The sequence below is a fragment of the Planococcus ruber genome (assembly GCF_022819085.1).
Lineage (GTDB): Bacteria > Bacillota > Bacilli > Bacillales_A > Planococcaceae > Planococcus > Planococcus ruber.
Window position 1 is genome coordinate 1 of the sequence record NZ_JALHAG010000010.1, and the last position, 56,059, is coordinate 56,059.

Below are 56,059 nucleotides of genomic sequence, written 5' to 3' on the forward strand. Positions count from 1 at the left end.
CAAAAGCCGTTCTCGCGCCGAAGCGCTCGTGACGTCTTTTGTTGACGTTTTGCTGTTCAGTTTTCAAGGTTCATGTTGTCGCCGTTTCGTTTGTGTTGTTCGTTGTTGCTTGGCGACTTTTATTATATTAAAGCATGTTTATATTCCTGTCAACACTTTTGAAAAACTTTTTATTGAAGTTCTATTTTCATTTTCTTCATTCTCAAATTCCCTTTTACAAAACCTTATAACAGCGCGATTTCCAGGCACTTCAATTAACGATTTTAAAGTTTAAAGCAACAATATCTTTGGAAGTAATACTTTTCTGAAATTTTATTTGCCCGTAATTTCGTTTACTTCACCGTTTAGTTGTCATAAGAAAAAGCGTTTTGAACTTCTTCTACAAAGAGAAGTCCAAAACGCTTTTTTTATTTTTTAGCTGTTGCTTGAGCCGCTGCTTTACGCGCTGCCCGCCGCTCTTCCAACCGTTGGCGGTCGATGTCTGACTGCTCATTGTATTTTGGCAAGACCAGCAATTGATACGCATTTACTGCCAGGAACGGGAACAAGAGCAACGTTACCCAACTATCGATATTCCCTGCTTCGACCATCAACGCCGGCAGCCATTCTACGGTAGTAATGACGATCATGAAGAATAAAGCCGAGATGAACGTGTCTTTATTTGTCCATTTCGCTTTAAAGTATGCTGTTACGACAGCTGTGATTAATAAAATCGCCAGCAATACGCCGTAGAGCCAAACTTGTCCGACTGTTTCGGCGTTAGGTGCAAAGCGGAATACAATCAAATCGAGAATAACTACCGCGATGATCAATAGCTGAACCCAGTTCCATAGCCGGAGCGTACGGAAGATGTTCATTCCGATTTGGTGTACGGTTAAGTAAGCAAAGAAACAAAGTTGGCTGATGATGCTCATCGTTAAACCGATAATGATCATCCAAACAAAGCCTGCGAACACTTCTCCCCAGGCGCCATCAGCTACTGCATGCGAAAATATATCGTCCCAGCGAATGAATAATCCAAGTACCCCTGTTACTCCTCCACCGATTAAAAGCGCTTTAAAGAAAAATTTGACCCAATTTCGTATCGTCACATCAATGCCTCCATTGTTTAAAATCCTCTTAAGATTGTACCAACCCCCAGCGGAAAAATCCATTGAGCTCTCGCTTCAGATGTGAACAAAGCTTGAAAGTCGTGACAATTTGACATATATAGAAGAAAAACCCGAAAGCCGGCAGCGGCAATCGGGTTTCGCGTTACTGTTTTTTAGCAAACTGAGCAAGGATCTGTTCAGCAATTTCACCGTAGATTTTCCCAGTTGGATGGTCTTCCAAGTAAACAGAAGGCGCGAAATCTTCTTCGTTCCAATCCGGCTGGCCTAGCGGAATCTGGCCAAGCAATGGCGCTTGCAGTTCCTCAGCAAGTTTCGGCCCGCCGCCTTGTCCGAATAAATACTCTTTCTTGCCTGTTTCTTTGCTTTCAAACCAAGACATGTTTTCAATAACACCTAATACTTCATGGTCCGTTTGAATGGCCATCGCTCCTGCACGTGCGGCAACAAATGCTGCTGTCGGGTGTGGAGTGGTGATGACGATTTCTTTAGACGCAGGCAGCATTTGATGGATGTCCAGCGCTACGTCTCCCGTACCTGGCGGCAAGTCCAATAGAAGATAGTCCAAGTCGCCCCATTCGACATCACGGAAGAACTGGTCCAAGACTTTCCCAAGCATTGGGCCGCGCCATACAACCGGCATATTGTCCTCAACGAAGAAGCCCATTGAAATGACTTTCACTCCGAAACGTTCTACCGGAATAATCGTGTCGCCGCGCACAACTGGAGATTTGTCGATGCCCATCATGTCCGGAACACTAAATCCGTAAATGTCCGCATCAATCAAACCGACTTTTTTGCCAAGGCGTGCTAACGCTACAGCCAAGTTGACCGATACGGTTGATTTGCCGACGCCGCCTTTCCCGCTGGCAATCGAAATGAATTCGACTTTATTCAGCGGAGACAAAAGATCTTGCGCTTCCGATTCGCTAGCAGTTCCACGGAATTGCGCTAAAGCTTCAGGAGGCAGTTCCTCGAAACGGATTCCGACGGATCCTGCTCCCGCTCCTTTTAGCACTTCGACCACTTTCATCTGAAGCTGCATTTGTTCCGGTGTATTCGCTTTCGCAATCGCCAGTTTCACACTCACATGATTTTTCTCTTCTTTTATCTTCACAGACGTAATGCCGTTTGTCTCCGTCAGCGATCTATGTAAAAACGGATCTTGAAGCTCTCCGAGTAATTCGCGAACTTGTACTTCAGTCAACATATCTCATACACTCCCTATCACTTTTGCTCACCCTAAAGTATAGCATACCGCCTTTTAAATTAAATCTAATGCGACTTAGAAAAGCGGTGGTGCCCGCTTAGCTCTGACCGGCATAAGCCGATACGGCGAAGCGGCGTTTATTTGCTGCACAGCCGGATCGGCTTATGACCCGAAGAGCTGGGCACCGCAGCTGGACACTCAGAAAAGCGGTGACGCTCATTTTCATTCCTGAAAGCAGTGCCGTTCTACCAGTTTCAAAGCAAAATAAAACCCCTCTTCTCCAAAGAGAAAAGGGGTTTTGAACTATTAACGTTTTGAGAACTGTGGTGCACGACGAGCTGAACGCAAACCTGGTTTCTTACGCTCTTTCATACGTGGGTCACGAGTTAGCAATCCAGCAGATTTAAGTGCTGGGCGGAAAGCAGGGTCTACAGTAAGTAGAGCGCGTGCGATTCCGTGGCGAACTGCTCCAGCTTGACCTGTGAAGCCGCCGCCTTTTACGTTTACAAGTACATCATAGCTTCCAAGAGTTTCAGTAGCTACTAATGGTTGTTTGATGATTTGCTCAAGTGTTTCGTATGGAACGTAATCCGATACGTCACGGTTGTTGATTGTAATTGTGCCGTCTCCTGGTACTAAACGTACGCGAGCTGTTGAGTTTTTACGGCGACCTGTACCTAAATATTGAACTTGTGCCAAAGGTGTATCCTCCTCTTATTTACTAATGATTATCCGCGAAGCGTGTAAGCTTCTGGCTGTTGTGCTTGGTGGTTATGTTCTGGTCCAGCGTAAACGTGTAGTTTTCTGAACATTTGACGTCCTAAAGAGTTTTTAGGAAGCATCCCTTTGATAGCCAATTCAAGCATTTTTGTTGGGTATTTTGTGCGCATTTCAAGTGCAGTACGCTGTTTCAACCCGCCGCTGAATTGAGTGTGGCGATAGTAGATTTTGTCAGTTAACTTTTTACCAGTTAAGTGGATTTTGTCAGCGTTGATGATGATCACGTGATCACCTGTGTCAACGTTTGGTGTGAATGTTGGTTTGTATTTACCGCGTAGGATTGAAGCGACTTCAGAAGCTAAACGTCCAAGAGTTTGCCCTTCTGCATCGACAACCAACCATTTACGCTCGACTTCGTGACCTTTAGCCATGAATGTTGTACGCATGTATATTGTCCTCCTAATATATCATCTCTTTTTTAAAATCACATGTTCCTATAGTTCCGTTGTTCCGTTTTTTCGTTATCCCTAAACACAAATAACCTTCCGGGGCATATCGTGGGGGTAATGAAAATACCATACATCATCATATAATGGATAGCCCTTAAAGTCAAGGGTTTTTATAAAAACACCAGGAAAAGTTGCTTCAGCTTTCATACTCCACATTTTCCAAGTATAAACCGTGTGCTGACGCGGTTTTGCCGGCCAAGCTGCGATCCGCTCCGGCGATGATTCCAGCCATCTCGGAAGCCTCTCTGCGCCCTGTTCCGATTTCCATCATCGTGCCCGCGATGATCCGCACCATATTATAAAGGAAGCCGGTGCCTTCAATCACCATATGCAATTCTTCCCCATGCTCTTCGAATTCCAGGCGGCGAACCGTCCGCACTTTGTCCACGACAGCCGTATTCGCAGCGCAGAAACTCGAGAAATCATGCGTCCCGAGAACCGCTTCTGCTGCTTTCCGCATGGCTTCAACATCGGGCTTCTGCTTGACATGGACCATATAATTCCGGGTAAACGGGCTGATGATTGAACTGCGGTCCCACTTGTAGCGATACGTCTTCCCGGCCGTATGGTAGCGTGCATGAAACGCTGGATCCGCCTCTTCAATCTCAAAAACCCGGATATCCTCTGGCAATAAAACATTCAGCGCTTTCAGCCATCCGCTCATCGGGATCGAAAGAGGGGTGTCGAAATGGATCACTTGCCCCGTCGCATGCACTTTTGAGTCCGTGCGCCCGCTCGCCACCACTTGAATCGTCTCGCCCTTGTGGATGTTTTTTAGGACTTTCATTAATTCTGCCTGAACGGTTCTGGATTCCGGCTGTACCTGGTACCCTGCAAATCCTGAACCATCATAGGCGATTTTCGCTTTTAATCGTTTCATGCTTTCTCTCCTTACGTGCGGAAATACCAAAGCGCCGCCGTAAACCCTGCCAGCAGCAATAAACTCAAGCTGTCAATCAGCCGCCAGTCCAGCTGCCGGTAGCGTGTCCGCCCTTCACCGCCGCGATAGCCCCGCACTTCCATGGCTGTCGCCAAGTCTTCTGCGCGTTTAAACGCACTGACAAATAATGGGATCAGAAGCGGCACAACCGCTTTGATGCGCTCTTTGATCGGCCCCGAGCCAATATCCGAGCCTCTTGCCATCTGTGCTTTTAAAATCTTGCCGGTTTCATCCATTAAAGTCGGGATGAAACGCAGCGAAATCGACATCATCAATGCCAATTCATGCACAGGCAATTTAACGCGCTTGAATGGCCCAAGCAGCACTTCAATCCCATCCGTAATCGAAATCGGCGAAGTTGTCAGAGTCAGAATGCTCGTAATGAACACCAGGACCAGGAAACGGATCGAAATGAAAATCCCCTGCCTTAAGCCTTCCTCATACACTTCAATAAACCCGAATTGGAACAGCACGTCCCCTTCTTTTGTAAAGAAGATATGCAAAAGAAACGTAAAAATCAATAAAATAAAGACCGGTTTCAGTCCATTAATCAGGAAATACAAGCGAATCTTCGATAAAAAGACCACCAGCAAAGTAAATACCAGCAAAAGCAAATACGTCAACGCGTTATTGGCGACAAAGACGATTGCGATAAACAGGAAGACGAATAGGAGTTTAGCCCGCGGGTCCAAACGGTGGACCAATGAGTCTCCCGGAATAAACCGTCCGAAAATCATTTTTTCCATCATTCGGTTTCACGTCCTTTCGCCAGAGCCAGCGCAATGTTCTTCGCCAAAGCTTCTTCCGTTAACGAAATCCCGTCCAACTCGATTCCCAGCTTCGCTTCCAGCATCCGCTGCAATTTTACGGTACGCGGCGGCTCCAGCCGGTAATCCATCAATTGTTCTTCATTGGCGAAAATGTCCCTTGGTTCTCCAGACACAACGCATTTCCCGTTATGCATAATCGCAATTTGATCCGCAAAGCGCGCAGCGTCTTCCATGCTGTGCGTCACCAATACTGTCGTCAGCCCTTTTTGCACATGCAGCTGGTGGAATAAATCCATAATCTCCCGCCGCCCTTTCGGATCGAGCCCGGCCGTCGGTTCATCCAGCACCAGCACTTCCGGCTCCATTGCGAGGACGCCTGCAATCGCCACACGGCGCATCTGCCCGCCGGACAAATCGAATGGCGACTTCTCAAGCGCTTCTGGCGGCAATCCCAATTGAGCTGCCAATTCAACCGCTCGGCGTTTTGCTTCTTCTTCCGGCACACCATAATTCATCGGCCCAAACATGATATCTTTCAAGACCGTTTCTTCGAACAACTGCTGTTCCGGAAATTGAAAGACAATGCCTACTTGCCGGCGGATATCCCGTAGGTTTTTCGCTTTCACGCCTGCCTCTACTTTGCGGTCACCAATGACAACCGAGCCTTCCGTCGGCTTCAACAGGGCATTCAGATGCTGAAGAACGGTCGATTTCCCGGATCCCGTATGGCCGATAATGGCGGTATACGATCCCGATGGAATGTGGATATTCACGTGATGCAGCGCCCTTTTTTCAAAAGGCGTATTTTCAGCATAACTATAGCCTACTTCTTGGAGTAAAATGTCCATAAATCCTCCACCAGCCTGTCTTCTGACATATGTTCACCGCTTAATTGGACTCCGGCTTCTGTTAAAAGCTTGGATATCCGCATCGCAAACGGCAAATCCAGTCCGAGTTCCGTTAATTTATTGCCCGCAAAAAATACATCTTCCGGCGTTCCTTCTACTTGTTTATGACCGGCATTCATCACAAGAATGCGGTCAGCTAATGCCGCTTCCTCTAAATCATGAGTAATTGAGATAACGGTCAATCCGGTTGCTTCCCGCAATTCCCGGATCGTTTCGATCACTTCCATACGCCCTTGCGGATCGAGCATTGAAGTCGCTTCATCTAAAATCAGCAGCCTTGGACGCAAAGCAAGTGCCCCTGCTATCGCCACACGCTGTTTCTGGCCGCCTGAAAGGTGGTGCGGTTCGTGGTTCAAGTATTCTTCCATCTTCACTTGGCGCAGCGATTCATGCACCCGCTGGACCATTTCCGCATGCGGCACTCCGTTATTTTCCAAAGCGAAGGCTACATCATCTTGCACCGTCGCTCCCACAAATTGATTGTCCGGATTTTGAAAGACCATCCCCATCTGGGAACGGATCTTCCATAAACTTTCTTCAGACATCTTCTGGTCCATTGCAGTGACGGTTCCGCTTTGCGGAAACAGCAAACCATTCATTAATTTTGCAATAGTGGATTTCCCGGAGCCGTTATGGCCGACGAGGGCAATCCACTCTCCTTGCTTAATGGAAAAGGAAAGCCCTTCAACTGCCGGCCGTACGGTTTCATCCTCTGGCATATATGTAAATGTCACATTTTCAAAAGACATAATGTTCAAATCCATCTCAGCTAACCTCCTCTGGCTGTTCTCATCTCTACTCTACTCGGTTTCATAAGCATCTGTAAATATTGGCCTAAATAAAAAAAGCGCGCACCTCATTCAGAGAAATGCGCTTTTCTGTCTCTATGGCTCCCCGGTTGCTTAAGCCAGGGTTGAATGAGGTGCGTAGAGCTAGACAAGACGCCGCCTTTCGGCTCGCTCATCATAACACTCAGCTTTTCATTTATGTCGTATAAATCATTATGCTAAAAGAAGAGGGCGTTAACCCTCTCCCCGTAATTCAAATTAAACTAATTCAATAATAACGATCGGTGCGCCGTCTCCGCGACGAGGCCCCATTTTCATGATGCGTGTGTAACCGCCTTGGCGTTCTGCGTAGCGTGGAGCAACGTCATCAAACAATTTTTGCAAAGCAAAGATTGTGTTTTCGTTACCTTCTGCATCCGTAGATGTTACTAGCTCACGACGAATATATGCTGCAGCTTTACGGCGTGCATGGATATCTCCACGTTTGCCAAGCGTAATCATTTTTTCTACAGTTGAACGCACTTCTTTCGCACGAGCTTCAGTCGTTTGAATGCGTTCGTGTACGATTAAGTCTGTTGTAAGGTCACGTAATAGTGCTTTACGTTGAGAACTTGTACGTTGAAGCTTTCTCATTGAAGTTTCCCTCCTTTGTTGAATAGTTCGGATTAGAATTCAAGGCAATCAGTCTTCTTTGCGAAGGCCTAGTCCTAAATCTTCCAACTTCACTTTAACTTCTTCTAGTGATTTGCGTCCAAGGTTGCGGACTTTCATCATGTCGTCTTCCGACTTGCTTGCCAGTTCGTGTACCGTATTGATACCCGCACGTTTTAAGCAATTGTAAGAGCGAACCGAAAGATCAAGTTCTTCAATTGTCATTTCCAAGACTTTTTCTTTTTGGTCTTCTTCTTTTTCAACCATGATTTCAGCCGTTTGTGCCTCATCAGTCAAACCAACGAAAATGTTTAAGTGCTCAGTGAAAATTTTTGCCCCAAGTGCAATTGCCTCTTTTGGACCAATGCTTCCATCTGTCCAAACATCAAGAGATAATTTATCGAAATTAGCGAGTTGACCTACTCGTGTATTTTCAACTTGGAAATTAACGCGTGAAACTGGAGTGTAAATAGAGTCAATCGGGATAACGCCGATCGGAAGATCTTCACGTTTGTTCTGATCTGCACGGGCATATCCGCGGCCTCTGTTCGCATACATGCGCATACGGAGATGGCCACCTTTAGCGATTGATGCAATATATAGATCCGGATTCAGAATTTCCACGTCACTATCGTGAGTGATATCTGCAGCCGTAACCGTTCCATCACCTTTAACATCAATTTCAATGACTTTTTCTTCGTCAGAGTAAATTTTAAGAGCCAGTTTCTTTATGTTCAAAATGATTGACGCAACATCTTCTTCTACACCTTCAACAGTGGAGAATTCGTGCAACACACCATCAATTTGAATTGAAGTCACAGCAGCGCCTGGTAAAGATGAAAGTAAGATTCGACGTAAGGAGTTTCCTAAAGTGGTTCCATATCCACGCTCAAGAGGTTCAACAACGAACTTGCCGAATTTGGCATCATTGCTGATCTCAACCGTTTCAATCTTTGGTTTTTCTATTTCGAGCATTCATTTTACCCTCCTTCAAAACGTCGGTGTTTTTTCGTTTCATCAAGAATTCGATAGTCACAGACTTTCGTTACGATTTAGATCCATCCAGCAAGTCGTGATGTTCAAAAATCCCATTCAGAATTAACGATTACACGCGACGGCGTTTAGGCGGACGGCAACCGTTATGAGGAACTGGAGTTACGTCTCTGATTGCAGTAACTTCTAGTCCAGCAGCTTGAAGCGCACGAATTGCAGCTTCACGGCCTGAACCAGGACCTTTAACAGTAACTTCTAAAGTTTTAAGACCATGTTCGATTGACGTTTTAGCAGCGGTTTCTGCAGCCATTTGAGCAGCGAAAGGTGTAGATTTACGTGAACCTCTAAATCCTAGAGCACCAGCGCTTGACCATGATACTGCGTTCCCTTGCATATCGGTAATCGTAACAATTGTGTTGTTAAATGTTGAGCGGATGTGAGCAATACCTGATTCGATATTCTTTTTCACACGACGCTTACGAGTTTGTTGTTTACGTGCCATGTTAAGAAGAAACCTCCTTTACTGATTATTTTTTCTTGTTAGCTACAGTTTTACGAGGACCTTTACGCGTACGCGCATTGTTCTTCGTATTTTGTCCGCGAACTGGAAGTCCACGACGGTGGCGGATACCTCGGAAGCTAGCAATTTCCATCAAGCGTTTGATGTTCATTGAAACTTCACGGCGAAGGTCACCTTCAATTTTGTATTGATCCAATTGTTCACGGATATTGTTCAACTCGTCTTCAGTAAGATCGCGAACGCGAGTATCTTCTGAGATACCAGCTCCTGCAAGTACTTTCTGAGCAGTAGTTTTACCAACACCGAAAATGTATGTTAATGAAATAACAACGCGTTTGTCGCGCGGAATATCAACACCAGCAATACGTGCCATGTGTATGATGCACCTCCTTCTTATTAGCCTTGTCTTTGTTTATGTTTCGGATTTTCACAGATTACCATTACTTTACCGTTTCTGCGAATAACTTTACATTTTTCGCAGATCGGTTTCACAGATGGTCTCACTTTCATCTAACCCAACCTCCTTAGTAGTCCGGAGTGCAAAAGATTATTTAAAACGGTATGTGATACGACCGCGTGTTAAATCGTAAGGAGAGAGTTCCACTGTAACTTTATCTCCTGGCAGAATGCGGATGAAGTGCATGCGGATCTTGCCAGATACATGCGCAAGAATCGTATGGCCGTTCTCCAGTTCCACTTTAAACATCGCGTTAGGCAAAGTCTCAACGACTGTTCCTTCGATTTCAATTACATCGTCTTTCGCCATCGACCCAGTCTCCCTTCTGTATACAAATCAGGTTCTCATCTTCAAACAGTATTTGCTGATTGAATAATAGTATTCATTCACCAGGAATGCATGAGTGACAGTTGAAAGACAGTCTCCGAGTTCCGCTTTCCGCATAGCAGCGAATAGGGGGTAATCCGGTTAAGCCAGTCTGCCTCATGAATCCTCGGCCGCCCGGACTGCCTAGGATGAGTTCCAAACCCGTTACACAGATGCTTCCACGAAACCCATTATACTATTTCCAGTGCGGGATTGCACGGTTCAGACTTGGTCTGGAGCAATCTGCACCGGATTTCATATAACCAGGCATTTTATGCTTTTGCAGCTCTCGAAAATTCATATCTCCGGTGCTCCTTAAAGCCACATGGAGGCAACTAACTGCGCCCGGCGCCGAAGATTTAGCCTCGGTCGCCCTTTAGAAGAGCATCAATGTCAGCAAATACTTTTTGAATGTCCTGCTGTCCATTTATATTTTTCAACACGCCTTTGCTTTCATAGAAATCAAGAAGCGGCTGAGTTTGTTGGATATTTACTTCTAAACGGTTTGTGACGGTTTCTGGATTGTCGTCTGCACGTTGGTAGAGTTCGCCGCCATCTTTATCGCACACACCCTCAACTTGAGGAGGATTGAAAACAAGATGGTAAGCAGTTCCACAAACTTTACAGATACGGCGACCCGTTAATCGTTTGACAAGTTCGTCTTGTTCAACTTGGATGTTTACGACATGCTCGATTCTTTTGCCGAGATCAGCAAGAAGAGATTCCAGCGCTTCAGCTTGTGGGACTGTACGCGGAAAGCCGTCTAATAGAAAGCCTTCTGCACAATCCGCAGCGCTAAGACGCTCACGGACAATACCGATAGTCACTTCATCAGGTACTAATGCACCTTTATCCATGAACGATTTTGCTTCCAAGCCTAGTTCCGTTCCACCTTTGATAGCAGCGCGAAACATATCACCTGTAGAAATATGAGGGATGTCGTACTTCTCAACAATTTTGTCTGCTTGAGTGCCTTTGCCGGCACCAGGCAGACCCATTAATACGATATTCATACGTTTGCCCCCTCAGACAATTGGACAAGGAACGTCTTCACGTTCCTAAGCGCCCATTGATTATTTCATAAAGCCTTTATAATGACGTTTAACAAGTTGAGATTCCAGTTGTTTCATTGTCTCAAGTGCTACACCTACGACAATCAGAAGACTCGTTCCGCCAATTTGTGCCGATTGGGGCAAGCCCGCAAGGTTGATAAATAAAATTGGCATTACAGCAATCAGTGCCAAGAAGATAGCGCCGACAAATGTTAAACGGTACAACACACTTGTTAAATAATCTTGCGTATTTTTACCCGGACGGATTCCTGGAATATAAGCACCTTGCTTTTTCAAGTTGTCCGACACGTTTTCAGGGTTTACCTGAATGAATGCATAGAAGTAAGTGAATGCTACGATCAAAGCGACATAAATGATCATGCCGACCGGACGCGTATAATCAAATGTATTCTGAATTGCATCCGTAAACGCGTTGGCACCAAAGAAAGAAGCGATGGTTTGCGGCGTAATAAGGAACGCCACTGCGAAGATTACCGGGATAACTCCGGCCGCGTTTACTTTCAAAGGCAAATGCGTCTGTTGTGCACTTGTTGTTTGGCCACGGCCAGCAACTCGTTTTGCATACTGGATCGGGATTTTGCGCAGCGCTTGCTGAACATAAATGACCAATACAGTAACAGCAACAACTGCTAATGCAAGCAACGCCATGATAGCGATATTGATTGGAAGCTGATCGCCAGCCCCTTCAATTTGCTGTGCATATAATTGGTTGATAGCTCCAGGTATTGCAGCGACAATCCCAGCGAAGATGATAATCGAAATACCGTTCCCCACACCTTTTGCCGTAATCTGCTCACCAAGCCACAGTAGAAATGCTGTACCGCCAGTTAAGACAATCGCGATCACCACATACGTCATAATCGAGTCATCTTGAATCAAAGAGCCACCATAAATTTGGTTAAACCCGTAAGACATTCCAATCGCTTGGATAAAGGCTAATACAATTGTGAAGTAGCGAGTGAATTGAGCAAGTTTCCGTCTTCCGACTTCTCCTTGTTTCGCCCACTCAGCAAATTTCGGTACAACATCCATCTGCAATAATTGCACGATGATCGATGCTGTAATGTATGGCATGATTCCCATTGCTAAAATCGAGAAGTTAGCAAGGGCGCCACCACCGAAAGTATTTAAGAATCCAATCAAGCCAGCTTGATCGGTAGCTTGCAGTACATCCGCATCAACATTCGGTACCGGAATGAAAGTTCCGATACGGAAAATGATGAGCATCAGTAATGTAAAGATGATTTTATTTCGAATATCAGTCACGCGCATAAAATTGGAGATTGTCTGAAACATTAAAGCACCTCAGTTTGTCCGCCAGCAGCTTCGATTGCTTCCTTAGCTGATCCAGAGAATTTGTGAGCTTTAACAGTCAATTTTTTCTCTAAGCTTCCGTTACCAAGAATCTTGATACCTGAACGTTCGTTGCTCACGACACCTGATTCGATTAACAATGCAGGTGTAACTTCTGTGCCTTCGTCGAAACGGTTCAATACATCAAGGTTCACAATAGCGTAGTCTTTACGGTTAATGTTGGTAAATCCACGTTTAGGCAAACGACGGAACAATGGGTTTTGTCCACCCTCGAATCCAGGACGAACTCCGCCGCCTGAACGTGCGTTTTGTCCTTTATGACCTTTACCTGCTGTTTTACCAGTACCTGAACCGATACCGCGTCCGATACGCTTTCTAGAACTGCGTGAACCTTCTGCTGGTTTTAATTCATGAAGTTTCATGTGGTTTGGCACCTCCTTCTATAGAAATCAGGGATTAAACTTCTTTGATAGTTACTAAGTGAGCGACTTTTGTGATCATGCCACGGATAGCGGCATTATCTTGCTGCTCAACTGTTTGATGCATTTTACGCAAGCCCAAAGCTTGAACAACTTTACGTTGTGCTGGTTTTGAACCGATTACTGATTTTGTGAGGGTAATTTCTAGTTTAGTAGCCATGTAATTTTCCCTCCTTATCCTAATAGCTCTTCTGTAGTTTTACCGCGAAGTTTTGCAACTTCATCAGCGCTCTTCAGTTGAGTTAAACCGTTAATAGTAGCACGTACCATGTTGATTGGTGTGCTTGAACCTAGAGATTTAGACAAGATGTCTTGTACTCCAGCTAATTCAAGTACCGCACGAACAGGTCCGCCTGCAATAACTCCAGTACCAGGTGAAGCTGGTTTGATAAGAATTTGGCCTGCACCAAAACGACCAGTTACTAAGTGTGGAGTAGTACCTTTAACCATTGGTACTTCGATTAAGTTTTTCTTCGCATCTTCAATAGCTTTACGGATTGCATCTGGAACTTCTTGTGCTTTACCAGTACCAAAACCGACTTTACCATTTTTGTCGCCTACAACAACTAATGCGGAGAAACGGAAACGACGTCCACCTTTTACAACTTTCGCTACGCGGTTAATCGTAACTACGCGCTCTTCAAGTTCAAGTTTGTTTGGATCAATACGACGCATGAAATGTGTCCCTCCTTCTTTTAAAATTGTAAACCGTTTTCACGTGCTGCTTCTGCAAGAGCTTTGATACGTCCGTGATATAAATAACCACCGCGGTCGAAAACGATTGAGTTCAAGCCTTGTTCAGTTGCACGTTTAGCGATTGTTTCGCCGATTTTTGCAGCAGCTTCCACGTTGCCAGTTGATTCGCCTGTGAAATCTTTTTCCATAGATGAAGCACTAACAAGTGTAACGCCTTTAGTATCGTCGATCAATTGAGCGTAAATGTATTTATTTGAACGGAATACGTTTAAACGTGGGCGTTCTGCTGTACCCGTAATTTTAGAACGTACGCGTGCATGACGCTTTTTACGAGATGCGTTTTTATCGAGTTTCGTAATCACTGAGGTCACTCCTTTCAGCCTGCCTAAGCAGCATTATTTACCTGTTTTACCTTCTTTGCGGCGAACAACTTCTCCTTCATAACGGATACCTTTGCCTTTATACGGCTCTGGCGGACGTGTTTGACGGATGTTTGAAGCAAGAGCTCCAACGCGTTCTTTGTCGATTCCTTTTACAACGACCTTCGTGTTAGCAGGAACTTCAACTTGGACTCCTTCTTCCGGAGTGAATTCTACCGGGTGAGAGTATCCAACGTTAAGAACTAGCTTTTGGCCTTGTAATTGTGCACGATAACCTACACCGATTAATTCAAGCGCGCGCTCGAATCCTTCTGAAACTCCTTGAACCATGTTCGCTAGCAAAGCACGAGTTGTACCGTGAATTGTGCGGTGTTCTTTGGAATCTGAAGGACGTGTTACTGTTAGCATATTTTCTTCTACTGTAATTGCGATATCTTGATTGAAAGTACGAGTTAACTCGCCTTTAGGCCCTTTTACAGTTACGACATTATTGTCAGCAATCGTGATCGTAACGTTAGCAGGAACCTCAATTGGTTTTTTACCTACACGTGACATTCTGTTGCACCTCCATTCGTTTGTCGTTTATTACCAAACGTATGCTATGATTTCTCCGCCGATTTTTTTCGCGCGGGCTTCTTTATCAGTTACCAAACCTTGTGATGTAGAGACTAAAGCGATACCAAGACCGTTTAGTACGCGTGGCACCTCATCAGTTTTAGCATATACACGTAGTCCTGGTTTAGAAATACGTTTCAAACCAGTAATAACGCGTTCGTTGTTAGCACCGTATTTTAAGAAAATGCGGATCATGCCTTGTTTGTCATCCTCAACGTACTCAACGTCACGAACGAAACCTTCACGCTTAAGAACTTCAGCGATTTCTTTTTTCACATTAGAAGCCGGAAGCTCTAATTTTTCGTGACGAACCATGTTCGCATTACGGATGCGTGTCAGCATGTCTGCAATAGGATCTGTCATTGTCATTACATTTACCTCCTTCCCAAATTAGGGGATTACCAGCTGGCTTTTTTCACGCCAGGAATTTGTCCCACATATGCAAGTTCACGGAAACAAATACGGCAAAGTTTAAATTTGCGTAATACTGAATGCGGACGTCCGCATCTTTCACAGCGTGTGTACTCTTGTACTTTAAACTTTGGCGTGCGTTTTTGTTTTGCGATCATAGATTTTTTAGCCACGTTTACGCCTCCCTCATATTTACTTTTGGAACGGCATTCCGAATTGTGTTAATAACTCACGAGCTTCTTCATCAGAGTTCGCAGTTGTTACAATTACGATGTCCATACCGCGTACTTTCGAAACTTTATCATAATCGATTTCAGGGAAGATTAACTGTTCTTTCACACCAAGTGTGTAGTTGCCGCGGCCGTCGAAAGATTTCTTCGAAACCCCACGGAAGTCACGAACACGTGGAAGTGAGATAGCAATCAATTTATCCAGGAAGTCATACATACGCTCTCCGCGTAGTGTAACTTTACATCCGATTGGCATACCTTCACGAAGACGGAAGCCAGCGATAGATTTCTTAGCTTTAGTAATAACTGGTTTTTGACCAGTGATCGTTTGTAATTCTTCAACAGCTGAGTCAAGTGACTTAGTGTTTTGAACAGCTTCGCCTACACCCATGTTGATAACGATTTTATCAACTTTCGGTGTTTGCATTACTGATTTATATTCAAACTTGCTCACTAGAGCAGGAGTGATTTCATTCACATATTTTTCTTTTAGGCGGTTCATGTGTGTACCTCCCTTCATTCAGGAATTTTATTTATCTAATTTTTCACCGGATTTTTTTGCAACACGAACTTTTTTACCATCTTCAACCTTGTATCCTACACGAGTCGGCTCGCCGGATTTAGGGTCAAGTAACATAACGTTAGAAACGTGAATTGCTGCTTCTTGGCTGACAATTCCACCTTGTGGGTTTGCCTGGTTCGGTTTTGTATGCTTCTTGATGATATTGATACCTTCAACAAGCACGCGGTCTTTCTTAGGTAGAGCAGCTAAAACAACACCTGTTTTGCCTTTGTCTTTACCTGAGATTACCTTAACTGTATCGCCTTTTTTAACATGCATTCTGTCGCACCTCCTTGGTATGGCACATTGATTTATTAAAGAACTTCAGGAGCAAGTGAAACGATCTTCATGAAACTGTTGTCGCGTAGTTCGCGTGCAACAGGTCCGAAAATACGTGTTCCGCGTGGACCTTTGTCGTCACGAATGATAACACATGCATTTTCATCAAATTTGATGTAAGTACCGTCTTTACGGCGAGCTCCGCTTTTCGTGCGAACGATGACAGCCTTAACGACTTCACCTTTCTTAACAACGCCACCTGGTGTTGCTTTTTTCACGGTACAAACGATTACGTCACCGATGTTTGCAGTCTTGCGACCAGAACCACCAAGTACTTTAATCGCTAGTACTTCACGAGCACCCGAGTTGTCTGCAACTTTTAAACGACTTTCCTGTTGGATCACTTAGGTTACCTCCCTTCGGAATTTCTTAGGTTCCGAAATTATTTAAATTAGATAATAACCGCTTTTTCTACAATTTCCAATACGCGGAAACGTTTAGTAGCTGATAGCGGACGAGTTTCCATGATGCGAACGATGTCGCCCATTTTAGCTTCGTTTTGCTCGTCATGAGCTTTGAATTTCTTAGAGTATTTTACACGTTTGCCATAAAGTGCGTGCTTCTTTTGAGTTTCAACCATTACTGTAACGGTTTTGTCCATTTTGTCAGACACAACACGGCCTGTGTATACTTTGCGTTGGTTACGCTCAGTCATACTTGCAAACCTCCTCTCGAATTATCAGTTAGTTCCACTGATTTCTCTTTCATGAATCACAGTTTTCATACGGGCAATCGCTTTACGTACTTCGCGGATGCGAGCAGTATTTTCTAATTGACCAGTAGCCAATTGGAAGCGAAGGTTGAAAAGCTCTTCTTTCAGTGATTTCACTTTTTGTTCGATTTCAGCAGTGGTTAAGTCACGGATTTCTTTAGCTTTCATTCGATTCACCACCAATTTCTTCGCGTTTTACGAACTTCGTTTTGATCGGAAGTTTGTGAGATGCAAGGCGCAATGCTTCGCGTGCCACTTCTTCTGATACTCCTGCAAGTTCAAACATAATTTTACCTGTTTTTACTACTGCTACCCAGCCTTCAGGTGAACCTTTACCGGATCCCATACGAACCTCAAGAGGCTTTTTCGTATATGGCTTGTGTGGGAAGATTTTAATCCAGACTTTACCGCCACGTTTCATGTAACGAGTCATGGAAATACGTGCTGCTTCAATTTGGCGGTTTGTGATCCAAGATGATTCTAAAGCTTGGAGACCAAATTCACCGAATGCGATTTCTTTGCCGCCTTTAGCTTCTCCGCGCATCTTGCCACGGTGCTCACGACGATATTTAACGCGTTTAGGCATTAACATATTATTTGCCTCCTTCCTCAGATTTCTTCTTAGTTGGAAGGACTTCACCGCGGTAGATCCATACTTTTACGCCAAGTTTGCCGTAAGTAGTGTCTGCTTCAGCATGTGCATAGTCGATATCAGCACGAAGCGTATGGAGCGGAACAGTACCTTCACTGTAGTGTTCAGCACGCGCAATGTCAGCGCCGCCTAGACGTCCAGATACTTGAGTTTTGATCCCTTTAGCGCCAGAACGCATAGTGCGCTGGATTGCTTGTTTTTGTGCACGGCGGAAAGACACGCGGTTTTCCAATTGACGTGCTACACTTTCAGCAACTAGTCTCGCATCAAGGTCAGCTCTTTTGATTTCAATGATGTTGATGTGTACACGCTTGCCAGTCATTGAGTTCAGTTGTTTGCGAAGTACTTCTACTTCAGAACCACCTTTACCAATTACCATACCTGGTTTCGCAGTGTGAATTGTTACGTTTACACGGTTTGCAGCGCGTTCGATTTCAACTTTAGAAACTGAAGCTTCTTTCAAACGTGTTTCGATGTATTCACGGATTTTAATATCTTCGTGAAGAAGTGTCGCATAGTCTTTTTCAGCGTACCATTTTGACTCCCAGTCACGAATGATTCCGATACGCATCCCGATTGGATGTATTTTTTGTCCCACGAATTATCCCTCCTTCTTCTCAGATACCACTAAAGTGATGTGGCTTGTACGTTTGTTGATTGCGCTTGCGCGTCCCATTGCACGTGGACGGAAACGTTTCAATGTTGGACCTTCATCAACGAATACTTCGCTAACGATCAAGTTGTCCAGGTTCATTTCGTAGTTGTGTTCAGCGTTAGCAGCTGCAGATTTTAGTAACTTCTCAACAACAATAGATGATGCTTTCGGAGTGTGCTGTAAAATCGCAACGGCTTCGCCAATTTGCTTGCCTCGGATTAAATCTACTACTAAACGGACTTTACGAGGAGCAATACGTACTGTTCTAGCGACAGCTTTTGCTTGCATAGGGAAATCCTCCTCTCAATTAACGTCTTGTTTTCTTATCGTCTGCACCATGGCTTGCGTATTTGCGTGTTGGAGCAAATTCACCAAGTTTATGGCCTACCATATCTTCTGTTACGTATACGGGAATGTGTTTGCGACCATCGTAGACTGCAATTGTTTGTCCGATAAATGTCGGGAAAATTGTAGAACGGCGAGACCACGTTTTAATCACTTGTTTTTTCTCAGAGTCCTTTTGTGCTTCAACTTTTTTCATAAGATGATCATCAACAAAAGGTCCTTTTTTCAAGCTGCGACCCATTTGGGATCCTCCCTTCGTGATTGCACCACGGCTCTTTTGGCGAACCGTAGCGGAATCAAATTATTTTTTACGACGACGCACGATGAACTTGTCTGACTTGTTCGTTTTCTTGCGTGTTTTGTATCCAAGAGTTGGTTTGCCCCATGGAGACATTGGTGATTTGCGTCCGATTGGCGAACGGCCTTCACCACCACCGTGTGGGTGATCGTTAGGGTTCATTACAGAACCACGAACTGTTGGGCGATTGCCTTTCCAGCGGTTACGTCCTGCTTTACCAATGTTAATCAATTCGTGTTGTTCGTTCCCTACTGAACCGATTGTTGCACGGCAAGTAGCAAGGATCATACGAACTTCACCTGATTGCAAACGTACAGTTACGTATTTGCCTTCTTTACCAAGCACCTGAGCTGAAGTTCCTGCAGAGCGTACTAATTGTCCGCCTCCGCCTGGCTTCAATTCAATGTTATGGATTGTAGAACCCATTGGGATGTTTGATAGTGGCAAAGCGTTACCTGCTTTGATATCAGCTTCTACGCCTGACATGATCTGCGTTCCAACTTCGATTCCTTTAGGAGCCAAAATGTAACGTTTTTCACCATCAGCATAATGAATCAATGCGATGTTTGCAGAGCGGTTTGGATCGTACTCGATTGTAGCAACGCGTCCTGGAATGCCATCTTTGTTACGTTTGAAATCGATGACACGGTATTGACGTTTATGTCCACCACCGTGGTGGCGTACAGTGATTTTACCTTGGTTATTACGGCCGCCTTTACGCTTCGTTGGTTGCAAAAGCGATTTTTCTGGCTTGTTCGTAGTGATTTCAGCGAAATCCGAAGTTGTCATGTTACGACGACCGTTTGTGGTAGGTTTATATTTTCTAATCCCCACGTTGTGTCCCCTCCTTCTTTTATTAGTTCCTAAAAGAACTTATGAGAATTAAATCTCGAATAATTCGATGTCTTTAGATTCAGCAGTCAATTTAACGATCGCTTTGCGGCGTTTGTTAGTGTATCCTGCGTGTTTGCCCATGCGTTTGAATTTCCCTTTGTAGTTCATGATGTTGACTTTCTCAACTTGAACTCCGAAGATTTCTTGAACTGCATGTTTAACTTGTGTTTTGTTAGCGCGAGTGTCCACTTCAAAAGTGTACTTCTTATCTGCCATTACTTCAGAAGAACGCTCAGTAATGACCGGACGCTTTAAAATATCACGTGCTTCCATTAACTAAGCACCTCCTCAATTTTTTCGATTGCTGCTTTTGTCATAACAACTTTGTCATGTCCAAGCAAGTCTAAAACGTTGATGCCAGTCGCTGCTACCACTGTCATACCTTGGATGTTGCGAGCAGATAATGCTACGTTTTCATCCGGGTCAGCAGTTACGAACAAAGCTTTTTTACCGATTGAAAGATCTGAGATCAATTGAGTAAATGCTTTTGTTTTTGGTGCATCGAATGTTAACCCTTCAAGTACCATCAATTTTTCTCCAACTACTGTTGATGAAAGTGCAGAGCGTAAAGCTAAGCGACGGACTTTCTTAGGCAATTTATAGCTGTAGCTGCGTGGTGTCGGTCCGAAAACGATACCGCCTCCGCGCCATTGTGGTGAACGGATAGAACCTTGACGCGCACGTCCAGTTCCTTTTTGGCGCCATGGTTTTTTACCGCCGCCTGCTACCTCAGAACGATTTTTTACTTTATGGTTACCTTGACGAAGTGAAGCGCGTTGAGCGATTACAGCGTCAAATAACACGGCTTCATTTGGTTCGATACCGAATACGAAATCATTCAATTCGATGTCGCCCACTTGTGAACCTGTTTGATTTAATAAAGCTACTTTAGGCATTCCTGTTTCCTCCTTTCAGTTAAAAATATTATTTCGCTTTAATAGCCGATTTTACTCGGATAAGTGCTTTGCGAGATCCAGGAACATTACCTTTGATTAGAAGCAAGTTACGATCCGTATCAACACGCACGATCTGCAAGTTTTGGATTGTAATTGTTGTTCCACCCATTTGACCAGGTAATTTCTTCTGTTTGAATACACGGTTTGGAGCAACCGGACCCATTGATCCAGGACGACGGTGGTAACGTGAACCGTGAGCCATTGGCCCGCGTGATTGTCCGTGGCGTTTGATAACACCTTGGAAACCTTTACCTTTTGTTGTACCTGTGACATCTACTACATCGCCTTCTGCGAATACATCTACTTTGACTTCTTGACCAACCTCGTAATCAGCTAAGTTTACATTGCGAAGTTCGCGAATGAAGCGCTTAGGAGCAGTGTTCGCTTTAGCTACGTGTCCTTTAGCAGGTTTGTTAGAAAGCTTTTCGCGCTTGTCTTCAAAACCTAACTGGATTGCTTCGTAGCCGTCAACCTCAACTGTTTTCTTTTGAAGCACTACGTTTGGAGCAGCTTCAATTACAGTTACAGGGATTAAATCACCGTTCTCAGCAAAAACTTGCGTCATACCGATTTTTCTACCTAAGATTCCTTTGGTCATGTTGTCACACCTCCTGATAATATTTGTGTTTTTCTATTTCGTTTACCGATTAAAGTTTAATTTCAATGTCTACGCCGGACGGTAAATCCAGTTTCATCAACGCATCCACAGTTTGTGGTGTTGGGTTAACGATATCGATTAGACGTTTGTGTGTGCGCATTTCGAATTGCTCACGAGAATCTTTATAGATGTGGACTGAACGCAAGATTGTGTAAACCGACTTTTCAGTTGGCAACGGGATTGGACCCGATACACTTGCACCTGAACGTTTAGCTGTTTCCACAATTTTCTCTGCAGACTGATCTAGAATTCTGTGATCATATGCTTTTAAACGGATACGAATTTTTTGTTTTGCCATTATTTTCCCTCCCTTTTCGCCTATTTTTGATAGACATTCTCCACGAAAATTTTCTGCACACTCGCCATGGCAAAGCGGCCGGGTGTATCAGTAACCTCTCGCTTCATCGCAGTCAAAGACCAACATTCACCATTATACAAAAGAAAAAAGAATTCCGCAAGTGTTTCCACGAAATTCTTTTCAATTCGCTTTTATTAGTATAACAGGATTTTTGGAGAGTTCAACACATACGCTAATAGTCCGAACATTTTAATCTTAAGCGAGTAACATGACGGCAATCCAGCCAAACATTACGAGCGGAATATTGTAGTGGATAAAGGTTGGCACGCATGTATCCCAAATATGATTGTGCTGTCCGTCCGCGTTCAGTCCGGCAGTCGGCCCGAGCGTTGAATCGGATGCCGGTGATCCCGCGTCTCCAAGCGCTCCCGCTGTGCCGATTAAAGCGATGATGGCAATTGTTGAGAATCCGAACTCCATGCTAAGCGGCACGAAGATAGCAGCGATGATCGGGATGGTAGCAAATGATGAACCGATGCCCATCGTAACGACTAACCCGACGATCAGCATGACGAGCGCAGCGACTCCTTTATTGCCTGCAAATAAATCCGCGACGCTTTCGACGAGCGGCTCCACCGCTCCTGTTGCTTGGATGACAGAAGCAAATCCGTTGGCAGAAATCATGACGAAGCCGATGAAGGCCATCATCCGCATTCCAGCTGTCAGTACGTCGTCCGCTTCGCGCCACTTCATCGCTCCGAACAGATAAAGGACTACGATGCCGGCAAGCGCTCCGATGAGCATCGAATCCGTTTCGATCTGCCCGTATAGCGCCGCCGCAAGCGCAAGGACTGTCACCACGATATCTTTCTTCGAAGCGACCTTGTTTGGAGTTTCTTCTATAATACTTGTTGTCGGTTCATGATAGTCTCGCGGCTTGCGATAAGAAATGAATACCGTTACGGCTAAACCGATGACCATGCCCCCTACCGGAATCGCCATCGCTCTCGGAATATCGGCCATGTCAATCGGCAAACCGGCAAGCTCCATTTGCTTCGCGATGATTTCGTGGAACAATAAACCAAAGCCATAAGGCAATAAAATATACGGAGCGGTCAAACCGAATGTCAAAACGGAAGCGATCAAGCGGCGGTCGATCCGCAGTTCGTTTAAAATGTGCAAAATCGGCGGAACCAATAATGGGATAAACGCGATATGAATCGGGATGACGTTTTGGGAAAAGATTGCCATAACGAGCAAAGCCAAAATGATCAGCGCCTTTGCCAGGTTTTGCCGGGTCGCTTCTCCTTCTTTATTGACCAGCTTTAATACACTACCCACCAGAAGCTCCGGGATTCCCGTTCTCGAAATAGCCACTGCAAATCCGCCGAGCATGGCGTAGCTGAGAGCAATGGTTGCCCCTGCCCCTAATCCGTCGGTAAATGATGACACGGTATCCATAAATGATAAACCGCCGCTGACTCCACCTGCGAGCGCTCCGATCAATAGGGCAAAGACTACATTGACCCGCAGCAAGCTCAATACAAGCATAACCAGGACAGCAACAATAACTGCATTCATAATATTTTCTCCTTTAGTTTGCTAAAGCGTTAAAGTATACACTTTAAATTAACAAATCCTTTATTGCCTTGTCAACACGTAATGCTGCTCATTCTCAATGAAGCAAAAGTCTGAAAAATCTTAGACGCTCTTTACTCTTAGTAATCCCTTTTTCAGGCATACAAAAACCCTTCATTTATTCATGAAGGGTTTTTGTGGATTATGCTTGCTGCTGTTTTTGCTCATAGGCGGAAATATATGAATCGTATTGAATCGTCAAGGCGATTTCATCCCATCCTTTTAGCAGCATTTCTTTCCAATATGGATCAATCGAAAATGCATAGCGGCTTCCGTCTTGTCCAGTGACGGTCTGCTCTTCCAAATTGATGTCTAATTGAAAAACTTCCTGCTGGCCTTTCCGAATCAATTCATCGACTTCCTGTTCTTCTAAGCGAATCGGCAAAATTCCATTTTTTACGCAGTTATTATAGAAGATATCGGCATAGCTCGGTGCAATGACGACGCGGAACCCGTAATCGAGAATGGCCCACGGGGCATGTTCGCGTGAAGATCCGCAGCCAAAATTCTCTTGCGCCACTAAAATTTCCGAGCCTTGGAAGCGCGGATCATTCAACACAAATTCTTGGATCGGCGAACCATCCGGATGGAATCGCCAGTGGTAGAATAAATACTTGCCAAAGCCGGTGCGTTCAATGCGCTTCAGAAACTCTTTTGAAATGATTTGATCGGTATCCACGTTTTTACGGTCAAGCGGCGTCATGACGCTTGTGATTTTATTGATCGGTTCCATGTTATTGCCTCCTTGTCTCTCACGCTGTCGGTACCGGTTCCTTCATATAATTGCGGACATCGGTCAGATGGCCTTCGATCGCAGCAGCTGCGGCCATTACCGGACTGACAAGATGCGTCATCGAACCCGCGCCTTGGCGCCCTTCGAAATTCCGGTTGGATGTAGAAGCGCAGCGTTCTCCTGCAGGCACGGCGTCATCGTTCATCGCCAAGCACATGCTGCATCCTGTTTCCCGCCATTCAAATCCAGCCTCTAGGAAAATCCGGTCGAGCCCTTCTGCTTCGGCAGCCCGTTTCACCGATTCTGAACCCGGCACCACAATCGCCGTAACGGAAGGATGGACTTTTTTGCCGGCAATGATCTCACTTGCTGCGCGCAAATCTCCAATCCGGGCATTGGTGCAAGATCCAATAAAGACGTGCTGGATTTCAATCGAAGAGAGCGGTGCCCCTTCTTCAAGCTGCATATACGCCAGCGCCTGTTTTAATGCCTCCCGGTCTGCCGGATCTTCGTAGTCCGTTGCATATGGGACATGCTCCGCAATCCCAGAGCCCATTGACGGGTTCGTTCCCCATGTAACGAAAGGAGAAATTTCATCTGCATGAATGGTGCGTGTTGCATCGTACGCTGCACCTTCATCTGTCGCCAGCGCTAACCACTTGGCTGCCGCTCTGTCAAACGCCTCTCCTTGCGGCACATGTCTGCGCCCTCTCAAATACTCAATCGTTGTTTCATCCGGGCTGATCAATCCTGCACGCGCTCCTGCTTCAATTGACATATTGCAAATGGTCATGCGTTCTTCCATTGAAAGGCTTCGGATCGCTTCTCCCGTATATTCCACGATATGACCTGTGCCCAAATCCACCCCGTATTTAGAAATGATTGCTAAAATCACATCTTTTGCGGAAACGCCAAATCCAAGTTCTCCGTCAATGCGGATCTGCATCGTTTTCGGTTTTGATTGCCAAAGCGTTTGAGTAGAAAGCACGTGTTCTACTTCACTCGTACCGATGCCGAACGCAAGAGCCCCAAACGCACCGTGGGTTGACGTGTGGCTATCGCCGCAGACAATCGTTTTCCCGGGCTGCGTCAGTCCAAGCTCCGGTCCGATTACATGCACGATGCCCTGGTCCGGATGGTTGATGCCGGCAAGCGGTACACCGAACTCTTCGCAGTTTTCCTGCAAAGTTTTGATTTGCTTGCGGGAAATGGGATCTTTGATCGTCTCCCGGTTCCGCGTCGGTACGTTATGGTCCATCGTCGCAAAGCACAAATCCGGACGGCGCACTTTCCGCCCGTTTAGCCGCAGCCCCTCAAAGGCCTGAGGAGAAGTGACTTCGTGCAATAAATGAAGGTCAATATAGAGAAGATCCGGTTTCCCTGCTTCTTCAAAGACAATATGTTGTTCCCAAATCTTTTCAATAATCGTTTTTGCCATTTTTACCGCTCCTCTACCTTAGACATAGGAATACATGATATGTTCTGACACCAATTCACGCTCTAGCTCTTCGATCACTTTTTCAACAAAGCGTTCGGTTGAAACGACGCGTTTTCCTGCCCCTGACAAATCGCCTGTGCAATAGCCGTCTTCCAAGACACTCATGACAGCTTCTTCGATTGTCGCCGCTTCTGTGTGCATGCCGAACGAATGGCGCAGCATCATCGCTGCCGACAAAATAGCTGCAGATGGGTTGGCTTTATTTTGTCCGGCAATGTCCGGTGCTGAGCCGTGTACCGGTTCGTAAAGGCCGTAACCGTCTGAACGGACGCTTGCAGATGGCAGCATGCCAAGTGATCCCGTGATCACCGAAGCTTCATCACTCAAAATGTCGCCGAACATATTCTCTGTCACCATGACATCAAATGCCCGAGGATCGGTGATCAATTTCATCGCGGCCGAATCGACCAGCATATGCTCTACTTCCACGTCGGGATAGAATGCTTTACGCTCTTCTACAACTTCTCGCCAAAGCTTGCTCGTCTCCAATACATTGGCTTTATCGACCGATGTCACTTTTCCTCTTCGGCCGCGGGCGATTTCAAATGCCTGATCCACAATCCGCTCGATTTCCTGTCGGGTATATACAAGCGTATCCACCGCTGCTTTTTCTGTCCGGCGTTTCGGTTCCCCAAAATACAAACCGCTTGTCAATTCACGGACAATCACCATGTCCACTTCTTTTGCCACTTCTTCTTTTAATGGAGACGATCCAAGCAATGCAGGCACCGCCTTCACCGGCCGGATATTTGCGAATAAATCAAAATGCTTTCGGATATTCAGCAATCCTTTTTCCGGACGCTGATGCGCAGGATTCTTGTCCCATTTCGGGCCTCCGACAGCACCAAGGAGGATCGCGTCGCTTGCCTCACATGCTGCGATGGTTTCGTCCGGAAGCGGCGTGCCATGCGCATCTACCGCACTGCCCCCGATTGACGCGTGCTTTAAATGAAAAGTATGCCCATAACGCATTGCAATGGATTGCAGCACTTTTACCGCCGCTTCTGTTACTTCTGGTCCGATTCCGTCTCCTGGCAATACCGCTATTGTTTTTTTCATTTTAAATTCCTCCTCTTTCGATTGATCCGTTTTAAACCACGGCTGCTTTTGTTTTCTGCCCTTCTTTTACCAACTGGCGATTCACTGCATTTAAGTAAGCTTTTGCTGTAGCTTCCAAGACATCTTGTGCTACATCCCGCCCGGTGACGACTTCACCGTTATACGTCATGTTGACAACTGCTTCACCAAGTGCATCTCGTCCTTTGCCGATTGATGTGACCCGGTAATCCAAGATATGCGCTTCTCCTGCCACGACTCGCTCTAACGTATTGAAAATCGCTTCCACTGATCCAGCGCCGGTCGCTGCTTCCGTCACCAATTCACCGTTCGGATGAGTGGCTGATACCGTCGCTGTCGGGATGTTGACGGAACCGTAATGCACTTGCACACTTTCCAACTCGTAAACCGCCACTTCTTTTTCATTGATTTGCTGATCCGTCAATAAAACAAACAAATCGTCTTCTACAATTTCTTTTTTGCTATCTGCTAATTTCTTAAATTCCGCAAAAGCTTTGTTCAGCTTTTCGTCCGTCAATTCAAAGCCCATTTTAACCGCACGGTCTTTGAAAGCATGTCTGCCGGAATGTTTGCCAAGCACCAATTCCGTCGATGCATCGCCAATCAATTCTGGCGTAATAATTTCATACGTTAACGGATTTTTTAGCATCCCGTCCTGGTGGATGCCGGATTCATGGGCAAAGGCATTTTTGCCGACGACCGCTTTATTAGGTTGGATCAAACTTCCCGTCAATTGGCTGACCAATTGGCTGGTCCGTTTGATTTCTTTTAATTGAATGCCGGTTTCCGTTTGATAGATTTTATTGCGGATATGCAGTGCCACTGCAATTTCTTCTAAGGCAACGTTCCCGGCCCGCTCTCCGATGCCGTTAATTGTTCCTTCCACTTGCGTCGCACCGTTTTCAATGGCGGCTAATGTATTCGCTGTCGCCATTCCTAAGTCATTATGGCAATGCGCCGACAGCTTGACGTTTTCAATCCCGACGACGTTTTCCTGGATGTAGCGGAACATCGCACCGTATTCTTCCGGTGTGGCATATCCGACCGTATCCGGAAGGTTGATCGTTGTCGCTCCGGCCGCGATGACTTTACGAATAATATGAGCCAAAAATTCCGGGTCCGACCGAGACGCATCTTCTGCTGACCACTGGACAAGCGGGAAATACTTGCGGGCGTATTTGACCGACTCTACCGCAATCTCGACGACTTGGTCAGGTGTTTTCATTAATTTATGTTCCATATGGATCGGCGATGTCGCGAGGAAAATATGGACATGTGGCTGTTCGCCGCCTTTTAGCGCTTCCCATGCTGTGGAGATATCTTTTTCAACCGAACGGGCAAGGCCCGTTACGATTGAATTTTTAACGGTATTCGCAATGCGTTGGACCGCATCGAAATCGCCTGGGGAAGCTGCCGGAAAGCCGGACTCAATGATCGTTGCGCCAAATCGTTCCAATTGGCGGGCAATCTCAATTTTCTCAGCAGTGTTTAAGTTAATCCCAGCCGACTGTTCGCCGTCCCGAAGTGTTGTATCAAAGATGTCAATTTTGCGCACTGGCGACCACCTCTTTTGTTTTTGTCTTTTTGCCTTCGTTGACGAAAGGCATCATGGCACGAAGTACGCGCCCGACTTGTTCGATTTGATGTGTTTCTTCCGCTTTTTCGATGGCTGTAAATTCCGGGCGGTTCAATTGATTCTCAAGCAGCCAGCCTTTAGCGAATTTGCCTGTCTGGATATCCGTCAACACATCTTTCATACGTTCTTTGGTTGCCGCATCCACGACGCGGGGGCCTGAAACGAAATCGCCCCACTGAGCAGTATCGGAGATCGAGTAGCGCATGCCTGAAAGCCCGCCTTCATACATCAAATCGACGATCAATTTCAATTCATGCATACATTCGAAGTAAGCAACTTCCGGCTGGTACCCTGCTTCCACTAAAGTTTCAAACCCGGCTTTCACTAATGACGTAACCCCACCGCAAAGCACTGCTTGTTCTCCGAATAGATCCGTTTCTGTTTCTTCTTTAAAAGAAGTTTCCAGTACTCCTGCACGTGCAGCCCCAATTCCTTTTGCGTAGGCAAGCGCTACTTCCTGGGCTTGTCCCGACACATCTTGATGGATGGCGAACAGTGCCGGCACTCCAGCTCCCGCTTCATATGTACGGCGAACAAGATGGCCCGGCCCTTTTGGTGCTACTAAGAATACGTCAACATCTTCCGGGGCCACGATTTGATTGAAGTGGACGTTAAAACCGTGAGCGAACACTAAAGACTTTCCAGCCGTCAATGCCGGTTTGATTTCTTCGTTGTAGATTTTCGTTTGCTTTTCGTCCGGTACTAAAATCATGATCACATCTGCCGCTTGCGCCGCTTCTGACACTGTCGTGACATTCATCCCATCTTCTTGTGCTTGTTTAAATGATTTTCCGTGTCTTACTCCGACGACTACATTAAAGCCAGATTCTTTTAAGTTTTGTGCATGTGCATGTCCCTGTGAACCATATCCGATGATTGCGATGGTCTTCCCTTTTAGTACTTCCTCGTTTACGTCTTGGTTATAATACATTTTTGCCATTTTCATTTCCTCCTCGGGTTTGTGGGTTTCGTTTTACAAAATCGATAATTGTGCTGTATGTGTTTTCTGGGTTTCACGAACAAACGCAGATACGCCGGTTCTCGTTAACTCCTTGATGCCATAAGGCCGCATTAAATCAATAAAGGCTTCAATTTTCTCGGGATCGCCGGCCACTTGGAAGGTGGTCACGTTTTTGCTCATATCCACTACCGTTGCCCGGAACGGTTCAACGATGCTGTAGATTTCATTTCTTGCTGCCGGCGGCGTGACCACTTTGATTAACGCGAGTTCTCTCATCACCATCGCTTTGTCGGTGATATCATTTACCTTGATCACGTCAATTTGCTTTTGAAGCTGCTTTAATAACTGCTCCAGCTTGCCTTCATCTTCCACATTCACGACAAAGGTCATTTTTGACATTCCGGGCTGCTCGGTATGTCCGACTGAAATGCTTTCAATATTGAACTGCCTTTTCATCAAAAGCCCTGTCACCCGATTTAAAACGCCGCTTTGGTTGATTACCGTTGTTGTGATGACTCGTTTCATTCGATTTTCACCCCGATCATTTCATTCAGCCCTTTGCCTGGTGCAACCATTGGATAAACGCATTCCATCTGAACCACTCGGCAATCAATTAAAGCCGGTTCATTTGAAGCGAACGCCTCTGCAAAAACCGCTTCCGCTTCTTCTAGCGTTTCGACTTTATACCCTGGCACATCATATGCCTGAGCCAACTTCACGAAATTTGGCTGCACATGGATCAGAGACTGCGAATACCGTTCCTCGTAGAACGTTTCTTGCCATTGCCGGACCATTCCAAGGCTTTGATTGTTCAAAATGATGATTTTCACTGGAAGCCGCAATTCCTGCAGCAGCGATAACTCCTGAAGTGTCATTTGGAAACCCGCATCTCCGACAATGGAAATGACTTGGTCATTCGGTCTTGCAAGCTGGGCGCCGATGGCTGCCGGGAAACCGAATCCCATCGTCCCAAGGCCGCCAGACGTTACCCAGTTGTGCGGATGATTGAATTTATAATATTGGGCCGTCCACATCTGATGCTGACCGACGTCTGTCGTCACGATCGCATCTCCTTTAGTCAACCGCTGGATCAATTCAACCGCTTGTTGTGGAAGAATGCCTTTTTCTTCATCCACTTTGTAGCAAAGCGGATATTCTTCTGAGTTTGCGGTCAGCTTGTTTAGCCATTCCGCTTTTTCTGAGGTTTCGAAGTTTTGTTCCAGCAATGCTTTTAACGCCTCTTTTGCATCCGCTACAATCGGAATCGCCGTCGGCACGTTTTTGCCGATTTCTGCCGGGTCAATATCTACATGAATCACTTTGGCGTTCGGAGCAAAATGTGCTAGGTGGCCTGTCAGACGATCATCAAAGCGGGCTCCAATATTCAACAACACATCACATTCGCAAATCGCGGTATTCGCGGTATACGTTCCGTGCATTCCAGCCATCCCAAGAAATAAAGGATGATTTCCTTCTACCGTGCCAAGCCCGAGCAATGTGTTCGTTATCGGAATTTGATGCCGTTCAATAAATTCTTTTAGCTCTTCCGTGGCTTGAGCTGCAAGTACCCCTGCACCCGCCAAGATCAAAGGCTTTTCAGCTTTTGATAAAAGCTGGACTGCTTTCTGGATTTGCAGGTAATTTGGATGCGTCGTCGGCTGATAGCCCGGAAGATTTACTTCTGATTGTTCTTCATGGCCCTTAAACAGTGCATTTGAGATGTCTTTTGGAACATCTACCACTACCGGTCCTGGCCGCCCCGTAGAAGCGATATAAAAAGCTTCTTTGATAATCCGCGGGAAATCTTCCACATTTTTTACTTGGTAATTATGCTTTGTAATCGGTTGTGTAATGCCGATGATATCGGCTTCTTGGAAAGCATCTGTCCCGATGACGGTGCTGGCAACTTGTCCGGTAAATACAACCAACGGCAGCGAATCCAACATCGCATCTGCAATTCCGGTTACCAGGTTCGTGGCTCCCGGCCCTGAAGTTGCAATCACCACTCCCGGTTTTCCTGACACCCGAGCATATCCTTCAGCGGCATGGATGGCACCTTGCTCATGTCGTGCAAGCACATGCCGGATCGGGTTTCGATGCAAAGCATCGTAAATCGGCAGCACCGCTCCTCCAGGGTAACCAAAGATGATGTCCACACCTTGCTCTTTCAAAGATTGAATCAGGATATCAGCCCCACTGCCTTTCAGTTTCTGTTCTGCTTTTTCTTCCACTTCTACATTTACTCCCAATCTTTCCGCCTCCTTTTGGATTATGTCTTCGGTAGAATAAAAAAAGCTTTTTCATCCTACACAAAGAAACTTGTTCTTTGTATAGGGATGAAAAAGCTTCATGGTACCACCCTATTTCGCTGCGCAACCGCAGCCTCATGGATAAGTTGAACTTATCCTTTGATAACGATAGCTTACTCAAACCAGCTACCGGGAATGCCTAAACGGGATGAACCTTTCAGCATTCCACTCAGAGGGGATGTCGCTAATGGCAGTAATGCCGGCTTCCACCCATACCGGCTCTCTGTGATTACAAATCCCATTAACTTTAACCTCGTCATCGAATTTTTTATCTAATTATCACACTACGTTTAGCTGTTCGGAATACACTTTAACGCCATCTTGCTGAACGAGTTCTCGGAATGAACCAAGCAAGTCATTCGTTACAGGACCAGGAGTTCCATCTCCAATCACTCGGCCATCTACTTTGACTACGGCGATCACTTCTGCAGCAGTTCCGGTTAAGAAGACTTCGTCCGCCACATATACGTCGTGTCTTGTAAAGACGCCTTCTTGAATGTCATATCCTTTCTCAGCAGCCACTTCCATAATGGCATTTCGAGTAATCCCTTCAAGTGCCCCGACATAACCCGGAGGCGTAAGCAATTTGTTCTTTCTAACGATGAATATATTGTCGGCCGATCCTTCTGCAACGTACCCTTGGTCGTTGAGCATAAGCGCTTCAGAAACGCCGGCAAGATTAGCTTCGATTTTCACTAGAATATTGTTCATGTAATTTAAGGATTTTACTTTTGGACTTAAGACATCTGAGCGGTTTCTTCGTGTCGCCACCGAAACAATTTCAATGCCTTTTTCGTATAATGCTTTTGGAAACAAAGATAAAGCTTCTGCAATTACAATGACGCTTGGCTTGGAACAAGTCTGAGGATCAATTCCTAAGTTCCCGACTCCCCTTGAAACAATCAATCGAATGTAAGCATCTTTTAATTGATTTTGCTGGAGCGTTTCAACAACGAGACTTGTCATTTCTTCAAAAGTATGTGGAATTTCAAGCATGATTGATTTCGCTGAATCGTAAAGGCGCTCCAAATGTTCTTCTAATCGGAATACGTTTCCGTTGTAAGAACGAATTCCTTCGAAGACTCCGTCTCCATATAAGAACCCATGATCATAAACCGAAACTTTCGCATCTTCCTTTTTCACAAATTCACCATTCATGTAGATCACTTGTTGTCCCATGCTTTCCACTTCTTTCTGAAAAAGTTTTGTTTGCCTTAACGTCAAATAATTGCTTCCTGCTAGTAAATTGTTGTTATCATATCGCCTATTCCAAAGGCTGTCAATCGCCTTTGTACGACTTTTTAGTTTATTTCGAATATTATACTTTTATGTATCCGTTTACATTGTAGTGATACCAATGGTTTAAAGAAAAGCAAAAAAAGTAAAATTTTTTTGCACGCAATATATTACATATGCAATAAAATAATTTAAGAGCAGCCAAATGGCTGCTCTTAAATTATAAAAATTTTATTTTTGATGCTAGTCCTGATCTCCAAATTTAATAAAATGATTTCAACATTTATTTTTCCTTTAACTTTAAATAGTGAAAATGTCTTGAAGACCAATCAAACATATTTGACGAATTGTAATATTAAGTGCAACACCCTAAAAAAACAAAAAAGGGCCCATGACAGATTCGTGTAAAATGTAAGTTACCACACCAACACTACACGGAGGTTCTGTCATGAGCTACGTCCATCTTACCATATCTGAACGTGTCAAAATAGAAACCCTCGCGGATTTGAATTACTCGATCCGTGAAATCGCCCGTAAATTGGGACGTAGTCCCTCTACCGTTTCGCGTGAAATGAAACGGTACGAAAGTGAGGGCCCTTATCAAGCCGAATTGGCTCAGGAAGCCTATGCCGGCAAGAAAAAGTGTTGCGGCGCGAAGTCTAAAGGGACCGAAGTAACCGTGGCCATCGTCCAGCAGAAGCTTGACGAGACCTGGTCCCCGGAACAGATCGCCAACCGGCTGTTCGAAGGAAGGCTCTGCTTTAAAACCATTTACCGCTGGATCTATGAAGGAGTGATTCAGGTGCCGCTAACTGTGCTGCGGCAGAAAGGCAAACGGCGGAAACCGCAGGAAACGCGCGGCCGTTTTACCATTGGGACACCGATTGCCAAACGACCGAAAGAGGTCCGGAAACGGGAGACCTTCGGTCACTGGGAACTGGATACCGTTGTCTCCAGCCGTGGAAAAAGCAAAGCCTGTGTCGCTACGTTCATCGAACGGAAAACCCGCTGGTACACCGCCATCAAAATGCCGGACCGTACCTCAGTTTCTATGGAAAAAGCGGTTCATACGTTGTGCCAACGCTTTCCGAAGGAAGGCTTTCTCACGGCGACCACCGACCGGGGCAAAGAATTCAGCTGTTACAGCTCACTTGAAAAAGATCTGAACATCCACGTGTACTTTGCGGATCCGTATTCTTCTTGGCAACGCGGAAGTAACGAAAACGGCAATGGACTTTTGCGTGAATTCTTTCCAAAGAAAACCGATTTCGCCACCGTCAGTGAAAGCGAATTAAACGAAGCACTCCGGCTGATCAATAACCGGCCACGGAAATGTCTGAAGTGGAGAACGGCAAACGAAGCACTCATGGATGAAGTGTTGCACTTAAATTGACAAACTATCTTGCACAAAAAAACCCCTAGCTCATTAAATGAGCTAGGGGTTAAACACTTGCGAATTACTTCTGGATAGAAGCTACAACGCCAGCGCCTACAGTACGTCCACCCTCACGGATAGAGAACTTAGTTCCTTCTTCGATAGCGATTGGAGAGATTAGAGATACAGTCATTTCAACGTTATCTCCAGGCATAACCATTTCTACGCCTTCAGGAAGGTTACAAACACCAGTTACGTCAGTTGTACGGAAGTAGAACTGAGGACGGTAGTTTGAGAAGAATGGAGTGTGACGTCCACCCTCTTCTTTTGAAAGAACATAAACTTCAGCTTTGAAGTCAGTGTGTGGAGTGATTGTGCCTGGTTTAGCCAATACTTGTCCACGTTGTACATCGTCACGAGAGATCCCGCGAAGAAGTGCACCGATGTTGTCTCCAGCTTCAGCATAGTCTAACAATTTACGGAACATTTCTACACCTGTTACAGTAGTAGGTTTTGGTTCTTCAGTAAGACCGATGATGTCAACAGTATCGCCGACTTTAACTTGTCCACGTTCAACGCGTCCAGTTGCAACCGTACCACGACCAGTGATTGAGAATACATCCTCAACTGGCATCATGAATGGTTTGTCAGTTTGGCGTTCTGGAGTTGGAATGTACTCATCAACAGCATTCATCAATTCCATGATTTTTTCTTCCCATTCTGCTTCGCCTTCAAGAGCTTTAAGAGCAGAACCTTTAATTACAGGAATGTCGTCGCCAGGGAAATCGTATTCAGAAAGAAGGTCACGAACTTCCATTTCAACTAATTCTAGCAATTCTTCGTCGTCAACCATATCACATTTGTTCATGAATACAACTAGGTATGGAACACCTACTTGTTTAGACAAAAGGATGTGCTCACGAGTTTGTGGCATTGGGCCATCAGCAGCAGATACTACTAGGATCCCGCCGTCCATTTGCGCAGCGCCAGTGATCATGTTTTTAACATAGTCAGCGTGTCCTGGGCAGTCAACGTGTGCGTAGTGACGAGTAGCAGTTTCGTACTCAACGTGTGAAGTATTGATAGTGATACCGCGTTCCTTTTCTTCAGGTGCGTTATCGATTTGGTCGTAAGAACGAGCTTCCCCGCCTGATGCTTTAGCAAGAACTGTAGCGATTGCAGCAGTTAAAGTTGTTTTACCATGGTCAACGTGACCGATTGTACCAATATTCGCATGTGTTTTAGAGCGATCAAATTTAGCTTTTCCCATTAGAAAAATCCTCCTCGAAATATAAGTTAATTGGTCGTTTGAAGTGCCTGGAATAATAGGGCCCTATTATTCCGAGCATACAAACTATTTATACTTTATTAAAGATCAAAATTCAATTATTGACCTTTATTTTTTTTGATAATTTCTTCAGAAATTGATTTTGGTACTTCTTCATAGTGATCGAAGTGCATTGAGAACACACCACGGCCTTGCGTATTAGAACGCAATGAAGTTGCATATCCAAACATTTCTGCAAGAGGAACCATAGCACGGACAACTTGTGCGTTTCCGCGAGCGTCCATACCTTCTACACGGCCGCGGCGTGACGTAATGTCACCCATGATATCTCCAAGGTACTCCTCAGGAATAACAACCTCAACGCGCATGATAGGTTCAAGGATTACAGGGTTAACCTTAGAGATAGCGTTTTTAAGAGCCATAGATGCAGCTACTTTAAATGCCATTTCGTTCGAGTCAACATCGTGGTAAGATCCATCAAACAATTTAGCTTTGATGTCGATCAATGGATATCCGGCGATAACACCGTTGTCTAGAGAGTCACGAAGACCCGCTTCAACAGCTGGGATGTATTCACGTGGAACAACACCACCAACGATAGCATTTTCAAACTCAAAACCTGCTCCTTCTTCGTTTGGAGAGAACTCGATCCAAACGTGTCCGAATTGTCCGCGACCACCAGATTGGCGTACGAATTTACCTTCAACTTGAGCTGAACTGCGGAATGTCTCGCGGTAAGATACCTGAGGCGCCCCTACGTTAGCTTCAACGTTGAACTCGCGGCGCATACGGTCAACTAGGATATCAAGGTGAAGTTCACCCATACCTGCGATGATCGTTTGACCAGTTTCCTGATCTGTATGCGCACGGAATGTAGGATCCTCTTCTTGCAATTTAGCAAGGGCTTGACCCATTTTGTCTTGGTCCGCTTTTGATTTCGGCTCAACTGACAATGAGATAACTGGCTCTGGGAACACCATGCGCTCAAGGATTACTTGGTGTTTCTCATCACTTAAAGTATCTCCAGTTGAAGTATCTTTTAAGCCGATTGCAGCAGCGATATCTCCGCAATATACTTCAGAGATCTCTTCACGAGAGTTTGCGTGCATTTGAAGGATACGTCCAACGCGCTCACGCTTGCCTTTAGAAGAGTTTTGTACATAAGAACCTGATTTCAAAGTACCAGAGTATACGCGGAAGAATGTTAATTTCCCTACGTATGGATCTGTCATTACTTTAAACGCTAGCGCTGAGAATGGCTCGTCTTCGCTAGGTTTACGCAATACTTCTTCATCAGAATCCGGAAGTACACCAGTCATTGGAGGTACATCCAATGGCGATGGTAGGTAATCAATTACTGCATCAAGCATTAATTGAACGCCTTTGTTTTTGAAAGCAGTTCCGCAAACCACAGGATAAAACTCAACGTCTAATGTTCCTTTACGGATAGCCGCTTTAAGTTCATCAATTGTGAGTTCTTCCCCACCAAGATATTTTTCCATCAATTCTTCGTCAAGCTCAGCAACAGCTTCCACTAATTTAGTGCGCCATTCCTCTGCAAGTTCACGATGAGATTCAGGAATATCTCCTTCAGTGATATCAGTTCCCAAGTCGTTTGCGTAGAAGCGCGCTTTCATTTCTACAAGGTCAATGATCCCTGAGAATTCGTCTTCAGCACCGATTGGCAATTGGATCGGGTGTGCATTCGCTTGTAGGCGGTCATGCAATGTTCCTACAGAATATAGGAAGTCAGCACCGATTTTATCCATTTTGTTGACAAACACAACACGTGGTACACCATATGTTGTTGCTTGACGCCAAACTGTTTCAGTTTGAGGTTCAACACCTGATTGCGCATCAAGAACCGTTACCGCACCATCAAGTACTCGAAGGGAACGTTCAACTTCAACAGTGAAGTCTACGTGTCCAGGAGTATCGATGATATTAACACGGTGGTTTTTCCATGCAGCAGTTGTTGCAGCAGAAGTGATCGTGATTCCACGCTCTTGCTCTTGCTCCATCCAGTCCATTTGAGAAGCACCTTCATGTGTTTCTCCGATTTTGTGGATTTTACCTGTGTAGTACAAAATACGCTCCGTAGTAGTCGTTTTACCGGCATCAATGTGTGCCATGATTCCGATATTACGTGTTTTGTCTAAGGAGAACTCTCTAGCCATGTTGTTTTTCTCCTTCCGTTTCGGATTAAGATGTCATAGACATCTCGAAAGAAATTACCAGCGATAGTGAGCAAACGCTTTGTTCGCTTCCGCCATTTTATGAATATCTTCACGTTTCTTAACAGCTGCACCAGTGTTGTTAGCAGCATCTAAAATTTCATTAGCCAAACGCTCTTCCATTGTTTTCTCTCCACGAAGACGTGAATAGTTTACAAGGTAGCGAAGACCTAGAGTTGTACGGCGTTCAGGGCGAACTTCAACCGGTACTTGGTAGTTAGCTCCACCAACACGGCGAGCGCGAACTTCAAGAACTGGCATAACATTAGCCAATGCTTGTTCGTATACTTCAATCGGATCTTTACCGCTGCGTTCTTTAACTAGTTCAAACGCTCCGTATAGGATCTTTTGTGAAGTACCTCTTTTTCCGTCAACCATCATTTTATTAATTAAGCGTGTCACCAATTTCGAATTATAAATTGGATCTGGCAACACGTCACGTTTAGCTACAGGACCTTTACGAGGCATGTATGTTCCTCCTTTCAAACGAATTCTCTTCGTTATTTCAAGTTATTATTTTTTGACTTTAGGGCGTTTAGTTCCGTATTTAGAACGTCCTTGCATACGGCCGTTTACTCCAGCAGTATCAAGTGCTCCACGAACGATATGGTAACGTACACCCGGTAAATCTTTTACGCGTCCTCCGCGTAGAAGTACAACACTGTGCTCTTGAAGGTTGTGGCCTTCGCCGCCGATGTATGCATTGACCTCAATTTGGTTTGTTAACCGTACACGCGCATATTTACGTAATGCGGAGTTAGGTTTTTTCGGTGTCATCGTACCAACACGAGTACAAACGCCGCGTTTTTGAGGTGAGCTCACGTTAGTCTGAGACTTTTTGAAGCTGTTATACCCTTTGTTCAACGCTGGTGAGTCTGATTTTGTGCTTTTTGGTTTACGAGGCTTGTTAACTAATTGGTTAATTGTAGGCATCGATTTTTTCCTCCTCTCAAAAGGTGTTCTAATACCACATATCCAGGTGGTTCATTTTTTGGGTAAAAACAAAGTCTTTGTGTTTTCTACACAAAAACTGTTATCCAGTAATCGCTACAGCAGCTGCACCAACATGAATGCCATATGCTTTTCCAAGCTTTAATCGTGAATCTGCAAATTCGATCGGAATACCTTTTTCTTGAGCTAGTTGTATAATCTGTTCGGTCATTCGATCGTCCGCGTCTTTTGCCACTATTACCTCTTGGACAATGCCGCTTTTTAATGCTTTTACTGTCTGCTTTGTACCGATGATCGTTTTGCTTGCCTGTTTTACTTTTTCATTAGACATTTGCATATCCTCCAAAGTTTCAGACGGTTAAACCATCAACCCTCAACATATTACCACTCTATTTTAATAGTGTCAACAATATTTCTAAAAAAACCCCGGAGAGTTTAAAAACTCTCCGGAATTCAAATTTTATGATTCTGTTCCGACAATTTCTTCTTGCGCTTGTTTTTCACTTTGCGCAATTTTGATTTGACGGTAACGCTGCATTCCTGTTCCAGCTGGAACAAGCTTGCCGATAATGACGTTCTCCTTCAATCCTAGCAATTCATCGCGTTTTCCTTTGATCGCTGCATCTGTAAGGACGCGAGTCGTTTCTTGGAATGATGCTGCTGACAAGAAGGATTCTGTTTCAAGGGAAGCTTTTGTAATACCAAGAATTACTGGACGGCTAGTAGCTGGCAAGTTGCCTTCTAGAACCGCTTTTTCATTCGCTTCTGTAAATTGGTGAATATCCAAAAGTGAACCTGGCAACAAGTCGGTATCGCCAGCTTCGATCACGCGGACTTTACGGAACATTTGGCGAACCATAACTTCTACGTGCTTATCACCGATTTCTACCCCTTGCATACGGTAAACTTTTTGAACTTCTTTCAATAGGTACACTTGAACAGATTGAACGTCTTTAACTTGCAATAATTGCTTAGGATCAATCGAACCGTCTGTCAATACTTCTCCACGGCGGATTACATCGCCTTCTTGCACTTTCAAACGCGCATTATATGGAGCAAGATATTTACGTGTTTCGACATCGCCTTGAATCGTGATTTCTTTTTGGCCTTCGCGAATTTCATCCACTTCGGTAATCGTACCGTTGATTTCTGAAATGACTGCTTGTCCTTTTGGATTTCTTGATTCGAAAATTTCTTGGATACGCGGAAGACCTTGTGTAATATCGTCTCCTGCAACCCCGCCTGTATGGAATGTACGCATTGTCAGCTGAGTTCCTGGCTCTCCGATTGATTGAGCGGCAATAATACCTACTGCTTCGCCCACTTCAACTTCATCGCCAGTCGCCAAGTTTGTACCGTAGCATTTCTTACAAACGCCGTGCTTTGTATTGCATGTGAACGCAGAACGGATTGTCACTTCTTTTATGCCCGCTTCCATAATCAAACGAGTCAAATCTTGAGTGATCAGTTCGTCTTTCGCTACAATCACTTCTTGTGTTTCAGGGTGGCGGATCGTTTTCTTCGCGTGGCGACCTAAGATACGCTCATCCAGCTCTTCGATCACTTCTGTGCCTTCCATCAATGCTCCAACCAGCAAGCCGCGGTCCGTTCCACAGTCGTTTTCGCGGACAATTGCATCTTGAGCAACGTCAACTAGTCGGCGTGTCAAGTAACCTGAGTCAGCTGTTTTCAGTGCTGTATCAGCAAGACCTTTACGGGCACCGTGAGTAGAGATGAAGTATTCCAATACCGTTAAACCTTCACGGAACGAAGATTTAATCGGAAGTTCAATGATTCGTCCAGCCGGGTTGGCCATCAATCCGCGCATACCAGCAAGCTGTGTAAAGTTGGACGCGTTACCACGGGCTCCGGAATCACTCATCATGTAAATCGGATTCAATTTGTTAAGAGATGCCATCAGTTTTTCTTGGATGATATCTTTCGCATTGCTCCAGTAAGAAATGACACGTGAATAACGTTCTTCTTCAGTAATCAATCCACGGCGGAATTGTTTCATTACTTTATCAACGTTCGCTTGTGCTTCTTCTAGAATTTCCCCTTTATCAGGAAGAACGACGATATCTGCAACACCAACAGTGATTCCTGCTTGTGTAGAATATTTGAACCCAAGACTCTTCATGCGGTCGAGCATTCTAGAAGTTTCCGTAATATGGAAACGTTTGAAGACTTCTGCAATGATTTCTCCAAGAATTTTCTTCTTGAACGGAGTAACTAATTCAGCTTCCGCAAAATAACTGCGGATATCTGTAGTAGTTGGAACAAAGTATTTTGAAGGTGTTTCTACCTGCAAGTTATAATCAGTCGGTTCGTTGATATACGGGAACGACTCCGGCAGAATTTCATTGAAAATGACTTTACCAACAGAAGTCAATAAAAGCATTTTGTTTTGTTCTTCTGTGAATGTCGGGTTTTTAACCGATCCAGCAAGGATTGCAATTCTTGTATGAAGGTGAACATGGCCATTTTGATAAGCGACAAGCACTTCTTCCGGACCAGAGAATGTAGCACCTTCACCAGTAGCTCCTTCGCGCTCAAGAGTTAAGTAATAGTTTCCTAATACCATATCCTGAGACGGCGTTACAACCGGTTTACCATCTTTAGGGTTCAAGATGTTTTGAGCAGCAAGCATGAGAAGACGTGCTTCAGCTTGTGCTTCGGATGACAAAGGTACGTGAACAGCCATTTGGTCACCATCGAAATCGGCGTTGTATGCTGTACATACTAGCGGATGCAGACGGATCGCTTTACCTTCAACAAGTGTCGGTTCAAATGCCTGGATACCAAGTCTGTGAAGAGTTGGTGCTCGGTTCAATAGAACCGGATGCTCCTTGATTACGTCTTCTAATACATCCCAGACTTCTGAATGCAGACGTTCAATTTTGCGTTTCGCACTCTTAATGTTATGGGCAAGTCCGCGCTCAACAAGTTCTTTCATTACGAAAGGCTTGAACAGCTCAATCGCCATCCCTTTCGGCAATCCGCATTGATACATTTTCAAGTTTGGTCCAACAACGATAACCGAACGGCCTGAATAGTCAACACGTTTACCAAGAAGGTTCTGACGGAAACGTCCTTGTTTCCCTTTTAGCATATGAGAAAGAGATTTTAATGGACGGTTACCTGGTCCAGTTACTGGACGGCCACGGCGGCCATTATCGATTAGCGCATCAACAGCTTCCTGAAGCATGCGTTTTTCGTTTTGGACGATGATGCTTGGAGCACCAAGGTCTAATAAACGTTTTAAACGGTTGTTCCGGTTGATTACCCGGCGATACAAGTCGTTTAAGTCGGAAGTCGCAAAACGTCCACCGTCTAATTGAACCATCGGGCGAAGCTCAGGTGGAATAACTGGAAGAACGTCTAGAATCATCCAATCAGGATTGTTTCCTGAGTTACGGAAAGATTCAACAACCTCAAGGCGCTTAATTGCACGCGTACGGCGTTGTCCTTGGGCAGTTTTCAATTCTTCTTTCAATGAATCCGTTTCACGTTCAAGATCGATTTCTTGAAGAAGTCGCTTAATCGCTTCCGCACCCATAGCAGCTTGGAATTTTTTGCCAAACTTATCGCGATATGCACGATATTCTTTTTCTGAAAGAAGCTGTTTCTTCTCAAGCGGTGTATCCGCAGGGTCGATTACTACATAAGAAGCGAAGTAAATCACTTCTTCTAGTGAGCGGGGAGACATGTCCAAAATTAGGCCCATGCGGCTCGGAATCCCTTTGAAATACCAAATATGTGATACAGGGGCTGCAAGTTCAATATGCCCCATGCGTTCACGGCGAACTTTTGAACGCGTGACTTCAACGCCACAGCGATCGCAGACTACGCCTTTATAACGGACGCGTTTGTATTTTCCGCAATGGCATTCCCAGTCTTTTGTAGGACCGAAAATACGTTCACAGAACAAACCGTCTTTTTCTGGTTTTAATGTACGGTAGTTAATTGTTTCTGGCTTTTTGACTTCTCCATAAGACCATGAGCGGATTTTATCGGGTGAAGCTAATCCGATTTTCATATACTCAAAATTGTTAACATCTATCAAGGAGCCTACCTCCCTTTTGTCTCGAGTTTCTGTGTGGCTCTTCCTCGTTTACGACCAAGTGATTAGAAGACAGACGGTAGGCTTGGACCGTCTGCTTCCAAAAATTTATCAATCAACTGTTCCAGCAATTTCTTCTTTATCTGCAATTGGCAAGATATTTAATGAATCCGCAGGCTGAAGATCTTCTTCTTCGTCCAAATCGCGCAATTCAATTTCTTCATCATCGATTGTAAGCATTTTTACGTCCATACCCAAACTTTGAAGCTCTTTGATCAAAACTTTAAATGATTCTGGAACGCTTGGTTCCGGAACACTTTCGCCTTTGACAATCGCTTCATAAGTTTTCACTCGGCCAACAACATCATCCGATTTGACTGTTAAGATTTCTTGAAGAGTATGAGCAGCCCCATATGCTTCAAGTGCCCAAACTTCCATCTCACCGAAACGCTGTCCACCGAATTGAGCTTTACCGCCAAGTGGCTGTTGTGTAACCAATGAGTAAGGTCCAGTAGAACGGGCGTGCAATTTATCATCAACCATGTGGGCAAGTTTGATCATATACATGATTCCTACCGATACACGGTTATCGAATGCTTCACCTGAACGGCCATCATATAGGATGGTTTTTCCGTCACGTGACATCCCTGCTTCTTCCATCGTTTCCCATACATCAGCTTCATTCGCACCATCAAATACAGAAGAAGCCATATGAATACCAAGTGAACGAGAAGCCATACCTAAGTGCAGCTCAAGTACTTGTCCGATATTCATACGCGATGGTACACCAAGCGGGTTAAGCATGATGTCGACCGGAGTTCCATCTGGCATAAACGGCATATCTTCTTCTGGAAGAATGCGTGAAATTACACCTTTGTTTCCGTGGCGTCCGGCCATTTTATCACCGACTTGGATTTTCCGTTTTTGGACGATATAAGCACGCACTAATTGGTTTACACCCGGTGGCAGCTCATCGCCGTCTTCACGGTTGAAGATTTTCACATCAAGAACAATACCGCCAGCGCCGTGTGGCACGCGCAATGACGTATCGCGGACTTCACGTGCTTTTTCTCCAAAGATTGCATGCAATAGACGTTCTTCAGCTGTCAGTTCCGTTACACCCTTAGGCGTTACTTTCCCGACTAGGATATCTCCGTCTTTCACTTCTGCTCCTACACGGATAATTCCGCGGTCATCCAAATTACGAAGCGCATCTTCACCGACGTTTGGAATGTCGCGTGTGATTTCTTCAGGTCCGAGCTTTGTATCACGCGAATCTGATTCGTATTCTTCGATATGGACAGAAGTATATACATCATCTTTTACAAGACGTTCGCTCATAATGATCGCATCTTCATAGTTGAAGCCGTCCCAAGTCATGAATGCGACAAGGACGTTGCGGCCAAGAGCCATTTCTCCGCGTTCCATTGAAGGGCCATCTGCTAAAATATCGCGTTTTGATACGCGGTCGCCAACTTTTACAATCGGGCGTTGATTATAGCTGGTTCCTTGGTTAGAACGGACGAATTTCTGCAATTTATAGCTAGTCAAATCGCCTTTTACTTCTTTGCCATCGATTTCTTCGATGCGGCGAACTTTAATTTCTCTTGCTTCTACAGATTCTACGATACCTTCGTATTTCGCAATTACAGCTGCACCGGAATCACGCGCTGCCAAATGTTCCATTCCTGTACCGACAAACGGCGCTTCAGGATTTAACAATGGAACTGCTTGACGTTGCATATTCGCTCCCATTAATGCACGGTTGGAGTCATCATTTTCAAGGAACGGAATACAAGCTGTTGCTACAGATACGACCTGTTTCGGAGAAACGTCCATATAATCAATGCGGTCGCGTTTGATTAAAGTGTTTTCCCCGCGGAAACGTGCTACTACTTCTTCTTCTACGAAAGAGCCGTCTTCCGATAACTCCGAGTTGGCCTGAGCCACTACATAGTTATCTTCTTCGTCTGCAGTCAAGTAGTCGATGTGAGGCGTAACCACTCCTGTTTCCGGATCAACCCGGCGGTAAGGTGTTTCAATGAATCCGAATTTGTTCACTTTCGCAAATGTCGAAAGTGTGTTGATCAATCCGATGTTTGGTCCCTCAGGCGTTTCAATCGGACACATGCGGCCATAGTGTGAATAGTGAACGTCACGCACTTCAAATCCAGCGCGCTCACGTGTCAAACCACCAGGTCCAAGTGCAGATAGACGGCGTTTGTGCGTCAACTCACCCAATGGATTTGTTTGGTCCATGAACTGGGAAAGCTGTGAACTTCCGAAGAACTCTTTAATTGATGCAATAACCGGACGGATATTGATCAACTGCTGAGGCACGATTGCCTGCGTATCGTTGATAGACATACGCTCGCGCACTACACGTTCCATACGGGATAAACCGATGCGGAACTGGTTTTGCAAAAGCTCCCCTACCGAACGCAAACGGCGGTTGCCCAGGTGATCGATATCATCTGTGTTTCCAACTCCGTAAAGAAGGTTAAAGAAGTAACTAATAGATGAAATAATATCAGCTGGCGTTACGTGTTTGATTTTGTCTTCAATGTAAGCATTGCTGATGACATTGATTTCTTTTTGGTTTTCGTCATTTGGCGCGTAGATCTTAACTGACTGCAATGTAACATCGCCTTCAAGAACTCCGCCTGTTTGGCTTACCGTATGGAAATTGACGCCACTTTCCAAATAAGGAATTAGACGGTCCAATACTCGGCGGTCAATGACTGTACCAGCTTCCACTAAAATTTCGCCTGTTTCAGGATCCACCAACGTTTCAGCGATGGTTTGGTTGAAGAGACGGTTTTTAATGTGAAGCTTTTTGTTCATTTTATATCGGCCCACATTTGCTAAGTCATAGCGTTTTGGGTCGAAGAAACGCGAATAAAGTAAGCTTTTTGCGCTTTCAACTGTCGGCGGCTCGCCCGGACGTAAACGTTCGTAGATTTCAAGAAGCGCTTTTTCCGTGCTTTCCGTATTGTCTTTTTCAAGCGTGTTTTGAAGAAATTCGTTATCCCCAAGCAAATCAATGATTTCTTGGTCAGATCCGAAGCCAAGCGCTCTTAAAAGAACTGTTACCGGCAATTTACGCGTACGGTCGATTCTTACGTAAACGACGTCTTTTGCATCTGTTTCATATTCCAGCCAAGCTCCACGGTTCGGAATCACCGTAGCTCCAAAGCCTTTTTTACCGTTTTTATCGGTTTTGTCGTGGAAATAAACGCTTGGTGAACGCACTAATTGGGAAACAATAACGCGTTCTGCTCCATTGATGACAAAAGTTCCGGTTTCAGTCATTAATGGGAAATCACCCATAAAGACATCCTGTTCTTTCACTTCATCTGTCTCTTTGTTGTGCAAGCGAACTTTCACGCGCAAAGGAGCCGCATAAGTGACGTCGCGTTCTTTCGATTCAGAGACTGGATACTTTGGTTCCGCGAGACTGTAATCAACAAACTCAAGCGATAGATTCCCTGTGAAATCTTCGATCGGTGAGATATCTCGGAACATTTCGCGCAGTCCTTCTTCGAGGAACCACTCATAAGACGCTGATTGGATTTCAATCAGGTTAGGAAGTTCAAGCACTTCTTTAATTCTCGAAAAACTTCTACGTTGACGATGTTGCCCGTACTGAACTAGTTGACCTACCAACTTATTCACCCCTCAATAAAACGATTATAGGTCTTTGCGATTTCCACTAAATAGTGTATGATATCGAAAAGACAAAAAGAAAACGAGGCTAAAAATTAGCTCATTTTCGGTTTACCGTGATCAAATCTGTCGCTATGCCATGCCCTAAAAAGGGCAAACGACCTCAAAATAATAAATTTTGCATTTAGTTATAATACCATAGCGGTTTTGTCAAGTCAAACTTTTCTGGCCTCAAAAATAAAATACCCTTTTTTCTTGTCAATTACTTGGCAGTCTCCGAAAAGCTTCGTCAACTTCTCTTGAGTCGAAGGCGCCCCTTGCTTTTTCTGTATCACAACCCACAGCGATCCGCCGTGCTTCAGCTTATCGTAAGCTCCTTCATAAAAACGAAAAATCGTTTCTTTGCCTGCGCGGATCGGCGGATTGGTCAAAATCGCCGAAAATCCGTTTTCTTCTACCGCTGACAGCCCATCACTTTCATAAATCTTCACATTCTGTATGCCGTTTTTTTCTGCATTTTTCTTCGCTAATTCAATTGCGCGCATGTTTACATCAACCATGTGGACTTCTTTTTGAGGGAACGCTTTAGCGATCGCCATTCCGATCGGCCCGTATCCACACCCTACATCTAAAACAGGGCCATCAATTGATGAATCTTCATAGGTTTCAATCAATAAACGAGAACCAAAGTCAATATCGCCTTTGCTGAATACGCCGGAGTCTGTCTGGAAATGGAACTTCTCGCCTCGCAATGTATTCGTCCATTCTTGAGGATTACTTGTTGTTTGGGGATTTTTAGAATAATAATGCTGGGACATGAATAGCCCTCCTTACCATAATCAACTTACCGCAAAATCTTCAGCCGATTTAAATAATAAAAAGAAGAAAAAGCCCGTCGGTATAAACTGACGAGCTTTCTTTCTTATTCATAAGTTGATGAAATTATTTAACTTCTACTGAAGCGCCAACTTCTTCAACTTTAGCTTTGATTTCTTCAGCTTCTTCTTTAGAAACGCCTTCTTTAAGAGCTTTAGGAGCTTCGTCAACTAGAGCTTTAGCTTCTTTCAAGCCTAGGCCAGTAACTTCGCGTACCACTTTGATAACTTTGATTTTTTGGTCTCCAGCAGAAGCTAGGACTACATCAAATTCAGTTTGCTCTTCAGCAGCAGCACCGCCAGCAGCAGCTGCAGCAACAGGAGCAGCAGCAGTTACGCCGAACTCGTCTTCGATTGCTTTTACTAGGTCGTTAAGTTGAAGAACTGTCATTTCTTTGATTGCGTCTAAGATTTGTTCTTGTGTCATTATAGTTTCCTCCTATGGAAAGTTGATTTTTTTGTCGTGCTTATCCGGCTAACTTATTAAGCGCCTTGTTCTTCTTTGCTGTCTGCAACTGCTTTTGTAATCGCAGCAAAGTTGCGGACTGGGGCTTGTAGTACGCTGAGTAGCATAGAAAGTAGACCTTCGCGTGATGGAAGTTCTGCCAATGCTTTAATATCGTCAGCAGATGATACAGTGCCTTCGATGATACCCGCTTTGATTTCAAGCGCTTCGTTCTTTTTAGCGAAATCGTTGATGATTCTCGCTGGCGCTACTACGTCTTCGTTAGAAAACGCAATGGCGTTTGGTCCTGTAAAGTGTTCGTTGATTGCTTCAAGTCCGTGCATTTCAGTAGCACGGCGAGTCATTGAGTTTTTGTAAACTTTGAACTCAACGCCTGCTTCACGAAGCTGTTTACGAAGTTCTGTTAATTGGGCAACGTTCAAGCCGCGGTAATCCACAACTACAACCGAAGCTGCGGCTTCGAATTTGTCAGCGATCGTTTGCACAACAACTTTTTTCGTTTCAACTGCTTTTCTCATTTTGGCACCTCCTATAGATTTTCATTCGTACCGTTCGTCCATAAGAAAAGCCTCTGGTCTTTACAGACACAGAGGCATAAGTTCAGCATCAAAAAGATGGGTACTGAATTCATCATGTCCTCGGCAGGGATAAATTAAGCGGCTCGCGCCCCTGCTGTCTGCGGTACAAATATGCATTTTACAACTACGCTATTGTAGCAAGTGTAAAATGATCTGTCAACACTTAAATTACTTAGCTACGCTGTTTGTATCTACTTTTACAGCAGGTCCCATTGTAGTTGTAACGTTAAGTGATTTGATGTAAGTTCCTTTAGCAGCCGACGGCTTCGCTTTCACAACTACATCGTAAATCGCTTCTAAGTTTTCAGCCAATTGGCTGTCTTCGAAAGAAACTTTCCCAATTGGTGCGTGGATGATACCTGATTTATCTGCACGGTATTCCACTTTACCAGCTTTGATTTCTTGAACAGCTTTCGTTACATCAAATGTAACTGTGCCTGTTTTAGGGTTTGGCATTAAGCCTTTTGGTCCTAATACGCGTCCAAGTTTACCAACTTCACCCATCATATCAGGAGTTGCAACGATCACGTCGAAGTCAAACCATCCTTGTTGGATTTTTTGGATATATTCAGCATCGCCTACGAAATCTGCACCTGCTGCTTCAGCTTCTTTAAGTTTTTCGCCTTTAGCGAAAACCAATACGCTTTGCGTTTTACCAGTTCCGTTTGGAAGCACTACTGCTCCGCGGATTTGCTGGTCGTTCTTGCGCGTATCAATTCCAAGACGGAAAGCTACTTCTACTGTTGCATCGAAGTTGACTGTGCTTGCTTTTTTCGCAAGTTCAATTGCTTCTTTAGCATCGTACAATTTTGAACGATCGATTAATTTTGCTGCTTCTTGCAGCTTTTTGCCTGTTTTAGCCATTTTGAAATGTCCTCCTTGTTGTGGTCTAGCGGTCTTGAACCTCCCACGATTAAAGGCTGCGCGGTTCTGGTGAACACGCGCAACCCATCCAAAAACAACTACTGTATTAGTCTTCGATTGTAATGCCCATGCTGCGAGCAGTACCTTCAACCATCAACATTGCAGCTTCAACTGAAGCAGCATTTAGATCTGGCATTTTAGTTTCTGCGATTTCGCGAACTTGGTCGCGTTTCACAGTCGCTACTTTATTGCGGTTCGGTTCGCCTGAACCTGATTCGATACCAGCTGCTTTTTTCAATAGAACAGCAGCGGGTGGAGTTTTCGTAATGAATGTAAATGAACGGTCTTCAAATACCGAAATCTCAACCGGAATGATCAATCCTGCTTGTTCAGCAGTACGTGCGTTGAACTCTTTACAGAAGCCCATGATGTTAACACCTGCTTGACCCAATGCTGGACCAACCGGCGGCGCTGGATTAGCTTTTGCTGCAGGGATCTGCAATTTTACAACTTTAATCACTTTTTTAGCCACGAAACACACCTCCTTAAGTCCGTGATGTGGTAATAGGGTTTCCCCTCCCACTCAATATCTGTCTGTCAACTTTGTTGATAGAATTAGCTAAATTGTACAAATTGTCCTATGACAGTCTGACCTATGAAATAATACCACTTCTTCGCCATAATAGCAAGCGGCTTTTATATTTTTTGAACCTGCTCGAAGTCGAGTTCCATTTTTGTCTCCCTGCCGAAGATATCGATGGAAACTTTTACTTTGCCTTTTGTTTCATCAATTTCTTCCACTTTGCCTTGGAAACTCGCGAATGGCCCTTCCATGACTTCGACGACATCGGATACGGCAAAGTCAATGTCCACTTTGCGCGCTGTCATGCCCATCTGTTTCAAGATGAACTCGACTTCCTCATCCAATAAAGGCGTCGGTTTCGCGCCTCCGCCTGATGAACCGATAAATCCAGTGACACCCGGTGTATTTCGGACAACATACCAAGACTCATCTGTCATGATCAATTCCACTAAAACGTATCCCGGGAAAGTTTTGCGCATCACTGTGCGTTTTTTTCCGTCTTTAAAATCTGTTTCCTGTTCTTCAGGAATGATGACGCGGAAGATTTTATCTTGCATGCCCATTGTTTCTACGCGTTTTTCCAAGTTTGCTTTTACTTTATTCTCATAACCTGAATACGTGTGTACCACATACCAATTTTTTTCCATAATCGTGCGGACTAGACGTCCATCCCTCCTTTTTTTGCCAAATGAAAAAACCCGTTCTCTAAGAATGACGGGCTATTTTTTATGCGTTATTCTTGTTGAATACCTAAAATCAAAGTGCCAAGAACCAACGGAATAATTCCGAGATGCCAGTATCGACTAATGCGAAGAAAAGAGCCATAAAGATTACTGTAGAAAGAACTACGATTGTATAGCGAGTCAGTTCTTTGCGCTTTGGCCAGCTTACTTTTCTCATTTCCGAAACGACATTTTTAAAGAAACCACCAATGTTGCCCATTGTTTTAAAAACCTCCGACTTTCAAAATTACTCTATATCGTCCGGCATTCAATTAAAATTCATAAGGTTTGTTGATGCACGGTATGCCCATTGCAGTGAGCACAGAATTTTTTGAGTTCCAAACGTGTACTGCGCCCTTCTTTCGAAGGTACCGTATAATTACGGGAAGCACATTTCGAGCAGCTTAAAACCATTTTTTTAGCCATTTTTCTCACCCTATTCGAGTTTGCAGCTTTTTCAAGGTTATCACCTTAAAACGGAGCTGTCAACTAGGCCTTAGGACATCTGGGTCTCGTCAAATTGAAGATGCCGCTCCAGTTTCCGCTTGACTCGCTGCAGCGCATTATCAATCGATTTGACATGCCGTTCCAATTTATCGGAAATTTCCTGATACGATTGGCCATCCAAGTACAAAGCCAGAACTTCGCGTTCCAAATCACTCAGTACTTCACCCATTTTTTCTTCCATGTACAAAAATTCTTCGTTATTAATCATCAACTCTTCAGGGTCATCGACACCAGTTCCAGTCAAAACATCCATCAACGTCCGATCAGATTCTTCATCGTAAATCGGCTTATCCAAGGAGACATAGGAATTCAGCGGAATGTGCTTTTGCCTTGTTGCCGTTTTGATCGCCGTAATGATTTGGCGAATGATGCACAATTCGGCAAAGGCCCGGAAAGAAGATAATTTATCACTTCGGAAATCGCGGATCGCTTTGTATAAGCCGATCATCCCTTCTTGGATGATGTCTTCCTTATCAGCCCCTATTAAAAAATAGGAACGGGCTTTCATGCGAACAAAATGCCGAAACTTCGTAATCAAAAAGTCCAAGGCTTCGGTATTTCCGCTGTGGACCAAACTGACAAGTTCTTCATCTGTCATTTCTGTGAATCGGTGCGTTTGAACTTGCTCATGATTTACCACGGCTATCCCTCCGGTTGCGTGAACCTCGATAACATCAGTATACAGGAAGAAAAAATTGAGCGTCAACCAGTCATTTCAGTCCACGTCGCCATTTTTCGAAAATTTCTGCCACTTCTTCAGATAGATGAATTTTGGAAAATGCCCGCTGTTCTTGAATTTCTTTCACTTTCTTCGAAATATTCCGTTGAATTTCTTCCATCTCAATTTCCAATTCCCTGGCTGAAATGCGAAGAGCTCCTTTGCCAAAAATAACCCGCTGTTCCGTTTGATCGGAAGTGGCGACATAAATTTGGTCTCTGCGGCTGCTTAGGCTCGTTGCCAATTTTTCAATCCGTTCATCTGCCGTCTCACTTTCCCGCGTAAAGATGACCTCAACTTCATGGTGCCTATTCTTGGCTTCAATCCCCGGGACCAGATGGGCATCAAAAATGATGATGACGCGCCAACCCTTGTAACTTTTATATTCAGCCATCCGTTCAATTAACCGGTCTCTGGCATCTACCAGTTTATCTTTTTTTAATTCTCTTAGTTCCACCCAGTCTCCAATGATGTTATAGCCATCAACCAGCAGAATATCCATGGAATCACCCGAGTGGATGGCGCTTTCGATAAACTTCATACATCAATAAACTTGCAGCCACTGACGCATTAAGGGATGTAACGTGTCCAATCATTGGCAGCTGGTAAAGGAAATCACATTTATCGCGCAAGATCCGGCTCATGCCTTTTCCTTCACTTCCAATAATGACGGCAAGCGGCAAGCCTGCATCCATATTGCGGTAATCCGTCGACTCTTTTGCATCCGTCCCCGCAATCCATACGCCGCGTTTTTTCAATTCGTCTACCGTTTGGGATAAATTGTTGACGCGCACGACCGGCACGTGTTCAATAGCACCCGTGGAAGACTTGGCAACAACAGCTGTCAGGCCCACAGCACGGCGTTTCGGAATCACGATGCCGTGTACGCCGATTGCATCCGCTGTCCGCATGATCGATCCCAAGTTATGCGGATCTTCCAATTCATCAAGAATTAAAAAGAACGGATCTTCCGAGCGCGCTGCCGCTGCTTCGAATAAATCATCCAATTCTGCGTAATTATAAGCAGCCACGGCTGCCGCGATTCCCTGGTGGTTCGAATCCGTCAACCCGTCCACTTTCTTTTTCGGCACGAATTGAACCAGGACTCCTTTTTCTTTTGCCAATTGCAGCAATTCCGTGATCCCTTTTTTCTGGACGCCTTCGGCAATCCAGATTTTATTGACGTCCCGGTCTGCGCGCAAAGCTTCCAGTACGGGGTTTTTGCCACCGATAATTTCCGGTGCTAGTTCCTCAGTCATTTGATCGCTCCTCTCAGCTCTTCTATTGTGTCAATCGCATAGGCGATGATTTCATCCGTCCGGTCTTGCTCGCCTTTTAAATAAAGCCACCCAAGCACTGCTTCAAAAGCGGTGCTGAAATTATAGGTTTGGACATCGGTGTTTTTCGGCACCGATCCTGATTTCGCATTGCGCCCTCTTCTCATGACAGCCAGCTCCGCCTCGGTTAAAAACGCTTCATCTGTCATTTTCTTTAAGACACCGGCCTGCGCTTTTGCCGAAACAAAGGTCGTGGCTTGGCGATGCAGAATATTGGGTTTAACGCGTCCAGAACGCAGCAGATGTTCGCGCACCGCCTGCTCATACACGGCATCGCCCATATAAGCGAGTGCCAGCGCGTTCAGCTGGTCAACGTCCTGATTCCGTAAAACGTTCACGCCCTTACCCCCTTTTCCAACGCGTGCCTTGCGCCGTATCTTCTAAAATGATGTTTTTCTCTTTGAACAAGTCCCGGATTTCATCCGCTCGCGCAAAATCGCGGTTCTTGCGGGCTTCGATGCGTTCTGCAAGCAACGCTTCCACTTCGGCATCCAATAATTCTGCTTCCTGTTTGAACGGCAATCCCAACACGCCGGCCAATTCGCCGAATAACGCGATGAATGCTTCCAGCACTTCCGTGGAAGTTTGTTTTTCCAATAAATACGTATTGGACAACCGCGATAAATCAAAGAGTTTTGAAATCGCATTTGCTGTATTGAAATCGTCATCCATCGTTTCCACAAACTCTTCTTTGATGGCATTCATTTTCGACAGCCAAATATCCGTATGGTCCCCAAGGCCTGCCGACGTTTCCAACCGATGCTTCAAGTTTGCATAAGCCGTCCGAAGCCGCTCAAGTCCAGCAATGGCATCTTCCACCAATTGCTGCGAATAATTGATCGGGTGGCGATAATGGACAGACAGCATGAACATGCGAAGTACCTGCGCATCCAATTCTTTTAAAATGTCATTGACCAAAACAAAGTTATTCAGTGATTTCGACATTTTTTCATTGTCGATATTGATATAGCCGTTATGCATCCAGTAGCGGGCAAACGTCTTGCCCGTGTAAGCTTCAGACTGGGCAATTTCATTTTCATGGTGCGGGAACGTTAAATCCTGTCCGCCTGCATGAATGTCGATCGTATCGCCGAGATGCTCGCGCGCCATAACTGAGCATTCGATATGCCAGCCTGGACGCCCTTTGCCCCAAGGACTTTCCCACGAAATTTCGCCCGGTTTCGCCGCTTTCCATAAAGCGAAATCCAAGGCATCTTCTTTCTTATCGCCCGTCTCAATCCGCGCGCCCACCTTCAATTCATCGACCGATTGATGCGACAATTTTCCGTAGCCTTCGAATTTGCGCGTGCGGTAGTAAATATCGCCTTGCGATTCGTAGGCATAGCCCTTTTCCACAAGCGCTTCGATAAAATCAATGATTTGCGGCATATGGTCCATGACGCGCGGATGCACATCCGCTTCGTCGCAGCCCAGCGCTTTCGTATCTTCAAAATAAGCTTGGATAAAACGTTCAGCGATTTCCGGAACTTCCACGCCGAGTTCATTGGCAGCTTTAATCAGTTTGTCATCAACATCCGTAAAGTTGGAGACATACGTAACGTCATAGCCGCGGTAAGCCAAGTAACGGCGAACCGTGTCATAGACAATAACCGGACGCGCATTGCCGATGTGAATGTAGTTATAGACAGTCGGACCGCACACATACATTTTTACTTTTCCCTCTTCTAAGGGAATAAATGCTTCTTTTTGACGCGATAGCGAATTAAAAATTTGAATTGCCATTCCGTTGCCCTTCTTTCTTTTATGCGTTTTTTAATCGTTCAATTTCCTGCTTCAGTTCCGCTATTTTCATTTCCATGCTTTCGCATTTATCCATCATCGGATCCGGCATGTCTTGATGATTCAGATCGGGCTTTACTTTCACGCCGTCCTGGATCACCACTTTTCCCGGAATCCCGACAACTGTCGCATTTGCCGGAACGCTTTTCAGCACAACGGAGCCGGCGCCGACTTTTGAATTTTCGCCAACTACTATGGAGCCAAGGACTTTTGCGCCTGTGGCAACCAACACATTGTCTTCTAGCGTCGGATGGCGTTTGCCGCGCTCTTTTCCCGTTCCTCCAAGTGTGACGCCTTGATACAAGGTGACATTGTCGCCGATGATACACGTTTCACCGATGACGACCCCCATGCCATGGTCAATAAAAAATCGGCGGCCGATCACCGCTCCTGGATGGATCTCGATGCCGGTGAAAAAACGGCTGATCTGCGAAATAGCGCGGGCAATGAAAAACAATTTCTTCTTAAAGAAAAAATGCGCTAAGCGGTGCGCCCAAATGGCATGCAGCCCGGAATAGGTCAAGATGACTTCCAAGTAGCTTCGGGCAGCCGGGTCCTGCTCAAACACCACATCAATGTCCTCTTTTAAAAATTTCCACATGCTCACTCTCTCCTTTCTTGTGCAAAATAAAAAGCGCCTCTGCCATAAAAATGACAGAGACGCATAATTGCGCGGTTCCACTCTGATTAGAAAGGCGGTTGCCTTTCTCTCTCGAACGCCTTTAACGCAGGCGGTACGTCTGGTCTACTTGATTCGACTCAGCACTCGGAGAGGCATTTCAACGCAGCAGCGGCCCGGATCATTTTCAGCCGGTGATGATCCTCTCTTTGGAGCATGCTGCATTTACTTCTTCTCGTCAACGATTTACTAATAGTAAGTTCATTCTACACGCTTGCCGCCATAAGTCAATTTCTTGCACTCTTTGCAGCTGCCACCCGCTTATGCCTGTGCGAATTTAGCAAGGCGCGCAATGGTTTTTTCTTTTCCTAACAGCGCAATGGAGTCCGGCAATTCCGGTCCGTGCATTTGGCCTGTCGTCACAACGCGGATCGGCATGAATAAATTCTTCCCTTTATGCCCTGTCGCTTTTTGGACCGCTTTGATCGCTGCTTTGATTTCCGCAGGCTCAAATGTTTCCAGGTTCTCCAGCTGCTCGATGAAGGAAGCCATCACTTCCGGCACTTGCTCACCCGCCAGCACTTCTTTCTCTTCTTCGCCGAATGACAATTCTTCTGTGAAGAACAGATCCGAAATCTCTGTAATCTCAGCACCGTAGCTCATTTGATCGTGGTACAAAGCAATCAGCTTTTCAGCCCAAACTGTTTGTTCTTCCGATAATTGTTCAGGCAATTTGCCTGCTTTCTGCAAATGAGGAAGCGCGAGCTTCACCACTTCTTCAAGCGGCATTTGCTTAATGTACTGGTTGTTCATCCAC

The 56,059-nt window shown here is 45.0% G+C and carries 70 protein-coding genes and 2 other annotated features (1 of these 72 cut by a window edge); of the genes, 2 read left to right on the forward strand and 68 right to left on the reverse strand.

The annotated features are described in order from the left end of the window. Positions 1-274, forward strand: a 274-nt coding sequence (locus MTR82_RS12270) for a hypothetical protein (RefSeq protein ID WP_246809341.1), incomplete at its 5' end; no start/stop codon positions are given. A 133-nt stretch (positions 275-407) separates the two neighbouring features. Here MTR82_RS12270 and MTR82_RS12275 read toward each other — a convergent pair. The 46 genes from MTR82_RS12275 to ilvE form a co-directional block, all read right to left on the reverse strand. Beyond that, a complete protein-coding gene (locus MTR82_RS12275; protein WP_052654043.1) occupies positions 408-1,091 on the reverse strand; it encodes a KinB-signaling pathway activation protein in 684 nt (227 codons plus the stop codon). 163 nt (positions 1,092-1,254) lie between these two features. Further along, a complete protein-coding gene (locus MTR82_RS12280; protein ID WP_052654045.1) occupies positions 1,255-2,319 on the reverse strand; it encodes an Mrp/NBP35 family ATP-binding protein in 1,065 nt (354 codons plus the stop codon). 306 nt (positions 2,320-2,625) lie between these two features. After that, on the reverse strand, positions 2,626-3,018 hold the full coding sequence (gene rpsI, locus MTR82_RS12285) for a 30S ribosomal protein S9 (RefSeq protein ID WP_052654049.1): 393 nt from the start codon (positions 3,016-3,018) through the stop codon (positions 2,626-2,628). A gap of 29 nt (positions 3,019-3,047) precedes the next feature. Beyond that, complete coding sequence (rplM, locus tag MTR82_RS12290) at positions 3,048-3,485, reverse strand: 50S ribosomal protein L13 (RefSeq protein ID WP_052654052.1); 438 nt, start codon at positions 3,483-3,485, stop codon at positions 3,048-3,050. A gap of 199 nt (positions 3,486-3,684) precedes the next feature. Then, positions 3,685-4,428: a tRNA pseudouridine(38-40) synthase TruA gene (truA, locus tag MTR82_RS12295; RefSeq protein WP_246809343.1), complete on the reverse strand. Its 744-nt coding sequence runs from the start codon at positions 4,426-4,428 to the stop codon at positions 3,685-3,687. A gap of 11 nt (positions 4,429-4,439) precedes the next feature. Next, a complete protein-coding gene (locus MTR82_RS12300; RefSeq protein WP_052654058.1) occupies positions 4,440-5,237 on the reverse strand; it encodes an energy-coupling factor transporter transmembrane component T family protein in 798 nt (265 codons plus the stop codon). Then, on the reverse strand, positions 5,234-6,106 hold the full coding sequence (locus tag MTR82_RS12305) for an energy-coupling factor ABC transporter ATP-binding protein (RefSeq protein WP_246809345.1): 873 nt from the start codon (positions 6,104-6,106) through the stop codon (positions 5,234-5,236). Before MTR82_RS12305 ends, MTR82_RS12300 begins: the two co-directional genes overlap by 4 nt. Next, positions 6,082-6,930: an energy-coupling factor ABC transporter ATP-binding protein gene (locus MTR82_RS12310; protein WP_246809347.1), complete on the reverse strand. Its 849-nt coding sequence runs from the start codon at positions 6,928-6,930 to the stop codon at positions 6,082-6,084. The genes MTR82_RS12305 and MTR82_RS12310 overlap by 25 nt, the downstream gene beginning before the upstream one ends. Positions 6,931-7,212: 282 nt before the next feature. After that, positions 7,213-7,587: a 50S ribosomal protein L17 gene (gene rplQ / locus MTR82_RS12315; protein ID WP_052654065.1), complete on the reverse strand. Its 375-nt coding sequence runs from the start codon at positions 7,585-7,587 to the stop codon at positions 7,213-7,215. Between the two features lie 48 nt (positions 7,588-7,635). Further along, positions 7,636-8,580, reverse strand: a complete 945-nt coding sequence (locus MTR82_RS12320) for a DNA-directed RNA polymerase subunit alpha (protein ID WP_052654068.1) — start codon at positions 8,578-8,580, stop codon at positions 7,636-7,638. Between the two features lie 130 nt (positions 8,581-8,710). Next, entirely contained in the window at positions 8,711-9,100 is a 390-nt protein-coding gene (gene rpsK / locus MTR82_RS12325; protein WP_052654071.1) for a 30S ribosomal protein S11, read from the reverse strand. A gap of 25 nt (positions 9,101-9,125) precedes the next feature. Beyond that, entirely contained in the window at positions 9,126-9,491 is a 366-nt protein-coding gene (rpsM, locus tag MTR82_RS12330; RefSeq protein WP_052654076.1) for a 30S ribosomal protein S13, read from the reverse strand. A 23-nt stretch (positions 9,492-9,514) separates the two neighbouring features. After that, positions 9,515-9,628: a 50S ribosomal protein L36 gene (gene rpmJ / locus MTR82_RS12335; RefSeq protein WP_006828951.1), complete on the reverse strand. Its 114-nt coding sequence runs from the start codon at positions 9,626-9,628 to the stop codon at positions 9,515-9,517. Between the two features lie 37 nt (positions 9,629-9,665). Further along, positions 9,666-9,884 (reverse strand): translation initiation factor IF-1, encoded by a 219-nt coding sequence (infA, locus tag MTR82_RS12340; protein ID WP_006828950.1) that lies wholly within the window; start codon positions 9,882-9,884, stop codon positions 9,666-9,668. A gap of 416 nt (positions 9,885-10,300) precedes the next feature. Next, positions 10,301-10,954 (reverse strand): adenylate kinase, encoded by a 654-nt coding sequence (locus MTR82_RS12345; protein WP_052654079.1) that lies wholly within the window; start codon positions 10,952-10,954, stop codon positions 10,301-10,303. Between the two features lie 60 nt (positions 10,955-11,014). Then, positions 11,015-12,310, reverse strand: coding sequence for a preprotein translocase subunit SecY (secY, locus tag MTR82_RS12350; RefSeq protein WP_052654082.1), 1,296 nt, complete (start codon positions 12,308-12,310; stop codon positions 11,015-11,017). Next, complete coding sequence (gene rplO / locus MTR82_RS12355) at positions 12,310-12,750, reverse strand: 50S ribosomal protein L15 (protein ID WP_246809348.1); 441 nt, start codon at positions 12,748-12,750, stop codon at positions 12,310-12,312. Before rplO ends, secY begins: the two co-directional genes overlap by 1 nt. Positions 12,751-12,784: 34 nt before the next feature. Further along, entirely contained in the window at positions 12,785-12,967 is a 183-nt protein-coding gene (gene rpmD, locus MTR82_RS12360) for a 50S ribosomal protein L30 (RefSeq protein WP_052654090.1), read from the reverse strand. A 14-nt stretch (positions 12,968-12,981) separates the two neighbouring features. Further along, a complete protein-coding gene (gene rpsE, locus MTR82_RS12365) occupies positions 12,982-13,482 on the reverse strand; it encodes a 30S ribosomal protein S5 (RefSeq protein WP_052654093.1) in 501 nt (166 codons plus the stop codon). 20 nt (positions 13,483-13,502) lie between these two features. Beyond that, positions 13,503-13,865: a 50S ribosomal protein L18 gene (rplR, locus tag MTR82_RS12370; RefSeq protein WP_052654097.1), complete on the reverse strand. Its 363-nt coding sequence runs from the start codon at positions 13,863-13,865 to the stop codon at positions 13,503-13,505. A 33-nt stretch (positions 13,866-13,898) separates the two neighbouring features. Next, positions 13,899-14,438: a 50S ribosomal protein L6 gene (gene rplF / locus MTR82_RS12375; RefSeq protein WP_246809349.1), complete on the reverse strand. Its 540-nt coding sequence runs from the start codon at positions 14,436-14,438 to the stop codon at positions 13,899-13,901. 30 nt (positions 14,439-14,468) lie between these two features. Continuing rightward, complete coding sequence (gene rpsH, locus MTR82_RS12380) at positions 14,469-14,867, reverse strand: 30S ribosomal protein S8 (protein ID WP_052654104.1); 399 nt, start codon at positions 14,865-14,867, stop codon at positions 14,469-14,471. Between the two features lie 29 nt (positions 14,868-14,896). After that, complete coding sequence (gene rpsN, locus MTR82_RS12385; RefSeq protein WP_006828941.1) at positions 14,897-15,082, reverse strand: 30S ribosomal protein S14; 186 nt, start codon at positions 15,080-15,082, stop codon at positions 14,897-14,899. A gap of 19 nt (positions 15,083-15,101) precedes the next feature. After that, the gene (rplE, locus tag MTR82_RS12390) at positions 15,102-15,641 is read right to left on the reverse strand and encodes a 50S ribosomal protein L5 (RefSeq protein WP_036803924.1); all 540 of its coding nucleotides are present in this window, start codon (positions 15,639-15,641) and stop codon (positions 15,102-15,104) included. 27 nt (positions 15,642-15,668) lie between these two features. Beyond that, a complete protein-coding gene (gene rplX / locus MTR82_RS12395) occupies positions 15,669-15,980 on the reverse strand; it encodes a 50S ribosomal protein L24 (RefSeq protein WP_036803921.1) in 312 nt (103 codons plus the stop codon). A 35-nt stretch (positions 15,981-16,015) separates the two neighbouring features. Then, positions 16,016-16,384: a 50S ribosomal protein L14 gene (gene rplN, locus MTR82_RS12400; protein ID WP_052654106.1), complete on the reverse strand. Its 369-nt coding sequence runs from the start codon at positions 16,382-16,384 to the stop codon at positions 16,016-16,018. A 47-nt stretch (positions 16,385-16,431) separates the two neighbouring features. Then, the gene (gene rpsQ, locus MTR82_RS12405; RefSeq protein ID WP_052654109.1) at positions 16,432-16,695 is read right to left on the reverse strand and encodes a 30S ribosomal protein S17; all 264 of its coding nucleotides are present in this window, start codon (positions 16,693-16,695) and stop codon (positions 16,432-16,434) included. Positions 16,696-16,719: 24 nt separating this feature from the next. Further along, positions 16,720-16,920, reverse strand: coding sequence for a 50S ribosomal protein L29 (rpmC, locus tag MTR82_RS12410; protein WP_052654121.1), 201 nt, complete (start codon positions 16,918-16,920; stop codon positions 16,720-16,722). Then, on the reverse strand, positions 16,910-17,344 hold the full coding sequence (gene rplP, locus MTR82_RS12415; RefSeq protein ID WP_052654124.1) for a 50S ribosomal protein L16: 435 nt from the start codon (positions 17,342-17,344) through the stop codon (positions 16,910-16,912). Before rplP ends, rpmC begins: the two co-directional genes overlap by 11 nt. A 1-nt stretch (position 17,345) precedes the next feature. Continuing rightward, positions 17,346-18,002, reverse strand: coding sequence for a 30S ribosomal protein S3 (rpsC, locus tag MTR82_RS12420; RefSeq protein WP_052654127.1), 657 nt, complete (start codon positions 18,000-18,002; stop codon positions 17,346-17,348). Positions 18,003-18,005: 3 nt separating this feature from the next. Continuing rightward, entirely contained in the window at positions 18,006-18,347 is a 342-nt protein-coding gene (gene rplV, locus MTR82_RS12425; protein WP_052654130.1) for a 50S ribosomal protein L22, read from the reverse strand. 19 nt (positions 18,348-18,366) lie between these two features. Further along, a complete protein-coding gene (gene rpsS, locus MTR82_RS12430; RefSeq protein WP_006828932.1) occupies positions 18,367-18,645 on the reverse strand; it encodes a 30S ribosomal protein S19 in 279 nt (92 codons plus the stop codon). A 60-nt stretch (positions 18,646-18,705) separates the two neighbouring features. After that, positions 18,706-19,536, reverse strand: coding sequence for a 50S ribosomal protein L2 (rplB, locus tag MTR82_RS12435; RefSeq protein WP_052654133.1), 831 nt, complete (start codon positions 19,534-19,536; stop codon positions 18,706-18,708). 48 nt (positions 19,537-19,584) lie between these two features. Continuing rightward, positions 19,585-19,869, reverse strand: coding sequence for a 50S ribosomal protein L23 (gene rplW / locus MTR82_RS12440; protein WP_235197811.1), 285 nt, complete (start codon positions 19,867-19,869; stop codon positions 19,585-19,587). Continuing rightward, positions 19,869-20,492, reverse strand: coding sequence for a 50S ribosomal protein L4 (gene rplD, locus MTR82_RS12445; protein WP_052654139.1), 624 nt, complete (start codon positions 20,490-20,492; stop codon positions 19,869-19,871). Before rplD ends, rplW begins: the two co-directional genes overlap by 1 nt. A gap of 28 nt (positions 20,493-20,520) precedes the next feature. Continuing rightward, on the reverse strand, positions 20,521-21,150 hold the full coding sequence (gene rplC / locus MTR82_RS12450) for a 50S ribosomal protein L3 (protein ID WP_052654142.1): 630 nt from the start codon (positions 21,148-21,150) through the stop codon (positions 20,521-20,523). 49 nt (positions 21,151-21,199) lie between these two features. After that, a complete protein-coding gene (gene rpsJ / locus MTR82_RS12455) occupies positions 21,200-21,508 on the reverse strand; it encodes a 30S ribosomal protein S10 (RefSeq protein WP_033542800.1) in 309 nt (102 codons plus the stop codon). A gap of 255 nt (positions 21,509-21,763) precedes the next feature. Further along, positions 21,764-23,089 (reverse strand): Na+/H+ antiporter family protein, encoded by a 1,326-nt coding sequence (locus tag MTR82_RS12460; RefSeq protein ID WP_246809351.1) that lies wholly within the window; start codon positions 23,087-23,089, stop codon positions 21,764-21,766. Between the two features lie 199 nt (positions 23,090-23,288). Further along, a complete protein-coding gene (leuD, locus tag MTR82_RS12465; protein ID WP_246809352.1) occupies positions 23,289-23,879 on the reverse strand; it encodes a 3-isopropylmalate dehydratase small subunit in 591 nt (196 codons plus the stop codon). 19 nt (positions 23,880-23,898) lie between these two features. Next, on the reverse strand, positions 23,899-25,317 hold the full coding sequence (gene leuC, locus MTR82_RS12470) for a 3-isopropylmalate dehydratase large subunit (RefSeq protein ID WP_246809354.1): 1,419 nt from the start codon (positions 25,315-25,317) through the stop codon (positions 23,899-23,901). 18 nt (positions 25,318-25,335) lie between these two features. Continuing rightward, positions 25,336-26,436, reverse strand: coding sequence for a 3-isopropylmalate dehydrogenase (gene leuB / locus MTR82_RS12475; RefSeq protein WP_246809356.1), 1,101 nt, complete (start codon positions 26,434-26,436; stop codon positions 25,336-25,338). 31 nt (positions 26,437-26,467) lie between these two features. Then, a complete protein-coding gene (locus MTR82_RS12480) occupies positions 26,468-28,009 on the reverse strand; it encodes a 2-isopropylmalate synthase (protein WP_246809358.1) in 1,542 nt (513 codons plus the stop codon). Continuing rightward, positions 27,996-29,030 (reverse strand): ketol-acid reductoisomerase, encoded by a 1,035-nt coding sequence (gene ilvC, locus MTR82_RS12485; RefSeq protein WP_246809360.1) that lies wholly within the window; start codon positions 29,028-29,030, stop codon positions 27,996-27,998. The genes MTR82_RS12480 and ilvC overlap by 14 nt, the downstream gene beginning before the upstream one ends. A 33-nt stretch (positions 29,031-29,063) precedes the next feature. Then, a complete protein-coding gene (gene ilvN / locus MTR82_RS12490; RefSeq protein WP_052654169.1) occupies positions 29,064-29,576 on the reverse strand; it encodes an acetolactate synthase small subunit in 513 nt (170 codons plus the stop codon). Further along, complete coding sequence (gene ilvB / locus MTR82_RS12495; RefSeq protein WP_246809361.1) at positions 29,573-31,300, reverse strand: biosynthetic-type acetolactate synthase large subunit; 1,728 nt, start codon at positions 31,298-31,300, stop codon at positions 29,573-29,575. Before ilvB ends, ilvN begins: the two co-directional genes overlap by 4 nt. Positions 31,301-31,639: 339 nt before the next feature. After that, positions 31,640-32,539: a branched-chain-amino-acid transaminase gene (gene ilvE, locus MTR82_RS12500; RefSeq protein WP_246809363.1), complete on the reverse strand. Its 900-nt coding sequence runs from the start codon at positions 32,537-32,539 to the stop codon at positions 31,640-31,642. A 505-nt stretch (positions 32,540-33,044) separates the two neighbouring features. On the opposite strand from ilvE, the gene MTR82_RS12505 reads away from it, so the two are divergent. Beyond that, on the forward strand, positions 33,045-33,989 hold the full coding sequence (locus MTR82_RS12505; protein WP_246809369.1) for an IS30 family transposase: 945 nt from the start codon (positions 33,045-33,047) through the stop codon (positions 33,987-33,989). A 64-nt stretch (positions 33,990-34,053) separates the two neighbouring features. Here the strand turns inward: MTR82_RS12505 and tuf are convergent, their stop codons facing one another. From tuf to gltX, 22 genes are all read right to left on the reverse strand, one after another. Beyond that, the gene (tuf, locus tag MTR82_RS12510) at positions 34,054-35,241 is read right to left on the reverse strand and encodes an elongation factor Tu (RefSeq protein WP_052654180.1); all 1,188 of its coding nucleotides are present in this window, start codon (positions 35,239-35,241) and stop codon (positions 34,054-34,056) included. Positions 35,242-35,357: 116 nt separating this feature from the next. Beyond that, positions 35,358-37,436, reverse strand: coding sequence for an elongation factor G (gene fusA / locus MTR82_RS12515; RefSeq protein ID WP_052654182.1), 2,079 nt, complete (start codon positions 37,434-37,436; stop codon positions 35,358-35,360). 54 nt (positions 37,437-37,490) lie between these two features. After that, positions 37,491-37,961, reverse strand: coding sequence for a 30S ribosomal protein S7 (rpsG, locus tag MTR82_RS12520; protein WP_052654184.1), 471 nt, complete (start codon positions 37,959-37,961; stop codon positions 37,491-37,493). 45 nt (positions 37,962-38,006) lie between these two features. Then, positions 38,007-38,426, reverse strand: coding sequence for a 30S ribosomal protein S12 (gene rpsL / locus MTR82_RS12525; RefSeq protein WP_052654186.1), 420 nt, complete (start codon positions 38,424-38,426; stop codon positions 38,007-38,009). 100 nt (positions 38,427-38,526) lie between these two features. After that, on the reverse strand, positions 38,527-38,775 hold the full coding sequence (locus MTR82_RS12530) for a 50S ribosomal protein L7ae-like protein (protein ID WP_052654188.1): 249 nt from the start codon (positions 38,773-38,775) through the stop codon (positions 38,527-38,529). Positions 38,776-38,904: 129 nt separating this feature from the next. Continuing rightward, a complete protein-coding gene (gene rpoC, locus MTR82_RS12535; RefSeq protein ID WP_481859809.1) occupies positions 38,905-42,483 on the reverse strand; it encodes a DNA-directed RNA polymerase subunit beta' in 3,579 nt (1,192 codons plus the stop codon). A 135-nt stretch (positions 42,484-42,618) separates the two neighbouring features. After that, entirely contained in the window at positions 42,619-46,173 is a 3,555-nt protein-coding gene (gene rpoB, locus MTR82_RS12540) for a DNA-directed RNA polymerase subunit beta (protein WP_246809371.1), read from the reverse strand. Between the two features lie 215 nt (positions 46,174-46,388). Beyond that, positions 46,389-46,991 (reverse strand): class I SAM-dependent methyltransferase, encoded by a 603-nt coding sequence (locus tag MTR82_RS12545; protein ID WP_246809372.1) that lies wholly within the window; start codon positions 46,989-46,991, stop codon positions 46,389-46,391. A 124-nt stretch (positions 46,992-47,115) separates the two neighbouring features. After that, the gene (rplL, locus tag MTR82_RS12550; RefSeq protein ID WP_052654200.1) at positions 47,116-47,475 is read right to left on the reverse strand and encodes a 50S ribosomal protein L7/L12; all 360 of its coding nucleotides are present in this window, start codon (positions 47,473-47,475) and stop codon (positions 47,116-47,118) included. 56 nt (positions 47,476-47,531) lie between these two features. Then, on the reverse strand, positions 47,532-48,032 hold the full coding sequence (gene rplJ / locus MTR82_RS12555) for a 50S ribosomal protein L10 (protein ID WP_052654203.1): 501 nt from the start codon (positions 48,030-48,032) through the stop codon (positions 47,532-47,534). A 34-nt stretch (positions 48,033-48,066) separates the two neighbouring features. Next, positions 48,067-48,214, reverse strand: a sequence feature (ribosomal protein L10 leader region). A 46-nt stretch (positions 48,215-48,260) separates the two neighbouring features. Further along, positions 48,261-48,956: a 50S ribosomal protein L1 gene (rplA, locus tag MTR82_RS12560; RefSeq protein ID WP_052654206.1), complete on the reverse strand. Its 696-nt coding sequence runs from the start codon at positions 48,954-48,956 to the stop codon at positions 48,261-48,263. Between the two features lie 106 nt (positions 48,957-49,062). Next, positions 49,063-49,488: a 50S ribosomal protein L11 gene (rplK, locus tag MTR82_RS12565; RefSeq protein ID WP_052654209.1), complete on the reverse strand. Its 426-nt coding sequence runs from the start codon at positions 49,486-49,488 to the stop codon at positions 49,063-49,065. 164 nt (positions 49,489-49,652) lie between these two features. After that, positions 49,653-50,186: a transcription termination/antitermination protein NusG gene (nusG, locus tag MTR82_RS12570; protein ID WP_246809373.1), complete on the reverse strand. Its 534-nt coding sequence runs from the start codon at positions 50,184-50,186 to the stop codon at positions 49,653-49,655. A 109-nt stretch (positions 50,187-50,295) separates the two neighbouring features. Continuing rightward, positions 50,296-50,481 (reverse strand): preprotein translocase subunit SecE, encoded by a 186-nt coding sequence (gene secE, locus MTR82_RS12575; protein ID WP_052654215.1) that lies wholly within the window; start codon positions 50,479-50,481, stop codon positions 50,296-50,298. 59 nt (positions 50,482-50,540) lie between these two features. Beyond that, a complete protein-coding gene (gene rpmG, locus MTR82_RS12580; RefSeq protein ID WP_110925679.1) occupies positions 50,541-50,687 on the reverse strand; it encodes a 50S ribosomal protein L33 in 147 nt (48 codons plus the stop codon). A gap of 70 nt (positions 50,688-50,757) precedes the next feature. Next, complete coding sequence (gene sigH / locus MTR82_RS12585; protein ID WP_052654218.1) at positions 50,758-51,408, reverse strand: RNA polymerase sporulation sigma factor SigH; 651 nt, start codon at positions 51,406-51,408, stop codon at positions 50,758-50,760. A gap of 70 nt (positions 51,409-51,478) precedes the next feature. Further along, complete coding sequence (locus tag MTR82_RS12590; protein WP_246809381.1) at positions 51,479-51,988, reverse strand: NYN domain-containing protein; 510 nt, start codon at positions 51,986-51,988, stop codon at positions 51,479-51,481. A gap of 4 nt (positions 51,989-51,992) precedes the next feature. Then, positions 51,993-52,745: a 23S rRNA (guanosine(2251)-2'-O)-methyltransferase RlmB gene (gene rlmB / locus MTR82_RS12595; protein ID WP_246809374.1), complete on the reverse strand. Its 753-nt coding sequence runs from the start codon at positions 52,743-52,745 to the stop codon at positions 51,993-51,995. Next, positions 52,742-53,161, reverse strand: coding sequence for a Mini-ribonuclease 3 (locus MTR82_RS12600; RefSeq protein WP_052654225.1), 420 nt, complete (start codon positions 53,159-53,161; stop codon positions 52,742-52,744). The genes rlmB and MTR82_RS12600 overlap by 4 nt, the downstream gene beginning before the upstream one ends. Before the next feature lie 4 nt (positions 53,162-53,165). Beyond that, on the reverse strand, positions 53,166-54,566 hold the full coding sequence (gene cysS, locus MTR82_RS12605) for a cysteine--tRNA ligase (RefSeq protein WP_246809375.1): 1,401 nt from the start codon (positions 54,564-54,566) through the stop codon (positions 53,166-53,168). A 19-nt stretch (positions 54,567-54,585) separates the two neighbouring features. Then, positions 54,586-55,224 (reverse strand): serine O-acetyltransferase, encoded by a 639-nt coding sequence (gene cysE / locus MTR82_RS12610; RefSeq protein ID WP_246809376.1) that lies wholly within the window; start codon positions 55,222-55,224, stop codon positions 54,586-54,588. Positions 55,225-55,276: 52 nt separating this feature from the next. Further along, positions 55,277-55,493: a binding site (T-box leader), on the reverse strand. 70 nt (positions 55,494-55,563) lie between these two features. Continuing rightward, positions 55,564-56,059, reverse strand: partial view of a glutamate--tRNA ligase gene (gltX, locus tag MTR82_RS12615; protein WP_246809377.1) — the 3' portion only. The gene runs 968 nt beyond the window's last position; 496 of the gene's 1,464 nt are visible here — the last part of the coding sequence; its start codon lies beyond the right edge, outside the window; its stop codon occupies positions 55,564-55,566.

Excerpts from the sequence above, each read along its gene's own strand:
- rplD (WP_052654139.1), bottom strand. The coding sequence starts at position 20,492 with ATGCCTAAAGTAGCTTTATTAAATCAAACAGGTTCACAAGTGGGCGAC.
- secY (WP_052654082.1), bottom strand. The coding sequence starts at position 12,310 with ATGTTTCAGACAATCTCCAATTTTATGCGCGTGACTGATATTCGAAAT.
- rpmD (WP_052654090.1), bottom strand. The coding sequence starts at position 12,967 with ATGGCTACTAAACTAGAAATTACCCTCACAAAATCAGTAATCGGTTCA.
- rpsG (WP_052654184.1), bottom strand. The coding sequence starts at position 37,961 with ATGCCTCGTAAAGGTCCTGTAGCTAAACGTGACGTGTTGCCAGATCCA.
- rplJ (WP_052654203.1), bottom strand. The coding sequence starts at position 48,032 with ATGAGAAAAGCAGTTGAAACGAAAAAAGTTGTTGTGCAAACGATCGCT.
- infA (WP_006828950.1), bottom strand. The coding sequence starts at position 9,884 with ATGGCGAAAGACGATGTAATTGAAATCGAAGGAACAGTCGTTGAGACT.
- MTR82_RS12320 (WP_052654068.1), bottom strand. The coding sequence starts at position 8,580 with ATGCTCGAAATAGAAAAACCAAAGATTGAAACGGTTGAGATCAGCAAT.
- rpmG (WP_110925679.1), bottom strand. The coding sequence starts at position 50,687 with ATGGCTAAAAAAATGGTTTTAAGCTGCTCGAAATGTGCTTCCCGTAAT.
- leuD (WP_246809352.1), bottom strand. The coding sequence starts at position 23,879 with ATGGAACCGATCAATAAAATCACAAGCGTCATGACGCCGCTTGACCGT.
- rplA (WP_052654206.1), bottom strand. The coding sequence starts at position 48,956 with ATGGCTAAAACAGGCAAAAAGCTGCAAGAAGCAGCAAAATTAATCGAT.
- rplV (WP_052654130.1), bottom strand. The coding sequence starts at position 18,347 with ATGCAAGCAAAAGCTGTCGCTAGAACAGTACGTATTGCTCCTCGTAAA.
- MTR82_RS12545 (WP_246809372.1), bottom strand. The coding sequence starts at position 46,991 with ATGTCCCAGCATTATTATTCTAAAAATCCCCAAACAACAAGTAATCCT.
- rpsL (WP_052654186.1), bottom strand. The coding sequence starts at position 38,426 with ATGCCTACAATTAACCAATTAGTTAACAAGCCTCGTAAACCAAAAAGC.
- rplX (WP_036803921.1), bottom strand. The coding sequence starts at position 15,980 with ATGCATGTTAAAAAAGGCGATACAGTTAAGGTAATCTCAGGTAAAGAC.
- rpsJ (WP_033542800.1), bottom strand. The coding sequence starts at position 21,508 with ATGGCAAAACAAAAAATTCGTATCCGTTTAAAAGCATATGATCACAGA.
- rpsH (WP_052654104.1), bottom strand. The coding sequence starts at position 14,867 with ATGACAATGACAGATCCTATTGCAGACATGCTGACACGCATCCGTAAT.
- rpsQ (WP_052654109.1), bottom strand. The coding sequence starts at position 16,695 with ATGACTGAGCGTAACCAACGCAAAGTATACACAGGCCGTGTTGTGTCT.
- cysE (WP_246809376.1), bottom strand. The coding sequence starts at position 55,224 with ATGTGGAAATTTTTAAAAGAGGACATTGATGTGGTGTTTGAGCAGGAC.
- ilvC (WP_246809360.1), bottom strand. The coding sequence starts at position 29,030 with ATGGCAAAAATGTATTATAACCAAGACGTAAACGAGGAAGTACTAAAA.
- rplF (WP_246809349.1), bottom strand. The coding sequence starts at position 14,438 with ATGTCACGTGTAGGTAAAAAACCAATTGAGGTTCCTGCTAACGTTACG.
- MTR82_RS12310 (WP_246809347.1), bottom strand. The coding sequence starts at position 6,930 with ATGGATTTGAACATTATGTCTTTTGAAAATGTGACATTTACATATATG.
- MTR82_RS12530 (WP_052654188.1), bottom strand. The coding sequence starts at position 38,775 with ATGTCTAATGAAAAAGTAAAACAGGCAAGCAAAACGATCATCGGTACA.
- rplM (WP_052654052.1), bottom strand. The coding sequence starts at position 3,485 with ATGCGTACAACATTCATGGCTAAAGGTCACGAAGTCGAGCGTAAATGG.
- ilvE (WP_246809363.1), bottom strand. The coding sequence starts at position 32,539 with ATGGGACAACAAGTGATCTACATGAATGGTGAATTTGTGAAAAAGGAA.
- leuC (WP_246809354.1), bottom strand. The coding sequence starts at position 25,317 with ATGGCAAAAACGATTATTGAAAAGATTTGGGAACAACATATTGTCTTT.
- rpmC (WP_052654121.1), bottom strand. The coding sequence starts at position 16,920 with ATGAAAGCTAAAGAAATCCGTGACTTAACCACTGCTGAAATCGAACAA.
- truA (WP_246809343.1), bottom strand. The coding sequence starts at position 4,428 with ATGAAACGATTAAAAGCGAAAATCGCCTATGATGGTTCAGGATTTGCA.
- tuf (WP_052654180.1), bottom strand. The coding sequence starts at position 35,241 with ATGGGAAAAGCTAAATTTGATCGCTCTAAAACACATGCGAATATTGGT.
- rpsE (WP_052654093.1), bottom strand. The coding sequence starts at position 13,482 with ATGCGTCGTATTGATCCAAACAAACTTGAACTTGAAGAGCGCGTAGTT.
- MTR82_RS12460 (WP_246809351.1), bottom strand. The coding sequence starts at position 23,089 with ATGAATGCAGTTATTGTTGCTGTCCTGGTTATGCTTGTATTGAGCTTG.
- rplO (WP_246809348.1), bottom strand. The coding sequence starts at position 12,750 with ATGAAACTTCATGAATTAAAACCAGCAGAAGGTTCACGCAGTTCTAGA.
- rpoC (WP_481859809.1), bottom strand. The coding sequence starts at position 42,483 with ATGAAAATCGGATTAGCTTCACCCGATAAAATCCGCTCATGGTCTTAT.
- MTR82_RS12300 (WP_052654058.1), bottom strand. The coding sequence starts at position 5,237 with ATGATGGAAAAAATGATTTTCGGACGGTTTATTCCGGGAGACTCATTG.
- cysS (WP_246809375.1), bottom strand. The coding sequence starts at position 54,566 with ATGGCAATTCAAATTTTTAATTCGCTATCGCGTCAAAAAGAAGCATTT.
- rplP (WP_052654124.1), bottom strand. The coding sequence starts at position 17,344 with ATGTTAATGCCTAAACGCGTTAAATATCGTCGTGAGCACCGTGGCAAG.
- rpsS (WP_006828932.1), bottom strand. The coding sequence starts at position 18,645 with ATGGGTCGCAGCTTGAAAAAAGGACCTTTTGTTGATGATCATCTTATG.
- fusA (WP_052654182.1), bottom strand. The coding sequence starts at position 37,436 with ATGGCTAGAGAGTTCTCCTTAGACAAAACACGTAATATCGGAATCATG.
- rpsM (WP_052654076.1), bottom strand. The coding sequence starts at position 9,491 with ATGGCACGTATTGCTGGTGTTGATATTCCGCGCGACAAACGCGTTGTT.
- leuB (WP_246809356.1), bottom strand. The coding sequence starts at position 26,436 with ATGAAAAAAACAATAGCGGTATTGCCAGGAGACGGAATCGGACCAGAA.
- MTR82_RS12505 (WP_246809369.1), top strand. The coding sequence starts at position 33,045 with ATGAGCTACGTCCATCTTACCATATCTGAACGTGTCAAAATAGAAACC.
- MTR82_RS12345 (WP_052654079.1), bottom strand. The coding sequence starts at position 10,954 with ATGAATATCGTATTAATGGGTCTGCCTGGTGCCGGCAAAGGCACTCAA.
- rplE (WP_036803924.1), bottom strand. The coding sequence starts at position 15,641 with ATGAACCGCCTAAAAGAAAAATATGTGAATGAAATCACTCCTGCTCTA.
- rplC (WP_052654142.1), bottom strand. The coding sequence starts at position 21,150 with ATGACCAAAGGAATCTTAGGTAGAAAAATCGGTATGACGCAAGTTTTT.
- MTR82_RS12280 (WP_052654045.1), bottom strand. The coding sequence starts at position 2,319 with ATGTTGACTGAAGTACAAGTTCGCGAATTACTCGGAGAGCTTCAAGAT.
- MTR82_RS12305 (WP_246809345.1), bottom strand. The coding sequence starts at position 6,106 with ATGGACATTTTACTCCAAGAAGTAGGCTATAGTTATGCTGAAAATACG.
- rlmB (WP_246809374.1), bottom strand. The coding sequence starts at position 52,745 with ATGACTGAGGAACTAGCACCGGAAATTATCGGTGGCAAAAACCCCGTA.
- nusG (WP_246809373.1), bottom strand. The coding sequence starts at position 50,186 with ATGGAAAAAAATTGGTATGTGGTACACACGTATTCAGGTTATGAGAAT.
- secE (WP_052654215.1), bottom strand. The coding sequence starts at position 50,481 with ATGGGCAACATTGGTGGTTTCTTTAAAAATGTCGTTTCGGAAATGAGA.
- rplL (WP_052654200.1), bottom strand. The coding sequence starts at position 47,475 with ATGACACAAGAACAAATCTTAGACGCAATCAAAGAAATGACAGTTCTT.
- rpsK (WP_052654071.1), bottom strand. The coding sequence starts at position 9,100 with ATGGCACGTAAACAACAAACTCGTAAGCGTCGTGTGAAAAAGAATATC.
- rplW (WP_235197811.1), bottom strand. The coding sequence starts at position 19,869 with ATGGAAGCACGTGATATTTTAAAGCGTCCGGTCATTACTGAGCGTTCT.
- MTR82_RS12590 (WP_246809381.1), bottom strand. The coding sequence starts at position 51,988 with ATGGATATTCTGCTGGTTGATGGCTATAACATCATTGGAGACTGGGTG.
- rpmJ (WP_006828951.1), bottom strand. The coding sequence starts at position 9,628 with ATGAAAGTGAGACCATCTGTGAAACCGATCTGCGAAAAATGTAAAGTT.
- ilvN (WP_052654169.1), bottom strand. The coding sequence starts at position 29,576 with ATGAAACGAGTCATCACAACAACGGTAATCAACCAAAGCGGCGTTTTA.
- rplQ (WP_052654065.1), bottom strand. The coding sequence starts at position 7,587 with ATGAGAAAGCTTCAACGTACAAGTTCTCAACGTAAAGCACTATTACGT.